General features: G+C 48.3%; 41 protein-coding genes, 1 pseudogene and 1 riboswitch (2 of these 43 running past the window's edge). Of the genes and pseudogenes, 32 read left to right on the top strand and 10 right to left on the bottom strand.

Going from position 1 to position 57671, the window contains the following annotated elements:
- On the top strand, positions 1-427 hold the end of the coding sequence (locus AC50X8_RS17440; protein ID WP_494880619.1) for a divergent polysaccharide deacetylase family protein. 518 nt of this gene lie to the left of the window's left edge; the window shows 427 of its 945 coding nt (coding positions 519-945); the start codon falls outside the window, past its left edge; it ends in the stop codon at positions 425-427.
- Here the strand turns inward: AC50X8_RS17440 and AC50X8_RS17445 are convergent.
- Positions 380-1051, bottom strand: coding sequence for an N-acetylmuramoyl-L-alanine amidase (locus AC50X8_RS17445; protein ID WP_081419112.1), 672 nt, complete (start codon positions 1049-1051; stop codon positions 380-382). The genes AC50X8_RS17440 and AC50X8_RS17445 overlap by 48 nt on opposite strands.
- A 245-nt stretch (positions 1052-1296) precedes the next feature.
- On the opposite strand from AC50X8_RS17445, the gene AC50X8_RS17450 reads away from it, so the two are divergent.
- Positions 1297-1491 carry a YqzE family protein gene (locus AC50X8_RS17450; protein WP_056041798.1) on the top strand — a complete coding sequence of 65 codons (195 nt, stop codon included), beginning with the start codon at positions 1297-1299 and terminating at the stop codon, positions 1489-1491.
- On the opposite strand, the gene AC50X8_RS17455 is transcribed toward AC50X8_RS17450, so the two are convergent.
- The 3 genes from AC50X8_RS17455 to AC50X8_RS17465 all read right to left on the bottom strand — a co-directional run bounded on the left by AC50X8_RS17455 (position 1482) and on the right by AC50X8_RS17465 (position 5599).
- On the bottom strand, positions 1482-2399 hold the full coding sequence (locus AC50X8_RS17455) for a hypothetical protein (RefSeq protein ID WP_494880621.1): 918 nt from the start codon (positions 2397-2399) through the stop codon (positions 1482-1484). The two genes, AC50X8_RS17450 and AC50X8_RS17455, sit on opposite strands and share 10 nt — an antisense overlap.
- A gap of 157 nt (positions 2400-2556) precedes the next feature.
- Positions 2557-3756, bottom strand: a complete 1200-nt coding sequence (locus AC50X8_RS17460) for a YqhG family protein (protein ID WP_494880623.1) — start codon at positions 3754-3756, stop codon at positions 2557-2559.
- Positions 3749-5599: a DEAD/DEAH box helicase gene (locus AC50X8_RS17465; protein ID WP_494880775.1), complete on the bottom strand. Its 1851-nt coding sequence runs from the start codon at positions 5597-5599 to the stop codon at positions 3749-3751. Before AC50X8_RS17465 ends, AC50X8_RS17460 begins: the two co-directional genes overlap by 8 nt.
- Before the next feature lie 302 nt (positions 5600-5901).
- On the opposite strand from AC50X8_RS17465, the gene AC50X8_RS17470 reads away from it, so the two are divergent.
- The 9 genes and pseudogenes from AC50X8_RS17470 (at position 5902) to AC50X8_RS17510 (ending at position 18396) form a co-directional block, all read left to right on the top strand.
- Entirely contained in the window at positions 5902-8667 is a 2766-nt protein-coding gene (locus tag AC50X8_RS17470; RefSeq protein ID WP_494880625.1) for an adenosylcobalamin-dependent ribonucleoside-diphosphate reductase, read from the top strand.
- Positions 8668-9520: 853 nt separating this feature from the next.
- Positions 9521-9652 (top strand): type ISP restriction/modification enzyme, encoded by a 132-nt coding sequence (locus AC50X8_RS17475; RefSeq protein ID WP_494880777.1) that lies wholly within the window; start codon positions 9521-9523, stop codon positions 9650-9652.
- 379 nt (positions 9653-10031) lie between these two features.
- Entirely contained in the window at positions 10032-10940 is a 909-nt protein-coding gene (locus tag AC50X8_RS17480) for an ABC transporter permease (protein ID WP_056042076.1), read from the top strand.
- 21 nt (positions 10941-10961) lie between these two features.
- Complete coding sequence (locus AC50X8_RS17485; RefSeq protein WP_494880627.1) at positions 10962-11843, top strand: carbohydrate ABC transporter permease; 882 nt, start codon at positions 10962-10964, stop codon at positions 11841-11843.
- 37 nt (positions 11844-11880) lie between these two features.
- Positions 11881-13398 carry an extracellular solute-binding protein gene (locus tag AC50X8_RS17490; protein WP_494880629.1) on the top strand — a complete coding sequence of 506 codons (1518 nt, stop codon included), beginning with the start codon at positions 11881-11883 and terminating at the stop codon, positions 13396-13398.
- Between the two features lie 210 nt (positions 13399-13608).
- On the top strand, positions 13609-15876 hold the full coding sequence (locus tag AC50X8_RS17495) for a helix-turn-helix domain-containing protein (protein ID WP_494861889.1): 2268 nt from the start codon (positions 13609-13611) through the stop codon (positions 15874-15876).
- 239 nt (positions 15877-16115) lie between these two features.
- Positions 16116-16784 carry an NAD(P)H-dependent oxidoreductase gene (locus tag AC50X8_RS17500; RefSeq protein WP_056041782.1) on the top strand — a complete coding sequence of 223 codons (669 nt, stop codon included), beginning with the start codon at positions 16116-16118 and terminating at the stop codon, positions 16782-16784.
- Positions 16785-16994: 210 nt separating this feature from the next.
- Entirely contained in the window at positions 16995-17444 is a 450-nt protein-coding gene (locus AC50X8_RS17505; RefSeq protein ID WP_494880631.1) for a MarR family winged helix-turn-helix transcriptional regulator, read from the top strand.
- Positions 17445-17595: 151 nt separating this feature from the next.
- Positions 17596-18396: pseudogene (locus AC50X8_RS17510) on the top strand (glycoside hydrolase family 43 protein).
- A 123-nt stretch (positions 18397-18519) separates the two neighbouring features.
- On the opposite strand, the gene AC50X8_RS17515 reads toward AC50X8_RS17510, so the two are convergent.
- Both AC50X8_RS17515 and AC50X8_RS17520 read right to left on the bottom strand, forming a co-directional pair.
- Positions 18520-20124, bottom strand: coding sequence for a response regulator (locus AC50X8_RS17515; protein ID WP_494861885.1), 1605 nt, complete (start codon positions 20122-20124; stop codon positions 18520-18522).
- A complete protein-coding gene (locus tag AC50X8_RS17520) occupies positions 20117-21922 on the bottom strand; it encodes a sensor histidine kinase (RefSeq protein WP_494861883.1) in 1806 nt (601 codons plus the stop codon). Before AC50X8_RS17520 ends, AC50X8_RS17515 begins: the two co-directional genes overlap by 8 nt.
- A 189-nt stretch (positions 21923-22111) precedes the next feature.
- Between AC50X8_RS17520 and AC50X8_RS17525 the strand changes: the two genes are divergently transcribed.
- The 11 genes from AC50X8_RS17525 (at position 22112) to AC50X8_RS17575 (ending at position 37437) form a co-directional block, all read left to right on the top strand.
- Positions 22112-23065, top strand: coding sequence for a carbohydrate ABC transporter permease (locus tag AC50X8_RS17525; protein WP_494880633.1), 954 nt, complete (start codon positions 22112-22114; stop codon positions 23063-23065).
- Between the two features lie 13 nt (positions 23066-23078).
- A complete protein-coding gene (locus AC50X8_RS17530; RefSeq protein WP_046229276.1) occupies positions 23079-23909 on the top strand; it encodes a carbohydrate ABC transporter permease in 831 nt (276 codons plus the stop codon).
- 27 nt (positions 23910-23936) lie between these two features.
- Positions 23937-25289 carry an ABC transporter substrate-binding protein gene (locus AC50X8_RS17535; protein WP_494880635.1) on the top strand — a complete coding sequence of 451 codons (1353 nt, stop codon included), beginning with the start codon at positions 23937-23939 and terminating at the stop codon, positions 25287-25289.
- A 68-nt stretch (positions 25290-25357) separates the two neighbouring features.
- Positions 25358-27157 carry a beta-glucuronidase gene (uidA, locus tag AC50X8_RS17540; protein WP_494880637.1) on the top strand — a complete coding sequence of 600 codons (1800 nt, stop codon included), beginning with the start codon at positions 25358-25360 and terminating at the stop codon, positions 27155-27157.
- A 500-nt stretch (positions 27158-27657) separates the two neighbouring features.
- On the top strand, positions 27658-29361 hold the full coding sequence (locus tag AC50X8_RS17545) for a sensor histidine kinase (RefSeq protein WP_494880639.1): 1704 nt from the start codon (positions 27658-27660) through the stop codon (positions 29359-29361).
- Between the two features lie 30 nt (positions 29362-29391).
- Complete coding sequence (locus tag AC50X8_RS17550; protein WP_056041767.1) at positions 29392-31026, top strand: response regulator transcription factor; 1635 nt, start codon at positions 29392-29394, stop codon at positions 31024-31026.
- 194 nt (positions 31027-31220) lie between these two features.
- Entirely contained in the window at positions 31221-32090 is an 870-nt protein-coding gene (locus AC50X8_RS17555) for an ABC transporter permease (protein ID WP_143088637.1), read from the top strand.
- Between the two features lie 36 nt (positions 32091-32126).
- Complete coding sequence (locus AC50X8_RS17560) at positions 32127-33011, top strand: carbohydrate ABC transporter permease (protein WP_155973508.1); 885 nt, start codon at positions 32127-32129, stop codon at positions 33009-33011.
- 79 nt (positions 33012-33090) lie between these two features.
- On the top strand, positions 33091-34608 hold the full coding sequence (locus AC50X8_RS17565; RefSeq protein ID WP_494861872.1) for an ABC transporter substrate-binding protein: 1518 nt from the start codon (positions 33091-33093) through the stop codon (positions 34606-34608).
- 27 nt (positions 34609-34635) lie between these two features.
- Entirely contained in the window at positions 34636-35556 is a 921-nt protein-coding gene (locus AC50X8_RS17570; RefSeq protein WP_056041763.1) for a nucleoside hydrolase, read from the top strand.
- A gap of 249 nt (positions 35557-35805) precedes the next feature.
- Positions 35806-37437, top strand: coding sequence for a hypothetical protein (locus tag AC50X8_RS17575; protein ID WP_494880641.1), 1632 nt, complete (start codon positions 35806-35808; stop codon positions 37435-37437).
- A gap of 2 nt (positions 37438-37439) precedes the next feature.
- On the opposite strand, the gene AC50X8_RS17580 is transcribed toward AC50X8_RS17575, so the two are convergent.
- Positions 37440-37829, bottom strand: coding sequence for a VOC family protein (locus tag AC50X8_RS17580; RefSeq protein WP_494880643.1), 390 nt, complete (start codon positions 37827-37829; stop codon positions 37440-37442).
- Between the two features lie 297 nt (positions 37830-38126).
- Here AC50X8_RS17580 and AC50X8_RS17585 point away from each other — a divergent pair, with 297 nt between their 5' ends.
- The 6 genes from AC50X8_RS17585 to AC50X8_RS17610 are packed head-to-tail and all read left to right on the top strand — an operon-like array spanning position 38127 to position 50058.
- Positions 38127-40292, top strand: a complete 2166-nt coding sequence (locus AC50X8_RS17585; protein WP_494862313.1) for an HAD-IIIC family phosphatase — start codon at positions 38127-38129, stop codon at positions 40290-40292.
- A 7-nt stretch (positions 40293-40299) separates the two neighbouring features.
- Positions 40300-41631 (top strand): glycosyltransferase family 4 protein, encoded by a 1332-nt coding sequence (locus AC50X8_RS17590; RefSeq protein WP_494880645.1) that lies wholly within the window; start codon positions 40300-40302, stop codon positions 41629-41631.
- A complete protein-coding gene (locus AC50X8_RS17595; protein ID WP_494880647.1) occupies positions 41624-47197 on the top strand; it encodes a non-ribosomal peptide synthetase/MFS transporter in 5574 nt (1857 codons plus the stop codon). Before AC50X8_RS17590 ends, AC50X8_RS17595 begins: the two co-directional genes overlap by 8 nt.
- The gene (locus tag AC50X8_RS17600) at positions 47187-48053 is read left to right on the top strand and encodes a hypothetical protein (protein ID WP_056041752.1); all 867 of its coding nucleotides are present in this window, start codon (positions 47187-47189) and stop codon (positions 48051-48053) included. The genes AC50X8_RS17595 and AC50X8_RS17600 overlap by 11 nt, the downstream gene beginning before the upstream one ends.
- A gap of 52 nt (positions 48054-48105) precedes the next feature.
- On the top strand, positions 48106-49290 hold the full coding sequence (locus AC50X8_RS17605) for a GHMP family kinase ATP-binding protein (protein WP_056041750.1): 1185 nt from the start codon (positions 48106-48108) through the stop codon (positions 49288-49290).
- Positions 49291-49317: 27 nt separating this feature from the next.
- Complete coding sequence (locus tag AC50X8_RS17610; RefSeq protein ID WP_494880650.1) at positions 49318-50058, top strand: nucleotidyltransferase family protein; 741 nt, start codon at positions 49318-49320, stop codon at positions 50056-50058.
- A 339-nt stretch (positions 50059-50397) separates the two neighbouring features.
- On the opposite strand, the gene AC50X8_RS17615 is transcribed toward AC50X8_RS17610, so the two are convergent.
- The 3 genes from AC50X8_RS17615 to AC50X8_RS17625 form a co-directional block, all read right to left on the bottom strand.
- Positions 50398-51501 carry an NADH:flavin oxidoreductase gene (locus AC50X8_RS17615; protein ID WP_056041745.1) on the bottom strand — a complete coding sequence of 368 codons (1104 nt, stop codon included), beginning with the start codon at positions 51499-51501 and terminating at the stop codon, positions 50398-50400.
- Between the two features lie 86 nt (positions 51502-51587).
- Positions 51588-51872: an ArsR/SmtB family transcription factor gene (locus AC50X8_RS17620; RefSeq protein ID WP_494880652.1), complete on the bottom strand. Its 285-nt coding sequence runs from the start codon at positions 51870-51872 to the stop codon at positions 51588-51590.
- 306 nt (positions 51873-52178) lie between these two features.
- On the bottom strand, positions 52179-53297 hold the full coding sequence (locus AC50X8_RS17625) for an NADH-dependent flavin oxidoreductase (protein ID WP_056041742.1): 1119 nt from the start codon (positions 53295-53297) through the stop codon (positions 52179-52181).
- Positions 53298-53426: 129 nt separating this feature from the next.
- Positions 53427-53624, top strand: a riboswitch (cobalamin riboswitch).
- Positions 53625-53791: 167 nt separating this feature from the next.
- Here AC50X8_RS17625 and AC50X8_RS17630 point away from each other — a divergent pair.
- The 4 genes in view from AC50X8_RS17630 to AC50X8_RS17645 are tightly spaced (at most 5 nt apart) and all read left to right on the top strand, a layout consistent with a single transcriptional unit that may run on beyond the window.
- Positions 53792-55420, top strand: a complete 1629-nt coding sequence (locus AC50X8_RS17630; protein ID WP_494880657.1) for an ABC transporter substrate-binding protein — start codon at positions 53792-53794, stop codon at positions 55418-55420.
- 1 nt (position 55421) lies between these two features.
- Positions 55422-56363 (top strand): nickel ABC transporter permease, encoded by a 942-nt coding sequence (nikB, locus tag AC50X8_RS17635; RefSeq protein ID WP_494880662.1) that lies wholly within the window; start codon positions 55422-55424, stop codon positions 56361-56363.
- A complete protein-coding gene (locus AC50X8_RS17640; protein ID WP_494880664.1) occupies positions 56360-57178 on the top strand; it encodes an ABC transporter permease in 819 nt (272 codons plus the stop codon). The genes nikB and AC50X8_RS17640 overlap by 4 nt, the downstream gene beginning before the upstream one ends.
- Before the next feature lie 5 nt (positions 57179-57183).
- Positions 57184-57671 carry the 5' end (the start) of an ABC transporter ATP-binding protein gene (locus AC50X8_RS17645; RefSeq protein WP_494880666.1) on the top strand. It continues 580 nt past the right edge of the window, so the window shows 488 of its 1068 coding nt (coding positions 1-488); the start codon lies at positions 57184-57186; its stop codon lies beyond the right edge, outside the window.

A 57671-nucleotide genomic window follows, 5' to 3' on the forward strand; every position in this document is an offset into this window, starting at 1 on the left:
GATTGGCATGAATAATCATATGGGATCCAAGGTGACTGCGGATGAGCGGATTATGCGTATCGTGCTTGACGTTTGCAAGCAGCGCGGGTTGTTTTTCCTCGATAGCCGGACGACCTATAAGACCGTTGTACCGAAGGTATCCAAGGAGGTTGGCGTACCGCTGCTATCCAACGATGTTTTTCTCGATGATGTGTATACGGTGCAGCATATTAGCAAGCAAATGAATGAAGTGCAAAAGCATCTCGCTACGCATGTTACCTGCGTCGTAATCGGTCATGTGGGGCCTCCAGGCAAAAAAACAGCGGCTGTTCTAAGACAGTCGATACCTGCCATGAACACCGCTGTTTCCATCGTCAAGCTATCGGATATGGTGCTGCAATCATTTGGTGATCAGCTTGTATTGCCGAATTCCGGAAGCGATCGCTGATGCGATGTGCAGCTGCTCGCGGGGGTCGGTGAGCATCGTTCGATCATCGCTATTGCTGACGAAGCCCATTTCTACAATAACGGCTGGCTGGTATACGCGTCTAAGTAAATAAAACGGCTTGCCTTCCCTTGGGAGAAAGCGTGTACGCTGCTGGCGATTAAGCGTGTCCTGAATACAGAAAGCAAGCAGGGCGCTTTCTCCGCTGCTCTGATGCAGCACCAGCGGCCCGCGTTCCGAGCGGTCGGGTGTCGAATTGACATGCAGGCTGACGAGCAGCTGCGTAGGAATTTCCTCAGTAAGCTGCCGCCGTTGCGACAAATCGCGCCGATGACGGGAGCCGCTAATATGCCAGCGATTATCGTCGCTAAGCGCATAATCGTCCGTGCGATTCAGCACGGCGGTAATGCCTTGGCTGTTTAGAAGCAAATAAAGCTTTTTGGCTACAGCAAGGTTAATGTCTTTTTCCACTACGCCTCCAGCTGTTGCACCGCCATCTATGCCGCCATGTCCTGCATCAATGAGTACGACGGAAGAAGGCATAGTCCAATGCCCAGCATGTGGGGCGGATTGTTGGGAGGGTGGAGCCGCATCGTCTTTTGAAGCGTTATGTTCTTCTGCTGCCATTGATGCGGAATGGGCAGGAAGGCAGAAGAGCAGTGTAATGATCAAACATCTAAAGCAAGCAAGCACATGCCATCCTCCTTTTGAAAGGCTTTTTTCTTAGCTATATCGTGGCTCAATGGAGGAAATCTCATGCATGTTTATGTTTGGAGATGACAGGGCAAACTGATATCATCAATGGTTGTGAGAAACAACTGTCCTAAGAAGCGACTGTCTTGATACTTAAGCAAAAAAGGAGAGCGACAGAAATGGCCAGCGGGGATGATTTAATTAAATATGTGACCGTTCAGGTTGTGGAATATATGGAAAAGCCAAAAGGGGAACGCAAGCAAATGAAAGCGTCAGCGAAGGCGATAAGGGAGCCATGGCTGACGCGCTGGTTCGGCTGGGGTCCTGTCAGTCTAATGATGTGGTGGCGGGGAAAAAGCGAGCGTCAGCGGTAAAAGTCGCCTAGCTCAAGAAGCAGCGATAGCGGCACATAACGCTGGCTTTCGCCTAGCTCGTCTGTTTCAAGGGCAACGTAGACAGCGCCGTTATTCCAGCTGTGATAGCCCGTTGCCGACCACACATACAGCATGTCGCCATTAAACCTTGCCGCTGTATAGGTAAGGTGTTTCTTTTTGTCCAAAATGTGCAGCAGCTTTATTGAGCCTTTGGATTCAGCCTTGTCTACAGGAGCATCTGTCAGCCATTGCAGCTTCTCGTAAGGGCTGAATGAGGAATTGGATACCGCTTTGGCAATGCCCGCAGTGGCGGTCATAGGCGTTTGTACTTGAATAAGCTTGAGCTCCTGACTTGCCTCGGCGCTCCAGAGAGAATCATTCAGCGGCAGCGCTTCACCGCTCATGGCATCGGTAAATGCAGTGGACTTGCCGGAAATTTTCCACACGGACAGCAGGGGATGGACATATAGCGGCGTACTCGTAATGGCAGATGGAATGAGTTCAAGCCGCTGAAGCGATTGCTGCAGCGTCGTTAAATTATACAGATAGTCGCCAAGCCCATATTCACCTAAAACAAACCCGCCGCTCTCCGTTGCATGGACAACGAGGTAGCCGACGGTTTTTTTGTGCTGAATAACGCTGGCCATCCAGCTGTGTGTGCCAGGGCCAAGTGCGGATATGCTGAGCGTTGCGCCTTGCCAGCTTTTAAAAGCAGGCTGAGCTGCGAGCTGTTCGGTCCATGCCTTTGCATGGGCGAGGAGGGACGATTGGCCTGCTTGTTCCTGCTCCGGCATGGCGGCAGCTTGCAGGAGTTGGAGGCTGCTTGTCCATAATAAAGCGCTTAATAATAATGCGCCGATCATTAGCTTCCGAATTTGGCTCAGCAATAAATTCACCCTTTTCTTCATGAGGCAGATCGCTAAAGTGGCGAATGCTGCCTATTATTAACTCGCAGCTTCATTATAAAAGGCAGAGCGGGAGAAGGCTGTTGGAATGTGTCAGGCATGCAGCAGCCTGTCCCGTTCTTTTTTTGCCGCAATGGTGCGGATCGGGTCTGATCTTCGTCTATTCGATACCTTCCAGATGGAAAATACCGCAGTTAATGGCGGAAGCCGTCACGCGGGGCTCATATTGCCAGCGAATTTCCGATTGGCGCTGTTCGTACTGCTCGCGTACGCTTTGCTTCAGCTCATCGTCAGCCGCATGCTCAATTAACGGCTCATAATACAGCCGGATGCGTTCCAGCTCCTCTTCCAGCCGCTCGGTTGCGGCGCCTGCCCATTCATAATCGTAGCTTTTCAGCTTGCGTTCGAGCGCCTGCTCCATAATAGACAGCGCCTTGTTAAAGGAAAGGCCATTTTTCGCCAAATGAATGTTCGCGGGCAGGCGCGGCGTGAGCCTGAGGCGCTGAAGCCGATCATGGAACTGCTCGGTGCAATGCCCCGTTGCCAGCGAAATGCCGTAGCTGTGTATTTCCTCGCGCTTGCGGTCGCAGGCGAACTCTACGCGCATATTGATGCCGAGCCAGGCGGTGTAAGGGGTAGAGCTGTAGGGAGAGGCGGCACCGCGTTCCGGTTCTTGAAAAAGAAAGACGTAGCTGCCCTTCGATTTTGCCGCACCAAACAGCTGATCCAGCTTGCGCGAGCCGAAATACATTTCCTCGCGCGGAATGCGCAGCCCCGTCTGATTGATATTGCCGTGCACGAAGCCGAGCGAGCGGCCAAGCGCTGCATCAGCTGCTGCCGCTTGGCCCGTGTCGGCTGCCGCTGTGCTGGCACTGCTATCGGCACTTTCGGCAGGGCCGGCTGCAGGACCAGAACTCGCTGGCGCCGTCGAGGTTGATGCTAAACCTGCCGTATCACCGTGGACGGTTGGACTTGCAATTGTATTTGCGGGGCCTATGCCCGCATCAGGCCTCACGCTGCTTGCTGCACCGGGAAACGCTGCTGCACCTACGTTTCCTGCAGCGCCAGCTACTATGTCCGCCGTCCCAACGGCACCGCCCGGCAAGCGCTGCTGCGCGGGCAGTGTCCCGGCTTGAGCGGCGTCATATTTTTCGCGGTCGGTTACGAGCAGGTAGGTCATCGTCTCGGGAGCGGCATTCGTACGGTCAACGAAGCTCCAGTAGTACGGGCGGTTCGTCAGCTCCCGATCCGCATCAGGAGACAGTTTTACGGTGAAATGGCAGGGCGATTTCTCCAAAACCTGGCACTGCGTCGCCTCCAAATATCGCTGTACAAACTTGTGTACCTGCTTCTCATTCATGTCTAATCTCCACCGTCTGCCCGAGGGCTGTCATTTGTGACACTATTTGCGCGCTTGCCTGCAGCTCAGGGCCTTGCTGCACTTCATCGCGAATTTGCGTAATCGAGGAGGCGAGATCGCTAATTTTCTCGCGCAGCTCCGTTTCGCTGCCGCCTGATTCGAGCAGCATGCGGGCAAGCTGCTGCTCCAGCGAGCCATCCTTTTTCTCAAAACGCTCCAAAATATGATCCAGCTCGCCAATCACAAGCTCAAACATATTAATTTTTTCATGCAGCAAATGCACAATATGCTCCTCTATCGTACCGAGGGTGCATAGGTTGTAAATTTTCACATCCTCGGTTTGTCCAAGCCGGTGGACGCGGCCAATCCGCTGCTCTACGCGCATCGGGTTCCACGGCAGATCGAAGTTGATCATATGGTGGCAAAACTGCAAATTGATGCCTTCGCCGCCCGCCTCTGTTGCAATCAATACTTGGGCCCGGCCGCGGAACAGGTCCATCATCCAATCCTTTTTGCCGCGGTTCATCCCGCCCCTGTAAGGGACGGCAATCATGTCGTGAGAACGGAAATATTGCAGCAAATACTCCTGCGTAGCCCGATACTCGGTGAAAATAATAACTTTATCGTTCATTTCCTTAACGAGCTCAAGCGCCTTCTCCGCCTTCGTATTGGCTTCAATTTTTTTAATAAACTCGACGAGCTCCCATATTTTTGCGCGGACGGGTGAATCCTCAGCCGTCTTTTTGAACATATTGACGAGAGTCAGGAAGACAGCATCGCGGCTGCTGCAAACTTCGCGCTGGAGCGTGACCAAGGACAGCATGCTGCTCAGGTCGGGGCCGCTCTCATCGTAGCGTTCATGCACGAAGGCGGTCACTGCGTCGTAAAGCGCCTGCTCGTCAGCTGACAGCTGCAGCGGAATATTTTTCACAAAACGCTTCGTAAAAGAAATGCCGCCGTCGCCGCGGCGATTGCGGATCATAATGCTGGACAGCGCCGTTTGCAGCTGCTCCTCGTTTTTCGGAAGACGCTTGTCAACGACAAAGTTGGCGGCGAACTCGCTTTGGCGGCCGAGCTGGCCAGGCTTGAGCAGAGTGATCAAATTGTACAGCTCATCCAAATTGTTTTGCACCGGCGTTGCGGTGAGCAGCAGACAATATTTTTTGCGCAGCTCGGTGACGAACTGGTAGTTGGTCGTTTTTTTGTTTTTGAGCTTATGCGCCTCGTCGATGATGACCATATCGTAGTCGGTACCGAGAATGACGTCGCGATGCGGATCGCGTTTAGCCGTATCCATCGAAGCGACGACGACGTCATAATGCCACGTATGGGCTTTTTTCTGGGCGACGGCGGAAATGCCGAATTTCTGATTCAGCTCGCGCACCCATTGCAGCACTAGAGAGGCTGGCACCAGAATAAGCGCACGGCGCACGAGCCCGCGAACGATGTATTCCTTTAGCACGAGCCCAGCTTCAATCGTTTTGCCGAGTCCCACCTCATCAGCGAGAATGGCGCGTCCGCCCATTTCATGCAGCACCTTGCGCGCGGTCGAGATTTGATGGGGCATCGGTTCGAGCATCGGCAGACTGCGCAAGCATTGCAGCTGCTCGAAGCTTTCAATTCTTTTTGCTTGCTCCGCCTCCATCGATAGTTGATATAACGTCCAGTCGTCCCATGGCCCGTTTTTGGCGATACGGTTTTGCAGCTCGTCAAAGGTGGAACGGTCATATTGCAAATCTACGAGCGGATGAAGCTTGCGGGTGACGAGAGCAGCATCTGGAGCGGCGGAAGATCCGTGTAGCGGTTGTTTATTATCTAAAGACAAGGGAGCAGCTCCTTTCATCGTTAAAGCCAATCATTCATCGTCCAATCGAACAAAATGAGTAGGTTGCAATCTTTGTTTCTAGTATGGCCCTTTCATCGCCTATTCATAAGAAAGGGCCAAAAAAAGCGTGAGGACAAGCAAAGGAAAGCGCAGGCTTTGGCCAACGAGAAAATTGGGCGTTTTTGGCTGGAAATGAAGGAGAAACACAATATGTAGTATGTTATAATGATATTTAGACACAATATATCGGATTTGTGGGACACCGTGTTAGCGGGCAAATAGGTGGGTTTTTGCAAATGTGAGGAGAGGCGGCGTTACTTATGGAGAAGAAACAAACCTTAAATGAAAATAGAAGAGGCAGCGGCAGGCTGGAGGGGCTCAGCGAGAAAATTTTTCTCGATCGTTATGCCTGGAAAAATGCTGATTCCAACAGCGCAAAGCCCGGAGACATCGTGCTGGTGCTGACAAAAGATGATCCGAAGTTTCCGACGAAGGAAGTCGGAGAGATCGTTGCCCGTGAGGGGGACCAGGTGGAGGTGCAGCTCCGAAACGGTGAGCGTATAACGGCTGCAGTTGAGAAGCTGACGCTGACCATTGAGCAGGCGCCGGAGGAAATGTGGGATCGTCTGGCGAAGGCGGTGGCCGGAGTCGAGGGCAGCGAGGAGAAGCGGGCGGAATGGACGGAACGTTTTCGCTATATTTTGGACGACTGGAAGCTCGTGCCGGGTGGCAGAATTGCAGCGGGGGCAGGTGCCAGCGAGGAATTAACGCTGTTTAACTGTTATGTGCTGCCTTCTCCGGCAGACAGCCGTGGCGGCATTATGAAGACGTTGACGGAAATGACGGAAATTATGGCGCGCGGGGGCGGCGTTGGCATTAATCTATCGTCGCTTCGCCCGCGCCGCGCCATTGTCGCAGGGGTAAATGGCGCATCAAGCGGGGCGGTATCATGGGGAGGGCTGTTCAGCTATACGACGGGGTTGATTGAGCAGGGCGGCAGCCGCCGCGGCGCCTTAATGCTGATGATCAACGACTGGCATCCCGATGTGCTGGATTTTATTACAGTCAAGCAGACGATGGGCCAGGTGACGAACGCGAATTTATCAGTATGCGTCAGCAACGCTTTTATGAAAGCCGTAAAGGAAGATTTAGAGTGGGAGCTTGTATTCCCCGATACGAAGGATGCACAGTACAACGAGCTTTGGACGGGAGATATGGATGATTGGCGGGCACTTGGCAAAAAGGTGATTTTGTACAAAACAGTCCGCGCCCGCGATATCTGGCACATGATAATTGAATCAGCGTGGAAGTCAGCAGAGCCCGGCGTGGTTTTTATGGAGTATTATAATCAGATGTCGAATAGCTGGTATTTCAATCGGATTACTAGTACTAATCCATGTGGTGAACAGGGCCTGCCGGGCTGGGGTGTCTGCAATCTTTCAGCGGTCAATCTGTCGCGTTTCTATAATGAGCAGCAGCATGATGTCGACTGGGAGGAGCTGGCGAAGGTGACGCGTTGGTCGGTGCGTTTTCTCGATAACGTCATTGACACCACACCGTATCATTTTCCTGAAAATGAAGCGAACCAGAAGCGCGAGCGCCGCGTCGGGCTCGGCACGATGGGGCTTGCGGAGCTGCTGATTAAGCTGCAAATCCGTTATGGCAGCGCGGAATCGCTCGATTTTCTCGATAAGCTGTATGGATTTATGGCCCGCGAGGCGTATCTCGCTTCGACGGAAATTGCGGCGGAGAAAGGCGCTTTTGCTGCCTTTGAGGCAGATAAATTTTTGCAAAGCGGCTTTATGCGAAGCTTGACGTCGCACTATCCTGAGGTTCGAGCTGCTGTAGAGCAGCAGGGCATTCGGAATGTAACGGTGCTGACGCAGGCGCCAACGGGCAGCACGGGAACGATGGTCGGCACCTCGACGGGCATTGAGCCGTATTTTGCCTTTGAATATTTTCGCCAAAGCAGGCTTGGCTATGACAAGCAGCTCGTTCCGATTGCCCAGCAGTGGAAGGATTCGCATCCTGGCGAGGAGCTGCCGGATTATTTTGTAGCGGCGATGGACTTGTCTGCGAAGGATCATATTCGGGTACAGGCGGCAATCCAGCGCTGGGTGGACAGCTCGATTTCGAAGACGGCGAACTGCCCGAATGACTTTACAGTGGAAGAGACGAAGGAGCTTTATGAGTTGGCGTTCGATCTTGGCTGCAAGGGCGTGACCATTTATCGCGACGGCAGCAGGGATGTGCAGGTGCTGTCGACTACGGATGAGAAGGAGAAAAAACAAGAGAAGGAAGTGGAGCTACAGCCGTCACCAGGAGAGGGTAGCGAGGATAAAGCTGCTCGATTGGATGATCATGGTGCCAATGCTATTATTGAGGAAATGGCTTCTCAAGATGCTCCAAGTGCTGAGAGTGTACAGGACGCAGCAGGCCCAATAACAACTACAGCTACAACCGCTGTTAGTCCGAAAACGCTGGACAAAGCATACAAAAATCGCCCGCAGGTACTGCGCGGTGCCACCTACAAAGTAAATACGCCGTTCGGCATGGCGTACATTACGATCAATGATCTCTCCGGCTTGCCGGGCGAAATTTTTCTGAATGTCGGCAAAGCTGGCTCCGACGTGTTCGCCATGGCGGAAGCGCTGGGCCGCGTCTGCTCGCTTTTCCTTCGTTATGGCGATCATGGTCATAAGGTGGAGCTGTTAATCAAGCACTTGAAGGGGATCGGCGGCACAGGTGCGATTGGGTTTGGCGCAAACCGCGTGGAATCGATTGCTGATGCTGTGGCGAAGGCGTTGGAGCAGCATATAGCGGCTGCTGACCTGCAGCAGTTGGATGTGGAACGGTCAGAGGAAAGCCGTGAAGCAGCTCAAGGAACTGAAGCCAGTAAGGGCTTAAAAGTAGTTTCATCCGCAACAGCTGCATCAATAGCGGCTGCTAACGTCATTCCAGACTCAGCAAAAAGACGCAGCAGCGCAAGCTCGCTCGATCTTTGCCCTTCTTGTGGGTCAGCGTCGTTGATTAATATAGAAGGCTGCAAGCAGTGCAGCAATTGCGGGTACAGCCGATGTAATTAAAGCTTTCTTATAGATAAAGTCTTGTTTTATTGTGATTTTGCATAAAAGGTGAGAAATATTCGTCATATATATTGAGATAAGCTAATGCATACACAATGCTATATATTTATGCGTCGATAGATGTGAGTGCATAAACATTCAAAGTGAAAACCAGACTGTAGCGGCAGCACTTAAGCAGCTTCAGGCTGGTTTCATAATCAGGATTAATGGGGTTAGGTTTGCCGATTGGTAGTTAAGGCAGAGGCTTAATTCAAGGTTACAGCATATATTTTTAATAGATAATCTCACATCAACGACACAAGTAGATGAATCGCCTCCGCTCGAACAGGGAGTAATTAATCCATGTACTAATAAGGAGAAAGCACCAATCAGTTTCACTCCCAACTGACTAGTGCTCTCTTTTGTTTCTAAGACAGCAGGTCCATGATTACTGAAGGTATTTCAATAAATCACGCCTTCCTAATTCATCATGTACCAGATCGTTCGTTGATTGGTACTTATTAATCACGTCTTGGAGTACCTGCTTCATTAATACATCTATACCTGTTTTCATTATCTCATTATGTCTTTCAATTTCTGATCGATTCTTTGAGAACACAACGAACAATTCTTGACTTGATAAGATATCTAAATTCATTTTCTTCACCACCTCTCTTAGTATAAGTATTATAAACATACACATCATCGGTAAAAATTACAGTGGATAAAGTGTTTGACCTTGTCTTATCACTTGATGCTCTCTATTTCTAGATGGCAATTCGATCTTGCCTGGCATAATAGTCGTAGGCTCACAAGTGAAATACACATCAATATTTCGTTGTGGTGAATTATTTTTTATACATATAGTAGTACAATTATTTCGAAGGAAGACATTTTTTATTACGTCTATGGAATTTTGCATTCGATTGAATATTATGTACAATTTATCGGTAAGAGATTAACGAGTAGTATCTCCGGTTGCGTTTCAATTTTTTTAAGTCATTGAAGAAATTCATCAACAAAATATTTTAAATCGTTTTGACTCGGTAATCGGGCTCACGTTGCTGGATATGCTTCACTCCACCCAAATCGGTTGTGAGGTTGGGATATGAAATTAAGGGTCTGCGTACTGCGGGCTCTTTTTTCATGGGCAAAAACACGAAAAAGCATCCAAAGACAGCGACCTCAACTAATGACAATGCCCTGCAATTACAGCAGAAATGGCACATAACTGGCCAATTAGATCAAGTAGGGACTATCGACGGCAATTACGGTTGCCCCGTATGATGAGGCTGCAGATTCAATTACATATGCAAAGAAAGGAAGGCAGCAGCATGTTAAAAAGAAATACAGAGTCAGTGCGAGTCCCTGCGCTGAGGACATCCATGTCGTCTACATTGGTCGGCAGACTTATGCGGAATCGGTGGCTCTATATGATGGTTTTCCCCGGATTATTGTACTTTCTTATATTTAAGTACTGGCCGATGTACGGAATCTTCATCGCCTTTCAAGATTTTCAGCCTTTTCTCGGTTTTTGGAACAGTCCATTTGTAGGGTTGAAGCATTTCGAGCGTTTGTTCAGCGATTCCAGCTTTATGATTCTGTTTCGGAATACGCTCATTCTTGCGACTTACAACATTGTTTTTTTCTTTCCGCTGCCGATTATTATTGCGCTTATGCTCAACGAGCTGAGATTGGAATTTACAAAGCGTATCGTGCAGACGCTCATTTACATTCCGCATTTTATGTCTTGGGTTGTTGTCGTAGGTATCTCCTACATGTTCCTGACGACGGAAGGCGGCATTATGAACGAGCTGCTAGTCCGCTTTGGAGGCGAAAAGATTAATTTTCTCGTTAGCAATGAATGGTTCCGGACGATTATTACGGCTGAGGTCATGTGGAAGGAAACAGGCTGGGGCACGATCATTTTCCTTGCGGCATTGTCCGGCGTGGATCCTCAGCTCTACGAAGCGGCCCGGATGGACGGAGCGAACAGGCTTCGCCAGCTTTGGCATATTACGCTGCCGGCCATTCGCAGCACCATCATTATTTTGCTCATCTTGCGTCTCGGCCACTTTCTCGACACGGGCTTTGAGCAGATTTTCCTTATGCTTAACGCCATGAACCGTGAGGTTGGAGAGGTGTTCGATACGTACGTATACTCCGTCGGAATCAGCCAAGGACAATACAGCTTCAGCACGGCGGTAGGCGTATTTAAGTCGATTGTTGGTCTGATCCTTGTCGTTGTAGCCAACCGACTAGCCAAAAAATTCGGAGAAGAAGGCATCTATTAGAGAGAGGAGCGTGAAACCACCATGCGAATTAAACAAAGCTGGGGGAGCCGGATTTTCGATAGCGTGAACGTTGTACTACTGCTTGTGTTCGCTTTAATGACTGTCATTCCGTTCATTTATGTCATTGCAGGCTCATTTGCTACCCAGAAGGAATTGTTAATGCGAGGCTTTATTTTATTTCCGACTGAATTTTCTTTGGATGCATACAAGTACATTTTTTCTACTCAAACACTTGTCAGAAGCCTGCTGGTAACGGTTTATATTACGGTTGTAGGCACGCTGATTAACCTTTTTTTCACATGCTTGATGGCTTATCCTTTAGCGCGCAAGGATATGGATTTTCAAAAGCCGATCTTGATGTTGGTTGTGTTCACCATGCTGTTCAGCGGCGGCATGATTCCGACGTTCCTCGTGGTGAAGGAGCTCGGCATGATCGATTCCTATTGGGCCTTGCTTATTCCCGGAGCGATCAGCGCCTTTAACTTGATTATTATCCGCAATTTTTTTCAACAGCTGCCGGATGGGCTGGAGGAATCGGCTAAAATAGACGGCTGCAACGATCTTGGCATTTTTCTTAAAATCGTGCTGCCGCTATCCATGCCCGCTATCGCGACTTTTTCGTTATTTTATGCGGTTGGCCATTGGAATATGTTCTTTAACGCGGTTCTCTACATTAATGACCATACCAAGTGGCCGATCCAGGTGCTCTTGCGGCAAATCGTCATCCTGGCCTCGGGCGGTATTGGGGACTCCAGTACAATGGAAACGGACTATGTCGCTCCACCGGATCAAGCTGTGAAGATGGCGGTAATCGTGGTCTCAACTCTTCCGATTCTGCTTGTATACCCGTTCTTGCAAAAGCATTTTGCAAAAGGGGTATTGCTAGGCTCGGTTAAGGGATGAAGATATAATAGTATTTAGATAAAGGGAGGATGCAAGTATGAACAGAAAATATCAAAAAAGAAGATTAGCGAAAGCAGGGGCATTGCTGGTCGCAATCGCGCTGACCGTTGCGGCCTGCGGAGGAAACAATGATGGAAATCCGCAAAGCGGCGGCAATTCAGGAGATGCACAAGGACCGCTTCAGCTGACAATGATGCTCCCAACCTACAGTGCGGAGCAAATGCCGGCCAATAGTTCTGTTCTGAAAATGCTGGAGGAGCAAACAGGCGCGAAGCTAAGCGTCTCCTGGGTTCCATCAGCCTCTTATACGGATAAGCTCAGCGCTACTATCGCATCCGGCGAATTGCCAAAAACGTTCGTGGCATTGGAGCCGAAAGCCTCCTACATCGTTAACGCCGCCCGTTCTGGCATGTTCTGGGAAGTCGGTCCGTACCTGAAGAATTATACAAACCTAAGCAAAATGTCGGAGCTCGTCTTAAGCAACGTTTCGATTGACGGGAAAGTGTACGGCTTGTATCGCGAACGTGATCTCGCTCGCTTCGGGCTGATGATCCGCCAAGATTGGCTTAGCAATCTGGGGATTGAAGCGCCTACAAACGTCGATGAGCTTTACAATGTTCTGAAAGCCTTTACAACCGGAGATCCAGACAAAAATGCCAAGCAGGATACGATTGGACTCGCTGTTGGCATGCAAGGAAACAACATCGCAGGGTTCAAAGACATTCTCGTTTATATGGGCGGACCTAACGAGTGGGAGCTTCAGGATGGCAAGCTCGTTCCAGCTCATATGACGCAAGCCTATTTGGATACAATGAAGTTTTACAAAAAGCTGTACGACGAAAAAATCATTAATCAGGACTTCGCAACCGTTCAGGACGGCCGTTCGGTCATGTATAAAGGCCATGCAGGGCTATGGATCGATAATATGCTAGACGGTAAAAACATTGAGGACAACATCAAGAAGGTCGTTCCTAATGCCAAAATCAACTTGCTTAACCGTATCGAAGGATCGTTGGGTGATCGTACGCGCGCTGGTTCTGGTTATCTCGGCATGTATATGATTCCGAAAACAAGCGTCAAAACGGAAGCAGAGCTTGAGCAAATATTGGCATATTTTGATAAAGTGTCTGAGAAGGAAAATCAGAACCTGATGAAGTACGGTATTGAAGGCCAGCAATATAAGATAGAGAATGGCGTGTATACTCCGAGTTCAGATGCGAAGCTCAGAGCAGATATTACCGACGGCGGTCAATTTATGATTCTACAGGATGAGGTCGTCAATTACGGAACAGAGCTGGAGCTGCTTAGTTCGAAATTGTTTCAGGACAATGCGACGTTCGCCGTGCCAAACCCTGCTGCGCCGTTTATTTCAAACACGGATATCGAGAAAGGCAAGGAGTTGTCCAAAATCATTGCTGATGCAACCGTGAAATTCATTATGGGCGCGATCAACGAGGACGATTGGAACGGTGCGGTCAAGCAATGGCTTCAAAGCGGCGGCAGCAAAGTGATTGAAGAAATGAACGCCGAATACGCCAAGCAGGCTGGGAAATGACATAAGAGCAAAGCTCAGAGCCGAATGCAATGAAGCATTAATTAGATCAAGAACAATCAAAACGGAGACTGACTTGCTAGTCGTTTTGCATGAATAATGGATGCGGAAGGTTACAGGAACGTATGGGAAGTCAGGAGCTGCATGATGGCTAAACAAGGAGTTTTCTTGTACACTTTAAGGAATATCAGGAAACGACCAATTGGAGGCATTATGAGATTCCGGTCCCCGTCTTATTTATTGAAGCTGATGCTGTTGTCTATATTAATCGGTACGCTTCCAGTTATTACGCTAGGCACGTTCGCTTATTTTAACGCCTCCAGAACGGTGCAGGAAAAAGTGGACGAGAGCAATAAGCTGCTGTTAAAACAAATGCAGGTGCGTACGGAGCAAACACTCAGGACGATCGATAATTCTGCAACACAGCTGCTCCAGTCGCAAAATGTTACAAGCGCTTTCAATCGAAGTTTATCCAATCATGATTTCCAATTGGTGCAAGAGCTATATAAAGGCATCTCGCAGATTCAAACGTATGAGCTAGGCATCAAGGAAGTGTTTCTATTTAGCCTGAACAACGATTGGATCGTTTCGAGCAGCGGCGTAAACGAGTACAGTTTTCCTGAATTTAGGCCAGTACTAGAATCGTTTTCACGGAACGCGAAGGGCTCGTTCTGGAGCAGCGGATCAGTAGAATTCCCTGATTCGTTCCAGTCCGTTTATTTTGTGAAAAAGTATCCGTTCAACTCTCCCAACCCGACAGGTATTATTTGTGTGGTATTGTCCTCCGATGTGATGAAAAATATGGACGAGTTTTTGAACAGTAAGTTCGGCAGCGCATTTATCGTGGATCAGAATGCCACGATTATTGTTCACCGTGACCACGACAAACTGGGAAGCCGAATCGTGGATGAACCCTATCTGAAATCATTTATCGATACGAATGAAACTATCGGTCAATACGCGACTAATCGGTACGGAGAGGCAGTTACGGTCACTTTTCGTAAATCCCCCTATAACGGATGGAGCTATGTATCCGTCATTTCCAATGAGCAGGTAAACGAGCAAAATAAAATAATCGGCTGGATTACCATGCTCGTATGCTTGATTATTCTGCTCGTAACGCTCATCGTTGCTTGGTTTGGCTCCAAAAAAATGTACAGTCCGATTCAATCCCTATATTCTTCTTTAACAGTTGTTCCTGCAATGAATGAAAAGGTGAAGTCGAGCGGTGAGCTTCAGGTAATCGGCGAACGCGTTGACTATTTGATTCGTAATCAGTCTCTTATTATGAATGAGTTGAAGGGGCAGCAAACGCAGCTTAAAGAATTTTTTATGCAAAAGTTATTTGGCGGCACGATTCAGCCTAATGATTTTTTAGAGAAGCTGAGCTTGTATGGTTTGGAGCAGCCGTGGCCATCTATGTGCGTCGTTGCGATTCAAATCGATACGCTTAAGGATACGAGATACGCGGAAGGAAATCGGGACTTGCTGATGTTTGCTATTAACAACATCGTTGGCGAATTGATTCTTTCCGAGCAAAGGCTGGAGCCGATTGTCAAATCGGACTACCAAGTGACGCTGATCGGTTCCTTGCAGACGGGAGAGCGCTTTAAAGAGCAGATTTTCAACTTGTCAGACGAAATTCAGAAGGCCATATACCAGTACTTGGAGATTAAAATCAGTATCGGTATTAGCCGTCCGTTCGTGTCGTTTGCAGAGACGCAGCAAGCCCTTCACGAGGCAACGACCGCCCTTAAGGCCAGAGTAGGATTAGGGCAGGAATCGATCCTGTTTATTGAAGATGTGCAGCCGCAGAAGAGTCATTTGAACAGATATCCGATTGTGGGTGAGCAAGCCTTGTTAGATGCAATCCGGGTTGGAAATGAGGAGCAGGCAGAAGCCGCTTTGAAGCAATTAATTGGCGAGTTGTTTTGGCCTCAAGAGCAGCATCGTGATTATCAATTGTCATTGCTGCGGCTTCTGATTGCCCTTCTCAAGTTTGGACAGGAGTTATCTATTCCAATGGAGCGGATTCCGGAGGATGAAGCGGCGTTAATTCAGTCGCTGTTCAAGCTTCGAAACGTACAGGAGATGGAGCACTGGTTCTGGTCCATATTCGTGCTGCCATATATCCAGGAGTTAGGCACTCGCCGGGACTCTCAATTCAAGCATATTTCCGATGCAATAATTGATATTATAGTAAGAGAATTTGATTCGGCGCTTACGCTAGAGGAATGCGCTTCGCGCATCAACTATCACCCGCATTATGTGAGCCGTGTGTTCCGTCAGGAGACGGGCATTAATTTCGGGGAATATCTATCACAGCATCGGATTGCTATAGCGAAGAAATGGCTGAAGGAGTCCGACCTGAAGATTGTAGAAATCGCCGAACGGCTGCAGTATAATAATTCTGCCAATTTTATACGTTCCTTTCGCAAGCTTGTGGGCAAGACACCGGGGCAGTACAGAGAGGAAGGATAAAATCGGTTATCAAATGAAGTAATGACTTCGTTTTTTCGCGTAAAGGTGAGGACTGTAATTAAACCAGTCCTCACCTTTTTTGTATCAGAAAGCATCCCCTTTAGCATCCAAAATAAAAAGAACGCTTGTTAACACATCAACAGTTGATGTGTAAACGGTTGATGTATAAACAATATAAAGATTAACGCTTTTAAGTTTTTCAGGCAAATAAAAAAAGCATGTATGGAGGATGGTTCTGTATGAATACCGAAGAAAAAAAACAAGAAATTTTAAAGGCTTATGAATTTAGATTTGCATGTAAAAACTTTGATACAGCCAAACAGATCCCCGATAATGATTTTATATTCATTTTGGAAACGGGCAGATTATCACCAAGTTCATTTGGTCTTGAACCATGGAAGTTTGTCGTAGTTCAAGATTCTGCGCTTCGTGAAAAATTAAGACCGGTTTCTAGCGGCGCTCAGGGACAGCTTTCGACTGCTAGCCATTTACTGTTTGTTTTGGCTAGAAAACAAAGCGGGCTTAGATTCGATTCTCCTTACGTAAACAAAATGATGCAGGATATTCAACATATGCCGGAAGACATTGCCCGATTTGTTTCCAGCATTTATAAAACGTTTACTGAAACAGAACTTCAAGATGATGACCAGCTCATTTTTGAATGGGCATGTAAACAAAGTTATATTGCTATCGGTAATATGATGACAGCTGCGGCTCAAATCGGGATTGACTCATGCCCAATTGAAGGCATCGACCGAGAGAAGGTGGCTGCTATTTTTGAAGAAGAGGGAATTATTCATAATAACGAATTTGGGGTAGCTTGCCTAGTTGCTTTCGGATATCGGCTAGAGGAGCCTAAACGTCCAAAAACAAGGCAAATCCTGAGTGACATCGTTGAGTGGAGATAAACAAACAAAGTATAATTTAATTAGACGAAGTAAAAGAAGCTGCTATTAGAGCGGCTTTTTTTTATGGAACAGGCATAAGCTATACATGTTTTTGTGGAGCATAGGCGAGCTGCCTAGCTGCTTGTAAAAAAAGAAATTAAGCGGTATAGTGTCTAATACATTGTCAAAAAAATTTGCCAAATATCTATTTAATGAAAGATGGGATGTTTCTTGAAAACAGATTGGGCTCAGGAAGCCGCAATTTTATTCCAAATGTATGGTGTAAACAAAACGATTAATACCTCATTTGATGCCTGCATTAGTATCAGTCAATCTCGTTTTGAAATACTCTCATTAATTTACCAAGAGTTCGAAATCAGTCAAGGTGATTTGCAAAGAAAAGTGACCATTGATAAGTCAGCCGTTACTAGACATATTAAACAGCTTGAAGAAAACGAGATTATATTAAGAAGAAGAAAAGAGGATGATAACCGTATAATTCTAGTCCGACTAATAGAACAGGGGCGACACTTAATTGAAAATGCACAAAGAGAGAAAGAGAGTTTTGCAAGGGCATTGCTCGCTGATATTGGTGAAGAAGAACTTGTTGCTTTTAGGGCAGTATTATCAAAATTAAATAAGAATGTCAAAGAGATTAAGGCGAGCGAATGCCGTCAATAGGTAAATCCAGCCGTTGTGCAGCTTATTTTTCCTATTTCAAGAAACCTGTATACTGTTCAGGCTTGCAAGATCTATATTCGAAGGGGTGCACCCAAATTGCGGTTCTACGCACTTTATTGAATTAGGTCTTTTTTTGCTGCAAATTTCATCAATGCAATTTCTGAACGATTTATTAAAGGCGTATTTGCTTCGTAGCATCGACGGCAACAAATTCTATTTAATGGCTACTGATCTTAGTATCTATCATCGCGGCGGTTGGCAAGGGTCTCAAGCAACGGTCACTGGAAGCCGCTCCCTCATGATTTGGGAGTCGTCCGATCTGGTAAATTGGTCTGAGCCTCGAATGGTTAAGGTCGCTCCAAAGGAAGCGGGCTGTGCCTGGGCGCCGGAAGCGATCTATGATGAAGAGGAAGATGATTACCTGGTTTTCTGGGCTTCCAGCATGGTGTCCAGTAACGGCAAGGAAAAAGGATTGCACATCTACGCCAGCAAAACACGGGATTTTCGAACCTTTACACCTTCTGAACTGTACATCACTCGAGGTGAAGAGCGTACGATTATCGACACCACTATTATTAAAGCAGGCGGTATGTATTATCGAGCTTCGGGCGATGGGCAAATCACGATCGAATCCAGCGAGTGACTTATGGGGGAATGGAAAGTTATTTCTACACTTGAGTCATTAGGTCTGGGACTAACTGGAAAGGATGTAGAGGGTCCAGAGTTTTTCAAGTTTAACGGCGAAGAGAAGTGGGGGCTTCTTGTTGATCAGTATGGAACGAATCGTGGCTACTTGCCACTCGTTACAACGAATATCGGCGATACAACCGGGAAGTGCTGGCGGAAGCCGGCGGCAGAAGAATATGCTTTTGGTCGTTTAAAGAAACGCCATGGAACGGTGATGCCGGTCACTCAGAGTGAGTACGATGCTATCCTGGCTAAGTGGGGATGACTAAGCATAAATTTCTTTCTTTTTTTATGGTAGAATCTGCTGTTTAAATAATCTTATTAGAATCCAGCTCGCATATGAGCTGGATTCTATATTTAATGGGGGTATTTTTTAAGTTGTATGTGCTCACATTGATTTACGATACTCGTTTGGAGACATGCCGGAGGCGTTGCGGAACAGCTTAATAAAGTAACTGGTATGCTCGTAGCCTAGCTGCTCCGCAATTTCTACCACGGTCATGTCGGACTGATTCAATAGCTCTTTCGCTTTCTCCATCTTCGTCCGCGTGACGAATTCGACGAAGGTTTCCCCGGTTTCCTGCTTGAAAATACGACTGAAGTGCGACGGATTCAGATTCAACCGATGGGCCATCTCATCCATTGCGATTTTCTCTCCAATATGGGTTTGAATGTAGCGCTGGGCTTCCGCGATCTCCCTCCGTACCGTATGGTCGCGCAGCATCTGAATATCGGTAGCTTTCTCTTCGAGAAAGTTCTGAAGCCATTCCAAAAGATGATTCAGCGTTTCGATAGAAGCGATTTGCTGCTGCTGCAGCTCACTGTTGAAGTTGATCACGAAGTTTTGCATCACCGTATATTTGAGCTCTAGCTCCAATGCCATTTTTAGTACCCAGCTTTTCACAGATTCGACTGGATAAACACGATCTTGAATGAATGCTCCCCATCGCTTCACCGTAGATTGGATGAGCGCCCTTTCTCCCCCAAGCATGCTGTCCTTCAGCTCCTGAAAGGCCTTGGCATAATGCAGGAACAAATCTTCTTTCGTCGTTTGGAGCGGCCGCAGCTCCGCAAAGACGAGCTCTCCTGCATAGAAACGGAACATCTTCACATTCATCAAATCTTGTAATTGCTTCTTCAATTGCAGGAAATCCCGAGCCACATCACCACGATAGAATGATATCCCAATACTGAGATGTCGGTACACTAATTGTTGAACACGCTTCAGCTCGGAGCGGATGTCCTCATGAAGATTACGTTTCAATGTGGCCGGGAAAGGAAACAGAAGGAAGTATTGGCGTTCGTTCGGTACAAGCAAGATAACACCTTCGTATTGAACCAATTCCTGCAAGGCGTTGTCGATGACGAATTGCATATTCATGGCTCCGCCAAACCGGCTTGCGAGCTCGAAGGAGCGCTCCGGCAGCACCGCAACAGGCAGGTATGGCATGCCATCACGGAGGTGGATGCCCATCCTCTCTGCTTCGTCGTTCCACTCCGCTTCGTTCCATATCGGCTGCTCCAGCAGCTTGCGAATAAATCGGGTATGAATGGCGGACAGATTTTGCTGCACGACGTTCTGCAGCTGGAGACGGTTGTTCTCGGCTTGTTTCTCTTCGGCTAACGTGCAAGCAAGCTGCTGCAGAACCGTAACGACATGCTCCATGCGAAGGCTTTCCTTCAGGATATAATCGTTGACGTTAAGCTTAACGGCTCTTTGGGCATATTGAAAATCCTCGTGACAGGATAAAATAATGGTCTTCAAACGAGGATTTGCCTCGCGAGCCTTCTCGATGAGATCAAGACCATCCATCACGGGCATACCGATATCCGTAATAAGAATGTCCGGCTGTTGGTTCTGGCAGGCTTCCCATGCTTCACCTCCATTGGAGCAGAGCGCGGAAAGCTCAAATCCAAGCTTGGACCAAGGAATGATATTGCTTAAATAATCAAGCACGGGGTAATGGTCGTCTGCAATAACAACTTTAAACATGGTGTTCACCTACCTCTACAGATTCGGCTGGCTCAGCAGCAGGGAATATTAATACGACTGTCGTCTGTTCGCCGTACACGCTATGAATGTTCATCTCAAAACGGTCACTATAAATCAACTTCAACCTGCTGTACACATTAAATAATCCAATTCCTGAGGCGGCTGTACGCTCCTCCGCCATCATCCTCTCAATTACGTCCCGCTTCTGAACATTGAATCGATCTTTCAAAGTCTGAAGCGTCTCTGGTGTCATGCCCAGACCATTATCTGCGATTGTGATACGCAGCATATGAGCATCCGTGGCTACCTTAATCGTGATGATACCGCCGCTCTGCGTAAATCCATGCTTATAAGCATTTTCGATGATTGGCTGCAAAATAAATCTAGGCACCGTTATGGTTAACGGGTCTGGCTGAATGTCTAGGTGGCACTCGGTCGGGAATCTCATTGTAAATTTCATTAAATCAATATACTGCATCGTCGTTTCAATCTCGGCATACAGCGTTACGAATTCATTTTGCCTCATCAAGCTTGCCCGCAGCAGCGAGGCTAAGGAGCCGACCGCATGAGCGGTGTCTTCATCATGCTTTAACAATAATTTCAAGCGTATGGAGCTTAGGACATTGAACAAAAAGTGCGGATGTACTTGCGCCTGGAGCATCGCCATTTCCGCTTGCCTCTTCAATTGTTGTTCGATCTCAACTTGCTGGAGCATTTGCTGAATCCGATCCAGCATCATGTCGAATGAGCGTCCGAGCCGCCCAATCTCGTCACGGCCGCGAATATTGGAGCGGTATTGCAAATCCCCGGATTCCACCTTCTTGGCCGCCTCGCCCAGCAATCGAACCGGTTTCGTGAATCTACCCAATAGATAGGTCAAAGCAAATAAGAAAAAGATGGCAAACAGCGATTGAAGCAATAAGGCGGACTGATAGAAGGTATTTAATTTACCGGTAAGCTGCTCGTAAGGAGCTAGACTTACCAGTCTCCAGTCCGCATAACGGAGTGGAAGCGAGAGATGAATTTGATTCTCTCCTCGCAGGTGAATAAAGCTTGGTGAAGAGCTTGTCTCCTCGTTCATGATCGTGTGGAATGGCTGACCAATTACGTCGGCGTTTCGATTGGATAGAATGATATTTTCGTCACTCAGCAGGTAAACATCCTCTTCCAAGCCAGCGAACAGATCTCGAATGGAGTCTTCCGTTCGACTGACAATCAAATAAGCGAAGGGGGCTTGATCAACAGCCTCCGTCAATGCCCGAGCCGTCAAATAAACATATCCTTGATCTTGATCCAGCGGCGGCAAGTAGTTCCGCAATCCACCCAAAAACAACGTCTCGTATGCCGTCAGTCGGGATGCCTTGGCGAACCAGTCCTGCTGAGTAAATTGCTGTGGCTCGAAATCGTAAAAGGAATAATCGGAATAAGCGCGGCCATCCCTTGTCAGCAGCGTAAGCCGTAAATCAGGCTTCTCTCCCGCAATCTGCTCTAGCCGGGTCGTTAGTTGTCTAGCAGCAATCGGATGATCCTGGGCTTCCTCCAGCAAGGTTTTAATCTCGGGATCGAATTGGACGAAATTTGAGATAGACACAAGCTCCTCCATAATTGCATTGGCTTGAGATTGTACAATGGCAAGGGATTGCGTTGCTTTCTCAAGCGTGTGCTCTCGAATAATTAACTTGGAGTAGTAGCTGCTAATATACAGCATAGCTACCGTAGGCAATACCAGACAGGCAATAGATGTCAGAATCAGCTTTTGCCGCAAGGATAAATGTTTTAGCTTAAATATAACACGCATGATGTTGTGCCACCCCTCGTTGCCATTCTTCTTTATAAAGCCATACTACAGCATGCTGATGAACGATTCATTCAACATTTTTTGCAATGAGGGAAAAAATATCGCAAAACTTTTTTGCTATAGAAAAAATCGTTGCATGTTTGCATGGAACGCGGCACCTATAATGAGGAAGACATAGAGGACAGTGAGGTGGCAAATTTGGAGCAGACAACGAGAAATGGTTTGGATCAGGGGGCGAAAACAGGCAAGGCTCTCCGAATCCGCAAGCAAGGGTTTTACGACATGATTAATGGTTATCTATTTATTTTGCCAATGCTGTTGTTGACTTTGACGCTGGTCGTTATCCCGATCATTTTGTCAGGGTTGATAAGTTTTACCGAGTGGAACTTCATTGCAGGGCTTGATGGGCTAAATTTTATCGGATTTGAGAATTATAATAATTTGCTGCATGATGAAGGGTTCCATCGAGCGCTTCGGAACAATGTCATCATGATCGCGGTTGTTCCCGTATCGATGCTTTTCGCGCTGGTGCTCGCGGCTTTGATTAACCAAGCAACCTACTTTAAAGATTTCTTCAAAGTCATCTACTTTATGCCTTTCATTTCAAGTTTCGTGGCAATCGCTTTATTATGGCGAGTCTTGTTCCATCCCAACAGCGGACCAATTAACGGATTTTTGCGGGGGATAGGCATTGAGAATCCGCCGCTTTGGCTGGCGGACCCGCAATTCGCACTGATTGCAGTCATGATTATTATGGTTTGGACTTCGCTTGGTTTTAATATGGTCATTTATTTGGCAGGCTTGCAGGGAATTCCAAAGGATATTTATGAGGCGGCCGATGTAGATGGAGCTTCTCCTCTGAGGCAGTTTTTCACTATTACCTTGCCCATGCTTTCTCCGACAACCTTCTTTTTGCTTATTACAGGTGTGGTTGGCTCGTTTAAGGTTTTCGATCTCATTATGGTGTTGACCAGCGGCGGCCCTGCCGGCTCTACATCGGTCATCGTTTATTACCTTTACGAAGCGGCGTTTGTTAACCTGCAATCCGGCTATGCGTCTGCGATGGGGATCGTGCTGCTGCTGCTGATCTTATTCGTGACACTTATCCAATGGGTGGGTCAGAAGAAATGGGTAAATTACTAGGGGGAATACACATATGCAATCCGTCAGCGCGAGCCGTCTGATCGTCACGGCTCTAATGGGAATCGTCGGGATATTTTTTATCCTGCCATTCATTTGGATGTTATCGGCCTCGTTCAAGCCTGAATTGGAGGTTATGACATACCCCATACAATGGATTCCGAAAACATGGTACATGATAGAAAACTACACACAAGTCTGGTCAGGTGCTGTTCCATTCACTCTTTATTACTTGAATAGCATTAAAGTGACACTGATGGCTACCGCATTGTCGTTAATCATTTCGGCTATGGCCGCTTATGGATTTTCCAAGGTGATCTTCAAAGGCCGGGAAGCTATGTTTATCTTAGTGCTGGCTACTTACATGATTCCTTCTCAGGCCATCCTTGTTCCGCAATTTATGATGTTTCGCTGGCTTGGTCTATTCGATAGCCATTTCGGTCTTGTATTGCTTGCAGCATCGGGAGTATTAGGCACGTTCTTGCTGCGCCAGTTCTTCATGAGCGTCCATAATGAGATTATCGAATCTGCGCGAATCGACGGCGCGAATCATTGGATTATTTTCTTCCGGATCGGGCTGCCGTTAGTCAAGCCGGCGCTTGCGACTTATATGATTCTGCGTTTCATTTGGACATGGAACGATTATCAGAATCCACTTATTTTCCTGCGCTCTGAAGCCTTGTTCACGCTTCAGCTGGGGATTCGGAAGTTTGCCGATTTTAATGGAGAGTTTTATTCGCTTATGATGGCGGGAGCCGTTTCTGCGATCTTGCCACTGTTGATCATCTTCATTGTAGGCCAGAAACAAGTGATTGAAGGCGTGGCCTCGGGAAGTGTCAAAGGATAGAAAACTATTATTCAAGGGGGAATTTCGATGTTAAAGAAAAAATGGATTCAGGCGACTGTCGTTTCGGTTTTGGTTGCGCTTGCAACATCAGCATGCTCGGGGGCAGGCGGCAATAGTACGGCGGAGGAGACGGGAAGCAAGGGCTCTTCAGACGGGGCAGTCACCATTAAATTGCATACTTGGTATCCGAAGAAAGCTGATAATTGGGATATCGTAATCGAGGAGTTCGAGAAGAAACATCCTGGGATCAAGGTGGAGTTCAACTCCGCAGAAGACAACAACTCGAATGAATATTATAAAAAGCTGGATTTAGCCGCGGCTTCTGGCGACGATCTGGATGTTATTATGTTTAGTAACATGGCATTTCTCAGCCAGCGCGCCGAGCTCGGCTTGTTAGAGCCAGTTGATACGTATATAGAGAAGGAAGGTTTCTCTCTGGCGGACGAGTACTCCACGGACACACGAATCAAAGATGTAACCTATGGCTTGCCAGGCAAGCTTTCTACACCTATGGTTTTCATCAATGAGAGCCGACTCCAGCAAGCGGGACTGGAGCTTCCGAAGGAATGGACCTGGGACCAGTATATGGAGTATGCCAAGGCGATGACGACGACGGCAAACGGCAAAACGCAATACGGCACCTATTTCCACAGCTGGATTCAATTCGGTTATTTCATTCAGAATATGGGGCAATCGACTACCGGAGCTAATCTCACGACGGACGATGGCTTGAAAGCAAACATCGATACTCCTGCAATAAGGAAATCGTTGGAAGTTCGCCTGCAAGGGGAACGAGAAGGCTCGGCGACGCCTTACTCAGAAATTGTGAGCCAGAAGCTAAATTACCGTCCACAATACTTCAACCAGGACACGAGCATGATTACGATGGCATCTTTCTTGGTGCCGGAAGCAGGGGGAACGGAGCAAGTACCTGCAACGTTCAAAACCGTGTTCGCACCACTTCCAACGATGAACGCAGGGGATCCGCTCACAGGCAACGTCAGCGGCGACGTATTTGGCGTATACAGCAAGTCCAAGCATAAAGAAGCTGCTTACACCTTTATCCGCTGGTTCACAACGGAAGGAATCGTCCTGCAGGGCAAGAACTTCCCATCGTGGAAAAAGGCCGATCTGAACAAGGTTGTAGATAACATTATTGCTGGCACGAAAACGCCTGAAAAAATCGATAAGGAATCCTTGATGTACGTTCTCGAAAACACGAAGCAGGCCACCCCAGCTGTCGCTGTTCCTTACCATGCGGAGTTAGAAAAGGTGTTCCTGGAGGAATTCGACAAAATGATGTTATCCGGCGTCGACATTGATACGACGATTCGCAATACACAAGAAAAGGTTCAGAAAATTATTGATTCCAAGCAGTAAAAAGTTCTGTGCAGCGCGGATGGGTATTCGCGCTGCACATCTATTATCCATTATGAGGAGTGATAAGGATGCTATACCCTATTAATACGTCTTCTCGCAGCGTTATCGATTTGTCCGGCATTTGGAATTTCAAAACAGATCCCGGAATCGGTTTACTGGAAGGATGGCAGATGCAGTCGCTAAGCGACACGATTGCGATGGCTGTTCCGTCTTCCTATAACGATATCGGCGTGAACGCCGAAATACGAAATCATGTAGGATGGGTTTGGTACGAACGGGATATCATTATTCCAAAGACGCTGGCCTCGCAGCGAATCGTTCTTCGATTCAGCTCGGCCACCCATGAAGCGAAGGTGTATATCAATGGAACGCTGGCCGTAGAGCATACGGGCGGCTTTACACCGTTCGAAGTGGAACTGAACGGTCATCTGTTGCCGCATAAAAATAGGCTGACAGTTGCCGTCAATAATATTTTGGACGAATCGACGCTGCCCGTGGGACATTTCGTGGAGCGCGATATTGAAGGAGTGGGCAAAGTCGCTCGGAATAATCCCAATTTCGATTTCTTTAACTATGCGGGGCTGCATCGTCCTGTGAAAATTTACACGACACCTCAAAGCTATATACAAGATGTACAGATTATATCAAGCGTCAAGGATGACGGTTCCGCGGAAGTGAGCTGCAAGATTGACAGCACCGGAGAGTCCGACGTGCGTATCTATATCCTAGATGAAGCGGGAAGCATCGTTGCCCAAGGAGAAGGGGAGCAAGGGAGCTTCTTGCTGGCGGATGCTAAGCTTTGGGAGCCTATGAATGCTTATTTGTACACGTTAAAGGTGGAGCTAGTTCAAGGAGGAGAAATCATCGATGAGTATGATCAACCCTTTGGCATCCGGACTGTGGAAGTGGCGGGCGGCAAATTCCTAATCAATGGCAAACCGTTCTACTTCAAGGGCTTCGGCAAACACGAGGATTCGCCGATTCATGGACGTGGCATTAACGAGGCGGCCAATGTCATGGATTTTCGATTGATGAAGTGGATGGGTGCCAATTCGTTCCGTACATCCCATTATCCATATTCGGAAGAAATCATGAGACTGGCTGACAGGGAAGGATTCGTCGTTATCGACGAGGTGGCTGCCGTCGGTCTGCATTTGAATTTCATTCCAACGCTGACGGGTGGGAAGCGACGGGACACGTGGAAAGAGCTGAGAACCTATGAAGCGCATCGGGAAGCCATTCGCGAGCTGATAGCGAGAGACAAGAACCATGCATGCGTTGTGATGTGGTCCATCGCCAATGAGCCTGCGACTTCCGAGGAAGGGGCGCGCGAGTATTTCGAGCCGCTGCTCCGATATGCGAAGGAATGCGACCCGCAAGGACGTCCCGTCACAGTGGTGACGCTTCAGGAAGGGAGCCCGGAGCATTGCAAGGTATCGGATCTGGTTGATGTTCTCTGCTTGAATCGGTATTACGGCTGGTACGTTGAAGGCGGGGAATGGGAGATTGCTAAATCGAGACTCCGCCAGGAGCTCCAAGGCTGGAAGAAGCGCTGCCCAGAGAAGCCAATCATCATGACGGAATATGGCGCGGATACGATCGCAGGCTTCCATGATGTTGATCCCGTCATGTTTACCGAGGAATTTCAGACCGAATTTTTACGGGCAAATCATGAGATTTTCGACGAGTGCAGCAATTTTGTCGGCGAGCATGTATGGAACTTTGCCGATTTCAGCACCAGTCAGGGCATCTTCCGCGTTCAAGGGAATAAAAAAGGCATATTTACGCGTGACCGCAAACCAAAATTAGCGGCGCATGAGCTGAAGAAACGGTGGGAAGCCATTCCAGACTATTATTATAAGAGCTAAATTGCTTATGTACGACGACGATGAGTAGTGTCATTAATGAACCCTACACCTGAAGCAATCAGGCCAGCCCGGTTTTGGCATCAGCAACCAAGACCGGGCTGGCCTGATTGCTTTTCTTGTTATGCATTTATGACAGGAAATTCCGTGTTCAAATTTGAGATTTTTGTGATAGACTTCACCTTAAAGTTGCTCCTCTCTCTGAGCGATGTTGTTTTAGCCAAACACCATTTCTCAAAGATAGGGGCGCTTTCTCTTTTTCACATAGCTGCTTGCATCATTCGTTTCATTCTATTCCGGTAGGAAGTCCGGTTCTAGTCCGATTTTCATAATGTTTAGGTCGTCATAACAAAAGCGTTATGAAGGATTTGGGGGTACAATTAGGATAGGCGACTGCTGCAGCTTTGAAAGAGACTGAATATTTCGCTACGAAAACTACGAGTTAATCAGCTTGAAGGGACAGATGCCTGATGCGTGCATATCTAAATTCGCTGCGGTTTAAAATGTTTGCCAGTATCCTCTTTATGATCGTTCCGCTTGTAATCGTCATTATTGTGAATAGCATTTATTCAGTGGGGGTTGTCCGTAATCAGGTCGCCCAATCGAACAAAAATCTGCTCAGTCTGTATATGAATGAAATCGACCGCAATTTGAATGAAGTGGATGAGTATTTGTTCGATTTTACGGAAAATGATACCGATCTGATCGGATTTCAATTGCCGAGACAAAATAACGAAACGACCTATATGATGAGCAAATTGCGACTGTTCAATACGATTATGACAGATATTAGCGTACATCGTTCAATCGATCTCTTTTTTGTTTATTCGATAACAAACGGTGAGCTTATTATGACCCAGCAGTTCGGCTCATCGTTTGAAGAACGGGACGCAACCAAACAGGAAATTATGCAGATGCTGCAGGGGGAGCCGGGGGCCTACAGCGGTCCTGACTGGCATGTGTGGGAAGGACGTAACCATAATTATGCGCTGCTGCGTCTTATACGCAGCGGGGGGGTGTATGTCGGGGCGTGGGTTAACAGCAATAAGCTGATGGTGCCTTTAAATCTGATCGATCTCGGCGAAGCGGGAGCCGCACTGCTGACGACGGGCGAACTCAAGCCAATGAGCCAAAGCGAGATGATCGAGAGGGAAGGCATTGAACTGGCAAGCTCCTCAGAAGCGTATACGATAACGGGCAAGGAGAGATCATTTTTAATGATGGATGAATCGTCGGACAAAGGCGATTTTAAACTTATGGCGCTTGTGCCGGATGATGTTATTCAGCAAAAGCTTCCTTTTCTACAGAGGGTATCCTCATTCATAACGGCGGGTGCTGTCGTTTTTTTTGTCGTATTTTTATTTTTTATACGCTATGTGTTTCTTAAGCCGATGAAGCAGTTGGTCGTGGCGATGAGGAAGACGAGAGACGGTCATTGGGGTACAAGACTGCATCAGAGCAGTACGTCCACCGAATTTGAAATCGTTAATGAAACTTTCAATCGTATGATTGCGGAAATTCGCGAACTGAAGATCGATGTATATGAAGAAAAATTAAACCATCAGAAGTCGGAGCTTCAATTGCTTCAATTGCAAATTAATCCGCACTTTTTTTTGAACTCGTTAAACATTGTTTACAATTTGGCAACGGTCAAGGATTACAAGCTGATTCAGGAAATGTCGAAGTGTCTGGTCGTCTACTTCCGTTACATGTTTCGAACGAACCGATATGTCGTACCGTTAAAAGAAGAGCTGCTGCATACTGCCAATTATTTGCGTATCCAGCAGCTTCGGTTTCCTGACTCGCTGAGCAGCAGCATCGAAATGAAGGACGAAGTGAAGGAGGTTGAAATTCCGCCTCTTGTCATTCAGACAATCGTTGAAAATACCATTAAACATGCGGTTGATATCGATCAGCCAATTACAATTGAGGTTGTTGCAGCGCTGCTGGAGTCGGATAACGGGAACCGTATTGTAATCACGATAAAAGACAACGGCTCCGGTTTTCCCGAAGAAGTGCTGAGTAGTCTGCATGCCGATGAGGAAAAAATAAGCGAAGAGGGCGAGCATGTCGGCATTTGGAATATTAAGCGCAGGCTGAGGCTGCTCTATCAATCGGACGCAGCGATAACCTTCGAGAACAATCAGAGCGGCGGCGGGGCTATCGTAACGATGTCGCTGCCAATGCCCGCTGCTGGACATTCATGATCATACTACATCCAGAAGGTGGGGGCTTATATGTTTACCGTATTAATTGTAGATGATGAGGTTCATGCGATCCGAGGGCTGGAGGTAGGCGTCCGCTGGAAATCCTTGAAGGTTCAACATGTGCATACCGCGCTAAGCCTGAAGCAGGCTCAGCAAATTTATTTGAATGAGCCGATTCATTTAATGGTGTGCGATATCGAAATGCCTAAAGGGACAGGCATCGAATTGCTGGAATGGGTAAGGGAGCATGATCCAAAGGTAGAGACGATTTTTTTGACATCGCATTCCGATTTCTCTTATGCGCAGAAAGCGATCAAGCTGGGCAGCTTCGAGTATTTGCTTAAACCGGTTGATTATGAAGAACTGGAGCAAGTAATCCGTAAAGCGTTAGCTAAAATCGAAAAAACACAGGAGCTTCTAATGTATGAAAGCGATTACAAGCATTATGCTCAGCTTTGGGAATCACAAAAGCCGTTGATGAAAGAGCGTTTTTGGCAGGAGCTCATCAAGCAAAGCATAGGCTCTTCCCCGGAAAGAATCTCCGAATATGCTGCGAGCAGCAAGCTGCCTAATCTGGTGAGGTCTAAATATTTGCCGATCTTAATTCGCGTCCAAAAATGGTATAAACCGCTCAGTCAGCGGGATGAGCAGATTATGGAGTATGCGCTGCGAAATGCAGCGAATGAGCAAATTTTGAAAAATGAAGCCGGGTCCGCCGTCATATCCGTTCCTAATGGTGGGCTGCTTGTGCTGCTTGAAGCATCAACAGATAGGATGGATACAGCGATGCTGGACGATTGCATCAGCTATGTGCGCGGCTGCAGCCAATACTTTAGCTGTGATTTAAACTGTTACATCGGTCAGCCTGTGTATGCTACTGAAATGGTGACAAGCTATTACAATCTTATTCAAATGGACCGTGACAATGTGACGCATGCCAATCAAACCTTTTTGTTTCGCCATTACAAGAAGTCTAAAGTGGGAACCCTGCAGCCGCCTTCCATGAGTTCGTGGGAAGAGTGGATGAAAATGGGAGCCAAGGATAAGTTGACGGAGGCTGTCGCTTGTTATTTGGATGATTTGAGGGACAGGAAGTACGGCGTCGACGCTCAGGCCTTGCAGCTGTTTTATCAAAATTTTCTGCAGATGATGTTTTTTGTGCTGCAAGTGAAGGGATTACAGGCCAATGATGTGTTCGCGAAAAGTCTGCTTACAGACAAGCCGCAAGAGGTGCTCCGCTCCGTGTCGTCACTCAAGGAATGGATCCTTTATCTCATTGACGTGTCGATGAGCCAAATTCACGCCACTCAAAAAAGCCTTTCAGTGGTCGACCGCGTGAAGGCCTATATTCAAGAGCATATAGGCGAGCAAAATCTGACCCGGGAAGAGGTAGCGGGCTGCGTATATTTGAACCCTGATTATTTGAATCGGGTATTCAAGAAGGAAACGGGCATGTCCATTTCGGATTATGTACAATTACAACGCATTGCATATGCAAAAGCACTGTTAGCATTGCCAGATTACACCGTTAGTGATATTGCCCTGCAGTCAGGCTATTCCAATCTATCTTATTTTTCCACTCTGTTTAAAAAAATGACAGGTATGAATCCAGGCGATTACCGCAAGCAAGCCCAGTCGAAAGAGGTCGAGATTTCGAAACTGTAAAGTCCGGATAGTGGTTATTGCCTATGTTCCGTACACCCTACAATAGAGCTACAAGATAGAATACAACAACGAAATGAGGGAAGGCGATGGAAACACCGCAAATCGCACAGGCTGTTCGTGCAGGAGAGCGGAAAGAAAGCGGGCGGCTGAATTTTATTTTGAGAAAATTAAAGCGTTACCGCGCACTGTTCCTGATGATCATTCCGGGCATGATTTATTTGATTATCAATAACTATCTGCCCATGTTTGGAGTTGTCATAGCGTTTAAGGACATTAATTATGCCAAAGGAATTCTTGGGAGCGATTGGATCGGGTTTAAGAACTTTGAATATTTGTTTGAAACGAAGGACGCCTGGATTATTACGCGCAACACGATTTTGTACAATGGCGCATTTATCGTCATTAATACGGTGTTGGCTATCGCGGTAGCGATTTTATTAAATGAAGTAAAGAAGAAGCTTGCGTCGCGCTTCTATCAAAGTGCCATTTTGCTGCCGTATTTAATCTCAATGGTCGTTGTCGGCTATCTCGGATTGTCGCTGCTCAATGTAGAGAGCGGTTTCATCAATAAACAACTGCTGCCGCTGCTCGGTATGGATCCGATAGCTTGGTATACAGAGGCTAAATATTGGCCGTATATTCTCGCAATTGTTAATATTTGGAAAAATGTAGGGTATTTATGCATCATTTATTTAGCTTCTATTATTGGCATTGATCACGAATATTATGAAGCAGCGACGATTGACGGCGCAAACAAATGGCATCAAATCCGCAGCATTACCGTTCCGCTCATCATGCCTACCATTACCATTATGACACTGCTTGCGATCGGACGTATTTTTTACTCTGACTTCGGGCTGTTCTATCAGGTTCCGCTTAATTCAGGTCCTCTTCAGCCAACGACAGATGTTATAGACACATACGTATACCGAGGACTCATGACTTTGGGAGATATCGGAATGTCGTCGGCTGCGGGCTTGTACCAATCGCTTGTCGGTTTTGTGCTCGTATTGGCCGCTAATTACGCTGTGAGCCGCAAGAACAGAGATCAGGCGCTATTTTAGAATAAGAAAAAGGTTCTTGTTAGGAGAGGTAACTTCATGAAGACGAACCATATGAATCAATATGCTGTACATGCCATCCTTATTTTGCTGACAGCTGCTTGTGTATTTCCGTTTCTGCTGTTAATCACATCATCACTGACACAGGAGCAGGCGATTGTGAGGGATGGATACAGCCTGCTGCCTAAGGCATGGAGCATCGAGGCTTACGAGTATTTGTGGAATAAATCCACGTCGCTGGTTAAGGCTTACGGCATAACGGTAACGATTACAATTATCGGGACAACCGTGGGGCTGCTCATTTCAGCGCTGCTGGCGTATCCGCTGTCGCGGGGAGATATGCCGCTGAGGGGGACGCTGTCCTTTATCGTATTTTTCACGCTGCTGTTCAACGGGGGGCTGGTGCCGACATATCTCGTGTTTACCGAGGTATTCGACATGAAAAATACACTGCTTGCGCTGATCATACCTGGCCTGCTTACAAACGGCTTCTTCATTCTGCTGATCCGCTCGTTTTTCAGCACCTCAATCCCGGTTCCCATTATCGAATCGGCCTATATTGACGGGGCAACGGAGTTTAAAATTTTTTACCAGATCGTGATACCGCTTTCTTTACCGATTTTGGCCACTATCGGTCTCATGCTGACGATTGGCTATTGGAACGACTGGTTCAACGGCTTGATCTATGTGACGGAGCCTGAATTATACAGTATCCAAAATTTATTGAACCGGATGCTGAGTAATATCCAATTTCTACAGCAAACCAACATTGGGGGCAACAACAGCACGGCTGCGGCGGGACTTCCTATGAATTCCGTGCGGATGGCGATGGCAGTTGCAGGAATATTGCCCATTTTGTGTGTGTATCCTTTTTTCCAAAAGTATTTCGTTAAAGGCCTTACCATTGGAGCTGTTAAAGGTTAGTTAGAGGCAGCCAAGCTCGGATCTCGCAGGTCCGATTGGTATAGATTTATGATCATCAGCACACAGGGGGAAATCGAAGATGAAGAAGAAAACAACGACACTGCTTTTATCGATTATGCTTGTACTAAGCCTGCTTCTTGCAGCCTGCGGCAGTTCGGAAAATGGAGGCAACGCTTCGCCTGGCGGATCTGGAAGTGAAGCTGGAGCCGGCGATAGCGAAGCCGTGGAACTGACGATGGCCTTTATTAATCTCGGCACGATGTCGGATGTTGCGGCGGTGCAGGAGGAGATAAACAAAATTACCAAGTCCAAAATTAATGCGACTGTGAAGCTGATGCCAATTGATATTGCAGCATGGAACCAGCAGGTCAATCTTCTTCTGGCAGGCAACGAGCCTCTGGACCTGCTTGTTACTTCCTCTTTTTTTAATTACAGCTCTCAGGTTGCCAAAGGACAGCTGCTGCCGCTTGACGAGCTTCTTGAGAAGTATGCGCCGGAAATTAAAAATACGATGCCTTCGGAAATTTACAATGGTACGAAAATCGGCGGAAGTATTTATGGCGTGTCGAGCATACGCGACGTGGGCGCAGATTATGGCATGGTCATGCGTAAGGATTTGATTGACAAGCACGGCATTGATCTTTCGGGAGTCAAGACTTTTGAGGATCTTGGTACAGTATTCCAGACGATTAAGGATAAGGAACCGGGCATTGTGCCTCTCGTTCAAAGCACGCAAACAGGCACGGTTGCTTATCAAATGTATACACCGCAGATCGATCCGCTTGGAGACAGCCTTGGCGTGATTTTGCTGGACAGTAATGATCTGAAAGTCGTAAATCTGCTGGAAACAGACATTTTCAAAAATAAGGTCACTCTTGCACGCAAGTGGTATGAAGCCGGCTATATTATGCAGGACGTAGCAACGACGCAGGAGCAGGGCTCAAGTCTCGTAAAAGCAGGCAAAGCGCTTGGTTATTTTAATAATATGAAGCCAGGCTTTGAGGCACAGGAATCCAAGACTACCGGTTATGAAATGACCAGTGTCCATCTGTCTGAGCCTGTGATCCAATCGAATGGAGCAAGCGGCTTTATGATGTCGGTTCCCCGCAACAGCGAAAACCCGGAACGCGCTATGCAGCTTCTTAACCTGCTTTATTCGGATGCCGAAGTGATGAACTTGCTGGCGAACGGCATTGAAGGCAAGCACTATGTGAAGAATGAGGACGGAACGATCAAGCTTCCAGAAGGCGTGAAGGAAACGACATATCAGTTCAACCAATGGGAAGTGGGCAACAATTTTTTAACATATGTGTGGGAAGGTACGGATAAGGATATTTGGGAGCAGACGAAAAAATTCAACGAGTCCGCGAAGGTATCTCCGGCACTCGGTTTCTCCTTCGATGCGACGCCGGTAAAAACGGAGGTGGCGGCGGCGACTAACGTGGTCAATCAATACAAGGTCGGGCTGGAATCCGGCTCGCTGGATCCTGCACTCATTGAGGAGTATAACGAGAAGTTGAAGGCGGCTGGGCTGGATAAGATTATTGCTGAGAAACAAAAGCAGCTTGATGAATGGGCGGCTGCTAACGGCAAATAAAAAGTTGAAAAACGGAGGTGGCGGAGTATGAAATTGCCGTTTGATGTACCGGAGTCCAAGAAAATCAGGCTAATCATTAATACCGACGCGAAAAATGAAGCTGATGATCAATTTGCCATTGTCCATGCCTTGCTGACTCCTCGTTTCAGGATAAAAGGTATTATAGCTGCCCAATTTGAAAAAACGGCTTCGATGATGAACCGGAAGGACACGATGCAGCAAAGCTATGACGAGATCGAGAAGGTGCTCTCGATTATGGGATTGCAAGAGGAGGTCCCTTACTATAAGGGGGCGGTCAGCGCATTGGAGAACGAAGAAACGCCCGTCCCTTCCGAGGGGGCTGCTGCGATTGTGCATGAAGCCATGAAGGAGGATTCCTCTCCGCTGTATGTCGTATTCCTTGGACCGCTTACAGATATGGCGTCAGCATTGCTTATGGAACCGCGCATCTCGGATAGGCTGACAGTTGTCTGGATTGGCGGCGGGCACTGGCCGCTCGGTGGCTGGGAGTATAACTTGTTTAACGATATTGCTGCCGCTAATGTGGTGTTCCAATCATCAGTGGAGCTGTGGCAGGTGCCGCACACCGTTTATACGACGATGAGGGTAAGTATTGCGGAGATGATGTACAAGGTTAAGCCGTACGGTGAAATCGGGCAATATTTGTTCCAGCAGCTGATCGACTTCAACAATTGGGCAGCAGAAGCGTTCAAGGACTCCCCGTGGCCCAAAGGTGAAATGTGGTCGCTCGGCGACTCACCTGCCATAAGCCTGCTTCTGGATGAGCACGAATACGGGTATGAAATGAAGCCTGCTCCGAGAATAACCGAGGATATGTACTATGTGCATGATCAGAAGGAAAGAATGATCCGTGTCTATCATTTTGTGGATGTCCGCTTTACTCTGGAAGATATGTTCGCTAAGCTCGCATTGACGTATGGCAGCTAGAAGCTAGATTAAGGGTCCGTAGCTTGTTTGTTTTTGAGCCCCCGCGCACCGATTGGATCGCTGCGCGGGGGTTCTTTGTCATGAAGCTGCGAGGGAAGCGGCTTTTCCGCGTTTTAATCTATCACAGAATCTGGTAAATTTATGGTATATTAGCTATGAACCTGCAAAAAAGCTGTTTTTGACCATAGAGAGAATCATAGTGGAGATCGAAGCTTTTATACCGGAAATCCAAGAGGATGGTGTGTATTGGTGGAAAAGAGTACGAGGGATCAGCAGCGATTGAACACGGTCATAACATTTGCAGACAATGTGCTTAAGGAGGGAAGGGGCCGCAGCGGATGGGAGGCTAGCCCGTTGTTCGCTGACGGAATCGATGTTAGGACAAAGGAGCCCGTCACATGGCGATTTCCCGGAGGGCGCGAGGTGGTCATGTCCAATTTGGCGAGCCAGCAAAACCTGTTTCGTACCTTTGTGGGGCTTTCGAGGCTTACAGGCGATGAGCAGTATGAAAATGCCGCTAAATTAGCAATCAAATTTCACTTTGACCATCTTCAAAGTGAGTGTGGCCTGCTGCAATGGGGCGGGCATCGGCTGATTGATCTGAAAACGCTGCAGGTTGCCGGGGCAGAGGAAAAAAACGGTATGGTGCATGAACTGAAAAACCATTTTCCGTATTATGAACTCATGTACGAGGTTGACCCTGCAGCTACCGTCAAATACATTAGAGCGTTATGGAATGCACATGTTTTCAACTGGAGCACCCTTGAGATTAGCAGACACGGCAGCTTCGGCTTGAAAAGCAGCAGGCTGTGGGCACACGAATTCCGGGATGCGGAGCCGTTCTCAGAGGTTAGCGGGCTGTCCTTTCTGAACGCGGGAAATGATCTGATATATGCGGCAGGAATGCTGTACAAGCTGGCGGGCGAGAAAGGCGCTCTGTTATGGCTGAAAAGGCTTGCCCGCCAGTATAACAAGGCTAGAAATGCGGATACAGGCTTAGGTGCGTATCAGTTCAACAAAGCGAGAAAAGTGTATCATACGAATGACGACAGCAATACACATTCCCGTTTCGGGGACAGGGCTGGGCGGCAATTCGGTCCCGAGTTTGGAGACGCAGCGCTGGAAGGCAAAATGCTTTTGGAAGCGCAAGCCTCTACCGTCTATTATGAAAATACGATGATGCAGCTTCAGCTTGCAAGTGGGCTGGGGGAAGTAGTGAAGGAGCTGGCGCAATGGTCAAGGCAAGGGCTCGGCGCTTTTTTGAAATACGGCTACGTTCCTGAAAGGAATGCGTTTAAGCCGATGCTCACGGACGGTACGGATTTATCGGGATATGCCCTTAAACGGGACGGCTATTATGGAGATAAAGGCGCCATCATCGGCCAGTTTCCCGCTACTAGCAAATTTTTGCTTTCCTGCGTGAGGACATTTATCCAAACGGGCGACGAAAGCCTATGGGAAGCGGCAAGAAGCATCGCCAAAGGGAATGGACTTGGAGATATGGGCAGTGAACCTGAAGTGGATGCCGCTCTGGATTTTTCGACAGAGTGCGACGATCCAAGAGCTCTTTATGCGATGCTTGATGTTTATTCAACATTCGGACATTCGCAATACTTGGAGATGGCTAGAAAAATAGGAGACAATATCATAGAGAAACAATTTCATTTCGGCTATTTTGTCCCTGCCAGACACAGCAAGTATGCGAATTTTGATACAGCCGAACCGCTCGCCCTTCTAGCGCTGCAGGCTGCAATTGAGGGAAAGCAGCACGGTGTCCCAGCATTCATAGACGGTAAAGGATTTTTTCATGCCAATATGGAAGCTGACGATGGCTCCGTAAAAACGTGGAAGTCCCCTCAGCTGTACAAGGAAACGATCTGAGCCTATTCCTCGACCAATTCTATAATGCCCATATTATTTTTGAACAGGAATACGACTCTCTTATTGCCGATAGCCGGAGCTGCCAAAGCCTCGGCTATGACGAGATAGCCCAGCTTCTTCAGTTGCTCGGTCTTCTCCAAGAGGTTCGCCGTTTCATAACAGAAATGGTAGGGTGTGCTGCCAACCTTTTTCAAAATATTTTTAACCGGAGAATTGTCATTCAGCGGACAGACCAGCTCTACCAAATAGGTGCCATTTTTAATAAATTGAATTAAAATATTCCGTTGATCGTCATGGCATTTTTCGCCGTCCACCTCGTACCCTAGCGCGATAAACTCCTGTAAAGCTTTATCTAAATCCTCTACGACATACCCTATATGATGTACTTTCATATAACTCAACTCCTATTAAAGTTTAGCTGCTCTATTCCACACATTTAATCACATGCAACGGCTTATAAGCTCATCGCCCACTTCACAAATATAATATAATCCTCTGCTGTCAAATAAACAAGATAATTGACATCCTCGACAAAAAAAGGGAATTCGTTGACAATGATTCGACGATAGACTACGATAAAATTGACTTTGTTGTAAAAATTTATAAACTCCCAGATGTAGCGGCTTAAAGCTAGAGAAGGCTGTAAAAATGCTATCCTAAATCTAAGCAAGGGGAGAAGTTTCGTGAATATGATCAGTCGTGATTTAAATCTCGTATTTTCGGCAACGTTTACCGCAGAACCAGTCAGAAGGTCACTCGTTTTTTGGTTGGACAAGCTCGGAATAAACGCTGCAATTCAATATGAGAATCAGGTTTTCAAGCAGCTGCTCGATCCTTATAGCGCTATGCGCCAAAACAACGGGATCAACGTCATTCTCATTCGTTTTGATGATTGGTTCAGGGTGGAGGACGGCTTGGAAACGGAGATCAGGAAGGATGCTTTAATACAATCCAAGCTTGACCGTAACATCGTTGATCTGTTGAATGCATTGAAAACATCAGTAGAGAGCACATCAGCCATTCATATTGTGTGTATTTGCCCTCCTTCGCCATTGATGGAATGGAGCTCCGAGACGGCTTGCGATTATAAGGAAATAGAGGACCGACTATATCAAGGGCTTCAAGGACTGAACGGCATTTTACCAGTGGCTTCTTCTGACATTTTGGATCTCTATCCCGTAGCGGATTATTATGATTTTCATTCGGATAAAATGGGACATATTCCATACAAACAAATTTTCTTTGATGCGTTAGGTACGGTCATTGCCAGAAAAATCTATTCGGCTGTGAGCCTGCCATATAAAGTGATCGTGCTGGATTGCGACCAGACGCTGTGGAAGGGCATTTGCGGTGAAGACGGCGTTGAAGGAATAGCGGTGGACCCGTATCGGAAGCAGCTGCAGGCATTTATGCTGGAGCAGCAGCGCTTAGGGATGCTTCTATGTCTTTGCAGCAAAAATAATGAAAGCGATGTCATAGAGGCGTTGAACCGGCCTGATATGCTGATCAAGCCCGAACACATCGCGGCTTCGAGAATCAACTGGGAGCGCAAATCGGATAATTTGGAAGCATTGGCTAAAGAGCTGAATTTGGGTCTCGACAGCTTCATCTTTATCGACGATAACCCTGTCGAATGTATGGAGGTTAAAGCACGTTGTCCCCAAGTTCTGACATTATGCTTGCCTGAAAAGGACGAGGACATTCCGCTTTACTTAAGCAACATTTGGGCATTTGACCGTATAAACACGACTGCGGCAGACCAAAGCCGTACGGAACAGGTTAAACAAAATACGGAGCGGAATAAGTTCCAGCAGGAAATGCTGTCCTACGAAGCTTTTATAAGCGGGTTGGAGCTGAACGTAAGTATTGCTCCTTTGGTTGATGAGGAGCTGGCAAGAGCCGCTCAATTGACTCAAAGGGTGAATCAATTTAATTTTACTACGGTCAGGCATTCGGAAGCCGAGCTCAGAAAACGATGCAGCGAAGACAATGTAAGCTGCTTCACGGTAACGGCAAGTGATAGATTTGGAGACTATGGAATGGTCGGCTTGGCCGTTTGCCGCGAGCAGGGTTCAAAGCTTAGGGTGGACAGCTTCCTTCTTAGCTGCAGAGCTCTAGGCAAAGGTATAGAATATACGATGCTTGCTAGACTTGGCGAATGGGCGGCGGACAATGGTCTGGGTGAAGTAGAGGTCGTTTTTGTTCCAACCTCCAAAAACCAGCCAGCTGGTCAGTTTTTAAGCTTAATCGGAGAACAGGACGTCACGGCTTCGACTGATCACAAAGTATATGCGTTCACGGCGGCCTTTGCCAGAACCATAAACTTTGCCTCCTACCTGGAAAAAGCCGACCACTACCGCGAGGAGGTACATGCAGCTGCGGAACAAACGGCGAGCGGGGCGGATACGGCTATTTTAGATGTGCTGGATGATATTGGGCGGCACTTGAATACTTCTAGAAGCATCCACGCCAAAGTAGAGGCGGCCTCGCAGGGCAAGACTGGCGAACGGGCAGAATACGTAGCTCCAAGAAATGAATTTGAGCAAAGAATATTAACCATTTGGGAAGATGTTTTAGTCATTGAGCAAATCGGAGTAATGGATAATTTGTTTGAGGTTGGCGGCGAATCGATCAAAGCGATTCAGATTTTGTCCCGAATTCGGGAGGAATTTGAAGTGGATTTGCCGATGACGGTGCTGTTCGAAGGTTCGCTTACGATTGCCGGACTTGCCGAGGCGGTGGAAACGAGCTTGCTCAGCAGCTTTGATGAGGACGCAATTGCTGAACAATTAGCGGCCTTGGAAAACCTGACGGAAGAAGAAATCGAGCTGCTGCTTCGGGAAGAGAGCGAGTGAGGCAAATATGAAGCTTTTACTAGCTCAAAATGCATCCTATTATCCTGCACTGGGTGGAGCCAATAAGTCCAACCGAACGCTTATGGAAGCGTTAAGCCGCTTAGGGCACGATTGCCGCGTCGTTTCTACAGCATTGGTCAATAGCGCCTCAGAACAAGACCAGCGGGGTGTTGGTGAGCTTGAGGTTATATCCTCAAGCCCCGAAGTTTCCGTTTTCAACCTTAAAGGTGTGGCTATTCATGCTGTGAAAGTACGAGCAGCGATGGACAGCGCAAGGTTGAAGAATTATTTGATCAGGCAAATGAATGAATTTGCGCCCGACAGAATTTTAATTTCGACGGAGGACGTCGGGCATTTACTGCTGGAGGCTGCCGTGAACCATGCGGCTTCCAGAGTCGTGTACCTTGCCAGGACAACCCTCTATTTGCCCTTTGGGCCGGATTGTTTTTTGGAGGCGCCTGATAAAACAGAGCTGCTGCGGAAAGCGGCTGCCATTGTTGTCGTTGGCGATTATTTGAAGGACTATATGTGGCAGTGGGCAAAGCTCAAAGCAGAGGTGCTGCCCATTTCTTTGTTTGGCGATGGTCCTTTTCCCGACTTTGGAAATTTCGATAAAGGCTATATTGCCATGGTTAATCCATGTGCCTACAAGGGGATTTCCATTTTTCTAGAGCTGGCGCGCGCGTTTCCTAACCACGCATTTGCAGCCATACCGACATGGGGTACAACCTCCGATGATATGAAAGCGCTAATGGAGCTCAAAAATGTTCGGATTTTTGATCCAGTAGACGATATGAATAAGCTTTTCTGCCAAACTCGCGTTATGCTCGTACCGTCGTTGTGGGCTGAGGCCAAATCAAGAACGATCGTAGAAGCTATGCTGCGAGGCATCCCGGTGTTGGCAAGTGACGTCGGAGGAAATCCAGAAGCCAAGCTGGGAGTGGAGTATGTGCTTCCGGTAAATCCGATTAAGGGCTACAAGCAAGCCGTTGATGAGCGCAGCCTGCCCGTATCGGACATTCCGAAGCAGCATATAAAGCCTTGGCAAGAGGCATTGGAGCGTTTATTGCGTGAGAGGGAGCACTATGAGGATATATCACGACGCTCCAGAGAGGCTGCGCTGGATTACATCGAAAATAGGGGAGGCAGCAGGCAGGTTGAAGCGTATTTGCTGAATTTGCAAGTCGGAGCGGAAAATACGCAGCAGCCAGAGCTTGTCCCTGCCTTTGAAGAGAATGCCGTTGCCAAAATGACCGACAAGCTTACTCCTGCGCAGAAGGCGCTGCTCGCCTTAAGGTTAAATAAAAAAAATCAAAGCCGGGGTAATGACCATGAGTAAAGGATTGGAGAACGAAGCGCTTGCCGATAAATGGAGCGGCCTTTCGGACAAACAGAAGGCATTGCTGGCTCTGAGGATGAAAAAACAAAGTATAGAGCAGCCGGCGCCAAGCTTGAAGATAACCCGGCTGGAGAGGAACGGCGAAGACCGTTTTATCGCCTCCTATGCGCAAAAGCGCTTCTGGTTTCTTGACCAGTGGCATACGAACAAGGCCGCCTATAATACCCATCTCGTTTCCAAGCTGATGGGCAGGGTGGACGTGAATGCGCTCCAGCAAACCTTCGATGCGATTATGAACAGGCATGAGATTTTGCAAATGGTTTACCAAAATCATGAGGATGAGGTTTATTGCTGCCGTCACCCGAAGCCGGTTATGACGATTGCTGAGAAATCCGTGAAGGCCTTCACCAGAACGAAGCTGGAGGGGGAAATCGAGGACTTTGTCCACGATGAGGTCCATAACCCTTTTGACTTGGCCAACGATTTGCCTATACGGGTGACTTTGCTGTCTGTCTCAAAAAAGGAGTATTACCTGATTATCGTCGTTCACCACATCGTGTCGGATATGTGGTCCCTCCGTGTCATGAACAAGGAAATTGAAGTGCTGTACAATGCCTATGCTGCTGGGCAGCAGCCGGAGCTTCCAGAGCTTCCCGTACAGTATATGGATTATGCCGTATGGCAAAGGAATCTATTAGAGGGAAAAGTAACAGAAAGACAGGTCCAATACTGGAAGGAGACACTCGCAGGAGCGCCTCCGTGTCTGCAATTGACGACGGATTTTCCCCGTCCAGATGTTCAAACCTATAATGGGAAAGTTCATAAATTTATTATTCCAGAGGGAATAGCGGACAAAATCCATACGCTTGCAAGTGCGGAAGCGATAACCCCATTTGTTTTTTCATTAACGGCTTTTGCTATCCTGCTTAATCGCTATACGCAGGCTGATGATATCGTTATCGGCTCGCCGATTGCGGGGCGTACCCATAAAGAAGTGGAAGACCTAATGGGCTTGTTCATCAATACCCTTGCGATTAGAATTCAATTGTCTGGCAATCCCCGAATGAGGGAGCTGCTGCAGACCGTCAAAAAAACGGTTATGGGCGCAGTCGCAAACCAGGAGCTTCCGTTTGAAAAGCTGGTGGAGGAATTGCAGATTGAGCGTGATTTAAGCTATTCCCCGGTTTTTCAGGCGATGTTTAATTATCAAAGCATGGAGAAAACCGTTCTTCAGCTGAGTGAGCTGGAAGTCCGTCCTTTTTTGCGCAGCAACAATACGACCAAGTTTGATTTGAATCTTGCCGTCAAATACATTGAAGGCGAAATGACCTGCTTCTTGACCTACAACACCGATCTATTCCTTCCTGAAACGATACAGCGCATGGCCAGCCATTACATGGAGATCGTTTCCTCCATGGCTGACAGCTTAAGCTTAAAGGCTCATGAACTTGAGACGCTTACCCCACTAGAAAAACAAACGCTGCTCTCAGAATGGAGCTTTTCCGAATACAAAAATCATCCTGATGTTCCGTATGTTCACAAGCTCTTTGAGGAGCAGGTGCTGATAAGCCCAGATGCGATAGCGGTTGCTTGCCAGGGCAGATCCTACACCTACGAGGAGCTCAATCAAAGAGCCAACAAGCTTGCCCGCTATTTATCCGCGAAAGGAGTTGGCCCTGAAAAACGTGTAGCCTTGTTTGCGGAGCGTTCACTGGAAACCGTAGTAGGCATTCTGGGCATTTTGAAAGCAGGCGGAGCTTACGTTCCACTCGACCCGCTGTTTCCCGTTGACCGCATCAAGTACATACTGGACGATGCCTCAATTGATATTGTCGTTGCAGAGAAGCATTTAACAGTTTCTTTAGGCGATGCGGCAGCTGCCGAATGGGTTTATCTGGATGCCGATTGGCCTGCAATCGCAGAGCAAAGCGGTGACAATATGGCAGTGCCGCTGCAGCCTGCCAATCTTATTTACATCATCTATACATCGGGCTCTACAGGCAAGCCAAAAGGGGTTGCGGTCGAGCATGGAAATTTTCTGAATTACTATTTTGGCGTGATGCAGCGGCTGGATGTCGAGCCGGGGCTTAAATACGCGATTGCTTCCACCTTTGCGGCTGACCTCGCCACCATTAACGTTTGGGCTGCTTTAAATACGGGCGGGCAGCTTCATATTTTGACCTATGACCAGTCCGTCGACTCGCAGCAATATGCCAAATATTTCAGGGAACACGGAATCGATGTCATCAAAATGGTGCCAAGCCATTTCAAGGCGCTGCGGGAACGGGCGAACCTCCACGATATCATTCCTAATAAACGGCTTATCCTTGCTGGCGAGCCCTCCTATTGGGACATGATTGATGACATCAAGGCAGCGAAGCCTGAGACGCAGATCCAGATCCATTACGGGCCGACTGAAACGACGGTGTCTATGCTGACCTATACCGTAACCGACAAAAGGCCTGTGCAGCATACATCGGTATTGCCGCTGGGCCGTCCGCTGCCGAATGTATCCATCTATGTGCTGGATGAACATTTGCAGCTCGCGCCTATAGGAGTTCCCGGGGAGTTATTCATTGGCGGACCTGGTGTTGCCAGAGCATATTTAGGCAGGCCAGAGTTAACCGCAGAAAAGTTTATTCCGAATCGATTTGACGCGCAGAAGGGCGGACGCCTTTACCGGACCGGAGATATTGTGCGTTATTTGGAAAACGGCCATATTGAGTTTTTGAGCAGAGCTGACGAGCAGGTGAAAATCAGGGGATTCCGAATTGAGCTGGGAGAAATTCAATCCTCGCTGCTCGAATACCCCGGCATCAAGGATGCTTTTGTGACCGTCCGTGAAGAGGCCAGCGGCGAAAAAAAGATCGTTGCCTATTATGTGCAGGACGGCTCACAGCCGGTTAACCTATCCGCACTGCGGAACGCTCTGAAGGAAAAGCTTCCAGGCTACATGATTCCTGCCGTATTTATGGAACTGGATAAAATGCCCTTGAACGCTAATGGCAAGGTGGAACGCAGCGCTCTGCCTGCTCCGAATGCCGTAGAAGCAGCTTCGGAAAGCGACTATGAAGCGCCGCGGGACGAATTGGAAGTGAGGATGGCTGCTGTATGGTCCGAGGTTTTGAACATCGAGAAAATAGGAATTAACGATGATTTCTTTAGTCTGGGAGGGGATTCCTTCAAGGCGGTCCAGGTCGTTCGGGGAATCGATCATGCGCTGAGCATTATCGACCTTTTCAAATATCCGACGATCAGGGAACTGTCTGCCATTGTCTCTCAAGGCAGTACGGACAGCGGGGATGTTCTCCACCGTCTTTCGAGAGAAAAGGACGCCTCCGAGGAGGTGGCCATCGTATGTGTTCCTTTTGCCGGGGGGAGCGCGATTTCCTATCAGCCGCTAGCGGATGCGCTGGCGGATCATTACGCCCTGTATGCGGTTCAAGTTCCTGGGCATGACTTCAGCAAAAAAGATGAAGCTCTTGAGCCCTTAGAAGAAGTTGCAAGGCGCTGTGTGCAGGAAATAAAGGACAAAGTATCCGCCCCATCCATCGTCGTCTACGGGCATTGTCTTGGAGGCGCTCTAGCAATTGAAATAGCTAGACTGCTGGAGCAAGAGAATATGAGCCTTGCTGGTGTCGTGATGGGAGGGAATTTTCCTGTATCGCAGCTGCCGGGTAAGCTGTTCAAGCTGTGGAACAAGCTGCTGCCAAGGGACCGCCGTATTTCAAACCGTGCCTATATGGATATGCTCCGTTCTTTGGGCGGCTTCAGCGAGACGCTCTCAGGGGAGGAACGGGATTTTATTATCCGCAGCCTCAGGCATGACCGTCGTGAAAGCGAGCGGTATTACTCGGATCGGTACGCCGCTGCTGAGCCTGCGAAATTAAAGGCGCCACTGCTTTGCATTATCGGCGAGCGGGACAGGACGACCGAGTTTTACGAGGAGCAGTATAAGGACTGGGAGTTTTTCAGCAGCCATGTGGATATCGACCTGATCCCGAATGCGGGACATTATTTCTTTAAGCATCAGTCCCATGCCGTAGCGGATAGCATTGGAGCCGGCCTGAAAGTGTGGCAGCAGCAGAAGGAGAAACAGGAGAACGAGGGGGACGAGGACAACCAGAACCCAAATACCCGGGAAACGGCATCATCGCCGGAAGTGCTGCCGAATTTGCGAACGCTTTTCATTTTTGTATTTGGTCAGTTTATTTCGATGATGGGCTCCAGCTTGACGGGATTTGCAATGGGCTTATGGGTTTACAGCCATTCAGGCGCGATTATGGATTTTGCCGCAACGCTGGTGTTCCATCGCCTGCCGGGTATATTAATGCTTCCTTTCGCCGGCACTTTAGCGGACAAGCAGGATCGCAGGCTGATTCTCATTTGGAGCAATGTTTGCTCCGCGCTGGTCACGATTATGATTGCCTTGTTCTTTTACAGCAACTCGCTGCAGACCTGGCATATTTATGTCGCGGTGGCGGCTATATCGATCGCCAATGCCTTTCAGCGTCCGGCCTACTTGGCGGCAGTTGCCCAAATTGCGCCAAAGCGCTATCTCGGCCAAGCCAATGGAATTGTGCAGCTGGCTACCTCTTCAAGTGAAGTGCTGGCGCCGCTGCTCGGGGGCGTTCTCGTATTGACGTTTGAGCTGCCGGGCATTCTTTTCATCGACTTCCTATCCTTTCTGTTTGCTATATCGACATTGCTCTTTATTCGATTTCCGAATTCCTTATTCCGCAAAATTGAAGAGCCCTTTTGGGCCCAAATGGCCGGAGGCTGGAATTTTATAAGGAAGCGCAAAAGCTTCATGGCGTTGATTTTGTTTTTTATGGTTTCCAATTTGATGCTGGGCATGGCCAACGTCCTCATAACTCCGCTCGTTTTAACCTTTGGATCAACTGTTGTACTCGGAATGGTGACCTCGGCTATCGGCATAGGGGGACTGGCAGGCGGAATCGCAATGGGTTTATGGGGCGGTACCCGCAGAAGGGCGGAGGGCATGATTGGTTTTAGCTTGCTAATCGGCCTTTCCTATATCGTGATGGGGCTAACGCCGATCGTTGGGCTGGTTATGGCAGGCGTATTCGCTTACGGTGTTTCGCTGTCGATGACAAATGCCCACTGGCAGACGCTGATCCAATCCAAGGTGCGGGCCGAGCTGCTGGCGAGGGTTTTTTCGATCAATCAGCTATTCGCTTTGCCTACCATTCCGCTGGGCTACTATATTGGCGGCCTGCTGTCGGACAACATTTTCAAGCCGCTGTTTGTCGATCATCCGGAGCTTGTGAAAAGCCTGGGCTGGCTCGTAGGCACGGGACCGACACGGGGAATCGGCCTGCTGTTTATTTTAATCGGCTTGTTTATGGCGGCATGGAGCTTCCTCGGACTAAGGTATAATCCGCTCCGGTATATGGACGATATTTTACCCGATGCCATTCCGGGGCCGCTGTTTATAAGGGATAAGGATCGCATACAGCAGGAGGAAGATCGGGAACTGGAGCGGATAAATAAACAGCTGGCGAGTAAGAAAGTTTTTAGCAGGGGGAAGAGCTATGATATTTAATGTAATGACCGTATTGAACAGTGATTATTTTGACTTTGGAAAGCTGTTTGTTAATTCCTTTTATGACAATGTCGATTTAAGCCGGATTCATAAGCTGTACGTTTACGATACGGGACTATCCGAGGACGATAAAAAATATTTGTCTGTTTTTCCGCAGATGGAAATTGTATCAACCGAGCTGAACACGAAGCATGTGCTGCTTCACGATGAGGACTGGCGCAAAAATGTATACTCCAAAACCGCTTTTCTGCTGCAGGTCATTGAAAAGGATTCGCTGCCAACCGTCATGATCGATTCTGATTGCCTGTTCCTTGCCGATTTCACCTACTTAATACCGGAAGACGTTGATTTCGTCGCCTGCCGCCGCGAAGAGCAGGAAGCCTTTTGTGAATATATCGCCTCCTTCTTTGTGATCAATTCCATCGCCAAGGCTCCTGCGTTCATACGAGAATGGCGGGAGGAAATGTATTACGGGACGGAAAACCATAAGGAAAGCCCAGCATTGTCGCGCTTGATCAATAAGGGCGGCTATCAGGTCTATGCAATCAAGGAAGATTTGGTATCCTACACCGGTACTGAATTGACGGCGGATGTAACCATTGCCCATATGAAGTCGACAAGAGGGCTGCGGACGGTCGAGCAGAGAGTTAGCCAGCCCCATTTGAAAGCGTATAAGGAAAAGTATTTGACGAAAATTCCTATAGCTGCTGTTGGGGAAGCGTTCGAAGCGATGTTTCGGGAGACGGCTGCGGAGGCGGCGCCCGAGCAAGGTGCCGGGAAGGAGCGCGCCTCTGCTTTGGACAATATTTCGCCAGAGAAAAGAGCGCTGCTGCTAAAACGGTTGAAGAAGGGCTGATTGCCTATATTTACGATATACGTTGCCTTCACAAAAAGAGGGAGTGTAGGAAATGGACCATTTGGAACAACGGTTAAAGCTCAAATATCCTCATCTTAAAAATCAGGTAAAAACGATTAAATCGCCGCTTCGCTTTTGTCCCTTCGGGGCTCATGTCGATCATCAAGCCGGGCTGGTAGCCGGGATGACGCTGGATATTTCGGTGGATATGGTTTATGTTCAGAATGAAGAGGAATATATAAGAGTGCAAAGCTTGGATTTCCCCGACGAGGAATATTTTCATCTGGATCAGGTTCCGGCGATGGTGCCGGGATTTTGGGGCAATTATTTAAGGGGGGCCGTCCTGGCTTTAAGAAAGCAAAATATTTTAAAGTACGGCATTTGCGCATTAGTTAGAGGCAAGCATCCGATTGGCGGCTTGAGCTCTTCAGCAGCGGTAACTACCGCCTATTTGCTGGCCCTTTGCGACGTGAACGGGATCAAAATTCCTTCGCTTGAGCTCATTAACTACAGCCACTGGGTGGAGAATCATTTTATTGGGCTGAACAATGGCATACTGGACCAGTCGATCAATATTTTAAGCCGTGAAGGCTATTTGACCGTGATGGATACGAAAACCAAAAGCTATGAGTTAATCGAAAGGCCGCAAGCGATGCCGGAATTTGAAGTTGTTATTGTTTATTCCGGTGTGAGCAAGGCCTTAATCGGGACCGACTATAACAACCGTGTAGATGAATGCAAAGTGGCCGCATGGCTTCTGCACGAGATGGCCGGCTTGCCGATGAAAAACCTGAAAGGGACCCAGCTCCGAGATATTGAGCATGAGGTTTACCGGGAGCATAAGTCAGGCTTGCAAGGCAGATTTCAAAAGAGGGCAGAGCATTTTTTCACCGAGAATGAACGTGTGAGGCAAGGCGCCGAGGCGTGGAAACAGGGGGACCTGCAAAAATTCGGCAGCCTGATGCTTGAATCGGGAGAAAGCTCCATTCATAATTATGATTGCGGCTGTCCCGAGCTGATCAGCATTTTCCGTATCCTCAAGCATACAGAAGGCGTATATGGAGCCAGATTCAGCGGAGCGGGCTATAGAGGCTGCTGTATTGGGCTCGTAGATCCCGCTTATAAGGAGCAGATCAAAGCCGCCATTGATGCACAATATCCAAAGCAGCATCCAGCGTATAAGGATTTGTATCAGGTTAGCTTCAGCAAAACCGATGATGGCGCGCGAATTATATAACTGGGGTTAGAAGCGAGGGAAATACGAATGAAGGCCATTATTTTAGCAGCGGGTTACGCAACTCGCCTTTATCCTTTGACCAAGGACTTTCCAAAGCCTCTTCTGGAGGTTGGAGGGAAAGCAATCATGGATCATATTATGGAGAAGATTGAAAGGGTTAGCTTAATTGACGAGATTTTTATTGTGACTAACCATCGTTTTTATGGGCATTTTGTTAATTGGGCGAGCCAATCAGACTATTTTAAGCCGATTAAAGTCATTGATGATCTGACGACAAGCAATGAGGACCGTTTAGGGGCTATTGCCGACTTGCAGTTTGTTCTGGAACAGGAAAAGGTGGACGATGATGTTCTAGTCATGGCTGGCGACAATTTGTTCGACTTTGAACTAACGGAAATGGTTCATTTCTATCAAAGCTCGGGGACAGATACGATTGCAGCCCATGAGATGGATGACATCGATTTTCTGAGGCACACAGGTGTCATACAAATCGATGGCAATGGAACAGTCATTGCTTTTGAGGAAAAGCCTGAACAGCCCAAATCCAATTTGGCATGTCCGCCGTTTTATATTTACGGGCAGTCAACACTGCCTTTAATCAAGCAGTATTTGGTAGAGGGCAACAACGCTGATGCACCGGGCAATTTTGTGCCTTGGCTGATTCGGCATAAAGAGGTTCATGCCTACAAGTTTGAAGGGCAGCGCTTTGATATCGGGACATTGGAGAGCTATCAAGAGGCTAGAGCGTTATTCGCGAGGCAGAATTAGTAGATAAAATAGCTAGGGTGTGTATGCAAGCCTAAGTCGCCCTGCTACTCCTTATTTGGAGGACTGAGGTTCCGCTATTCTGGCTGTTGAGCCGATTCCAGGCTATGAGCGGACAGGAAATCCGTTATAACCCTCATTATCCCGTCAAAACAGCTATTGGTGGCACATTAGCGGCTCCTGAGTCCGCGTCCTGCGCCTTAACCCGTGATTCCGTTGGAATAGCGGCTCCTGAGTCCGCCAAGTCTATCTTTGTGGAGGTAGAAACATTAAAATCCCCAGCTCCTCCAATCCGTGAAAAAGGAGGAGCTGGGGATTTATTAGGTTGCGAGCAATAGGTTCTTAATGCAGCGTCTGCAAAGCAGCTGGCGTAAACGGAATTAATTCATCTTGCCGTCCGTCGCGGACTTTATCTGACCAGGCAGGATCGACGAGCAGGGCACGGCCGACAGCTACGAGATCAAATTCGCCTGCATCCAGGCGTGAGGCCAAATCATCCACATTGGCGTTTTCTGCGCCTTTGCCTTCGGTGAAGAGGCTCATGAAGTCGCCGTCCAAACCTACGGAGCCAACAGTAATCGTTGGTTTGCCGGTAAGCTTTTTCGTCCAGCCTGCAAAGTTTAGGTCCGAGCCTGCAAATTCCGGCTCCCAGAAGCGGCGGGTTGAGCAGTGGAAAATATCTACGCCAGCTTCAACAAGCGGAGCAAGAAATTGTCCCAATTCCTCAGGAGTGCTCGCAAGCTTCGCTGTATACTCGGACGATTTCCACTGTGACAGACGGATAATAATCGGGAAATCAGGCCCTACAGCTTGGCGGCAAGCTTCAATGATCTCAACCGCAAAACGTGTTCTGGACAGCATATCGCCACCATAACGATCCGTCCGTTTATTCGTTTTCTCCCAGAAAAATTGGTCGATCAAATAGCCATGTGCGCCATGCAGCTCAATGCCGTCAAAGCCAATCCGTTTTGCATCAGCAGCTGCTTGCGCGTAAGCTGCAACAAGGCCTTTAATTTCGGCTTCGGTCAAAGGCTCATTAACAACCTCGCCCTCGGCGGTAACACCTGAAGGACCAATCGGCAGTGCTTCCGGGTTCGGATGGGAGCCGACCTTGCGCGTTGTGCCAACATGCCAAATTTGCGGAACGATTTTGCCGCCAGCTTGGTGAACGGCTTCAACGACTTTTGCCCAGCCATTTAATGCAGCTTCGCCATGAAAGTTAGGGATGTTTGGATTATCAGTGGCAGCCGGATGGTTAATCAGCGTACCCTCTGTCACAATTAAGCCAACGCCGTTTTCGGCGCGGCGTCTATAGTAGGCAACTACATCTTCGCCCGGAACGCCATTTGGAGAAAAACCGCGGGTCATTGGTGCCATTACAATACGGTTAGGCAGTGTAAGTGGACCTGCTGAGAAAGGCTTGAACAACGATTGAATTGAGCTCATGAATAAAATACCTCCTAATTGAATAAAAAATCTATAATTCTATAAAAATAGATATAAAAGCATGAAATGAGCAGGAGTAAGCAAGGTTATAGCTCATCCTGAATCATTTCTTTGAAAAACTGAATGTTAGCTTCATTACGCCTGTAATAGGTGTGCTGCCCGATCCGTTTCGACTCCAGTAAGCCTGCTTTATGCATTTTCACTAAATAGCTGGATATAACGGATTGCGCAAGTCCTGTTTTTTCTGCAAAAGAACCGACACATACGCCTCCAGCAAACTGACACGCATCGGTTAGATGGCATTGAGGCCCAAAATGCTCCTCAGGCGTTTTCAGCCATTTTAAAATATGGTACCGTTTCTCGTTAGACACAGCTTTAAGTATTGACAAAGTATCCATGAGGCTTAGTATATCTATTTTTATAGAAATGTCAAATTGTTGTTTTATAAAATATAGGAACGGGTATCGTAACGCGATCCGTTCACTATATTTCTCGGACTGAAACGCGCCGCGCCGCCAAAGGACGGCGACAGCCGTTTCACCTTGAAATATAGGAAAGGATGTCCTAACGCGATCCGTTCTCTATATTTCTCGGACTGAAACGCGCCGCGCCGCCGAAGGACGGCGACAGCCGTTTCACCTTGTGCCTATTTGTGAGCGAATGGTTGGATTTTGCGCTTATTCCGTTATCGGGAACCAGCCTGGCGCATGCGTAATCGCTCCCCATAAGCCATTCGGGATGACGAGGCGCTCCTGATCTTGCTTGGATAGCGTAGTCACAATATCCTGCTCGTTGCCTTGCTTGATTTTCTCCGTCCAATCCGGGTCCATAATGAGCTCGCGGCCAAGGGCGATAAACGGCACGCCGGAGTTTTTCGCCTCAAGCGCTTCTTCTGCGGTTGTGATGCTGCCGACACCGATGAACGGAATGTGCTCGCTGTATTTTTCGACGAACCATGCCATGCGGCTTTGCGAATCCTGCTCGCCTCTGCGCGGCTTCGACCAGAAATCTTGAAGCGACACATGCAAATAATCCAGCTTCATCTCGATTAGAGCGTTAACCAGATGGTACGAATGCTCCATCGTTAATCCTTCTTCTTCCGGCTCCTCCGGCGAGAAGCGATAGCCTACAAGAAACGGCTGCGGCGCCATAGCGGCTGCCTTCTTAACAGCTTCAACGACGTAGAGCGGGAACGCCATACGTTTATGAACAGAGCCGCCCCAGTCGTCGGTACGCACATTGGAAGCCGGGGAGTAAAATTGCTGCAGCAGGTAGCCGTTGGCACCGTGAATTTCAACGCCGTCAAAACCAGCCTCAATCGCGCGGCGTGTCGCTTCGCCAAAGTCGGCGATAATCGACTTGATTTCCTCCTCGTTCAGCTCGCGTGGCACAATTCCGCCCTCCTGCTGGGCAATGCTGCTGGCACTCACCAAATCATCATTTGGCACTAGGCCAGGGAAGCATGATCTTCCGCCATGGAAAATTTGCAAAATCGCTTTCGCACCTTGGCTTTTAATAGCATCGGCCAGACGCTTGAGGCTTGGAATCATTGCGTCCGTATCCGCGCCAAATTCGCCGGGGAAGCCTTTGCCGTTGCGGCTCACGTAGACGCACGCTGTAACGACGATGCCGGGCCCAGCACTGCGGCGGCTGTAGTAGGCAAGCTCTTCATCAGGCACTGTGCCGTCCGGATTGGACGAGCAGGTTGTCATGGGCGCCATGACAATTCGATTATGTACAGACATGCCGCTCGCGAAAGTGAATGGTTCAAATAAAGGCTGAAATTGTGGTTTCATCAGTAGTTCCCTCCAGTTACGAAATGCTATGTGCTTTATTTTATATCAGATAATTACGAAAGGAAAGTGGAGTGGAAAGGTTGCTTAAATGAAAGGGCTGGTATATAATCAACCAGATTTGCAAACAACTGAAAAATTGTGGGAATAAGGTGCAACAGCTGCGGCTGGAGCTTAAAAGGGAAGTTCGGTGCAAAACCGACGCGGTCCCGCCACTGTTACGGATTAGCTGAAGCTACAAGGCCACTGATCTCGCTTAGCGGGATTGGGAAGGCAGCTTCCAGTACAATTTCCGGTAGCCAGGAGACCTGCCTGTTCTGACAACACTGCTGTAACCTACGGAGGATAGGGAAGTGTTAGCGCGCATGCTTATTTGCTATGATGGAAAATAACAATAACAGGCAGCTCTATCTTTCCTATGACTGGAGGTAGAGCTGTCTTTTTTTGCGGATTTTTGCAGGAAGATGATTTTGCTAGAGGGAGAGGAAATAGAGAAGATGAAACGTACACAAATGGCAAAAAACAAAAAAACAATAGGTGTTTTATTTAGCCTATGCTTGCTGCTGGCTCTAATGGGGTGCAGTGGCGTTAACGGTTCCAATGAATCAGGCAGCAATAATGAGCTGTCGCAGCAGTCTGCTGCTCCGTCCGCCTCTACAGCAGCTGCTTCTGAAGAAATCGTGCTGGCTGCGCCGCGGGATTTAGCACCGGGACCGCAGGATGCTTATTACACGAGCACCATTCTGTATGTATGGGAGCCGTTGATTTCCGCTTCCGAGGATGGAAAGCCTGCTCCAAAGCTGGCGGAAGCGTGGGAAATGTCTGCTGATGCCAAGGAATGGACCTTCATGCTGCGCAAAGGCGTCACCTTCCATGATGGCGCGCCATTCAACGCGGACGCGGTACTTGCAAATTTTGCCCGTTACAAGCAAGTGAGCCCGAAAAGCTCGCCATTCTATACGCTCGACATCAACAATTCATACCCAAGCCTTCAGGAAGTCGTGAAGGTTGATGATAGCACGATTAAGCTTGTTTTCGACAATCCGCAGCCGACGCTGCTGTATTCGATGATCAACTTTTCAAGCCCGATGTACAGCCCGAATAATTTTGACGAAAGTGGCGACTTTAACGGCCTGCCGCAAGGGACAGGCCCTTTCAAGCTTGTGCAGCATGAGAAGGATCAATTTTCACTGCTAGAGGCTTACGACGGTTATTATGGCGAAAAAGCAAAAGCCCAAAAAATCCGCGTCCGCGTCATACCGGACCCTGATACAAGGCTTGCTGCCTTGAAATCTGGCGAGATTTTGGGCGTCATGGATTTGGGCGCTATTCCTCCTGCCCTTGCCGAGGAGCTGCTGAAGGATGAACGCTTTGCTGTATCGACGGCAAAATCGACGATTTCCCATTACCTGCATCCGAACGGTGCCAAAGCGCCATTCAATGATGTGAAAATGCGTCAGGCGCTGAGCCTGATGATTGACCGCGAGCAGCTGGTGAAGGAGCTGTATTTGGGCTATCCGACCGCTACGGCGAACATTTTGAATGCGACATCGCCGTTTTATAAGGACATTCCTGTCGTCCATGATTCAGAAAAGGCAATCGCCCTGGCGCATGAGGTGCTTGGGGACAGCAGGCAGGCGGTTACGCTAATTGTGCCTACCTATGGACTCGATCGTTATCCGTATAAAGCGCAAGCCGAGCTGCTTCAGGCTGTGCTTCAAGAGCTGCAGCTGGACGTGACGATTCAAATATTGGATGGTGCGGCATACAAGGAAGCACAGGCACAAGGAAACTTCGATCTGGCACTGGCCATTCAGGGGCTGCCGAATGGCGATCCTTATTCGATTTTGAACAATTATATGGCGAGCGAAGGCTCAAGCAATATCAGTTATACGCTCGGTTACAGCAATGCCCGTGTGGATGAGCTGTTAAAGCAGGTGAAGACGACGCTGGATATGGATGACCGCGCTGCGATTTATAACGAGCTGCAGGATATTGCAGCCGAGGAATTGCCGACGATTCCGCTGTTTAATGATGCGAGCTTAATTGCGTACAGCAAAGAAATTACCGGATACGGTGCACTTGTGTATGGTACAACGCTGCCGCAGCTGGAGCGGGTGCAATAAGATGGCCTATTTCATTCGGAGGTTGGCGGCGGCGGTTCCCGTCCTGATTGGCATTACGTTTATAGCCTTTGCCTTAAGCGTCGCTTCTCCGGGTGACCCGGCTGTCGAGCTGCTCAGCATGAACGGCTTCAGCCAGCCGACCGAAGAGCAAATTGCTTTGAAAAGAGAAGAGATGGGGCTGAATAATCCGCTGCTCATTCAGTATGGCCATTGGTTATCAAAGGCGCTGCAAGGTGATCTTGGCACGTCTTATATGACGAAGGAATCGGTTAGCGGCGAGCTGCTGCGCCGCCTGCCAGCAACATTAAGCCTATCTTTGCTAGCTGTCCTGTTCGCCGTCCTGCTTGGAGTGCCATCCGGCATGCTCATGGCGATCCGGCGCAATCGGCTGTTCGATCATATCGGCAGGGCGCTTGCGCTGATTTTGGTTTCCATTCCTGGATTTTGGCTGGCGATCATGCTCATTGCCTTATGGTCGGAGAAGCTGCAGCTGCTCCCGACTAGCGGCTACGGCACCTGGAAGCATTTGCTTATGCCAGCGGCGGTGCTTGCTTCCGGTACAGGCGCCATATTGATGCGGCTGACGCGTGCGGCGCTGCTGGAGGAGCTGAATAAAGATTATATGCTGACAGCCCGAGCGAAGGGGCTGCGTGAGAGCTTTATTGTGCTTCGGCATGCGCTGCGCAATGCTTGTATTCCGTTGCTCACGGTTATCGGCAGTTATTTTGGAGCGATTGTTGGCGGCTCCGTCATCGTGGAAGTTATATTTGCGGTACCGGGCATCGGGCGCTTTGCGATGGACGGCATTTTTCGCAGAGATTATCCGGTCATTCAGGGCTATGTCGTATTTACCGGTCTCATCTACGTGCTGTTTAATTTGGCGACAGATTTATGTTACGGGCTCGCTCATCCGCAAATCAGGCTGGGAGGGAAGCTGCGATGAAGATGTCCTACGGGGTGGCCGCGGGCGTGCTTGCCTTCGTACTGCTTGCCAGCTTGCTGGCACCGCTGCTTGCTCCTTATGACCCGAATCAGATTAATATGGCGGAAAGGCTTGCGCCGTTGTCCTCCGCACATTGGCTAGGAACGGACACGCTGGGAAGGGATGTGCTGAGCCGCATTTTGTATGGCGGAAGGGTGTCGATCTTGCTCGCGGTCGCTGTTACGCTCGCTACAATGCTCGTTGGCCTGCTGCTGGGCACCATTAGCGGTTATGCTGGCGGTTGGACCGATGAAGCCATTCAAATTGTCGTTAGCATTTTTCAAGGGCTGCCGGGTCTTGCCCTTATGCTGGCCATTGCAGGTACGCTCGGTCCTGGGGTGAAAAGCCTGTTTGTCGCGCTGCTCTTCACCTCATGGGCGGATTTCTCTCGGGTTGTGCGCGGCGAGGTTATGAAAATTCGCGAAGAAAGCTACGTGGAAGGCATCCGTGCTTTAGGAGCGGGCCATGCGTATATCATCGTCAGGCATATGCTGCCAAATTTGTTAGGGCCGCTTATCGTGCTGTTCACCATTCGGATTGGGCGAGTTATTCTATCTATCGCCTCGCTTAGCTTTCTCGGTCTAGGCTTGCAGCCGCCAGCGGCAGATTGGGGAGTGATGGTGAATGATGCCCGGCCGTATTTTCGCAGCTATCCGCATCTGATGATCGCCCCCGGTCTTTGTATAGCCGCTGTATCGCTATGTATCAACTGGCTGGGTGACGGGCTTCGGGATAAGCTGGATACACGGACGGAGAAAGAGCATTCACTGCTGTAGGAGGAATGAAGTTGAGCGAAACGCTTATCGTAATCAAGCAGCTTAATGCATCCTTTCAGACAAGGGAAGGACTGGTGCAGGCGGTAGATGGGGCCTCGCTTGAGCTGAAGCGTGGCCGCATTTTTGGACTGATTGGCGAGACCGGGAGCGGCAAGTCGGTGCTGGGCCTTTCGCTGGTGAGGCTGCTTCCCGCACAGGCTTCTATCAGTGGAAGCATCCTGTATAAAGGCATGGATTTGCTAAAGCTGAGCCCAAAAGAAATGAGGCAAATACGGGGGAGGGAAATCGCCCTCATCCCGCAAAATCCGGCAAGCTCGCTCAATCCGGTGATGACGCTCGGCAGTCAGCTGCGCGAGGCGATTCGCGCTTATGCAGGTAGAGCGGGGAACAAGCAGCTTAACGCGCAGGCTGCTGGTCTGCTGCATGCCATGAATATGCCGGATGCCGAGCAGCAGCTGCGGCGCTATCCCTTTCAGCTGAGCGGTGGAATGAA

The organism is Paenibacillus sp. JT22N15, assembly GCF_059383755.1.

What these genes read in the sequence shown, in the direction of transcription:
- AC50X8_RS17445 (WP_081419112.1), bottom strand. Translation starts at nt 1,051, where the DNA reads ATGGCAGCAGAAGAACATAACGCTTCAAAAGACGATGCGGCTCCACCC.
- AC50X8_RS17450 (WP_056041798.1), top strand. Translation starts at nt 1,297, where the DNA reads ATGGCCAGCGGGGATGATTTAATTAAATATGTGACCGTTCAGGTTGTG.
- AC50X8_RS17455 (WP_494880621.1), bottom strand. Translation starts at nt 2,399, where the DNA reads ATGAAGAAAAGGGTGAATTTATTGCTGAGCCAAATTCGGAAGCTAATG.
- AC50X8_RS17460 (WP_494880623.1), bottom strand. Translation starts at nt 3,756, where the DNA reads ATGAATGAGAAGCAGGTACACAAGTTTGTACAGCGATATTTGGAGGCG.
- AC50X8_RS17465 (WP_494880775.1), bottom strand. Translation starts at nt 5,599, where the DNA reads ATGAAAGGAGCTGCTCCCTTGTCTTTAGATAATAAACAACCGCTACAC.
- AC50X8_RS17470 (WP_494880625.1), top strand. Translation starts at nt 5,902, where the DNA reads ATGGAGAAGAAACAAACCTTAAATGAAAATAGAAGAGGCAGCGGCAGG.
- AC50X8_RS17480 (WP_056042076.1), top strand. Translation starts at nt 10,032, where the DNA reads ATGTCGTCTACATTGGTCGGCAGACTTATGCGGAATCGGTGGCTCTAT.
- AC50X8_RS17485 (WP_494880627.1), top strand. Translation starts at nt 10,962, where the DNA reads ATGCGAATTAAACAAAGCTGGGGGAGCCGGATTTTCGATAGCGTGAAC.
- AC50X8_RS17490 (WP_494880629.1), top strand. Translation starts at nt 11,881, where the DNA reads ATGAACAGAAAATATCAAAAAAGAAGATTAGCGAAAGCAGGGGCATTG.
- AC50X8_RS17495 (WP_494861889.1), top strand. Translation starts at nt 13,609, where the DNA reads ATGAGATTCCGGTCCCCGTCTTATTTATTGAAGCTGATGCTGTTGTCT.
- AC50X8_RS17500 (WP_056041782.1), top strand. Translation starts at nt 16,116, where the DNA reads ATGAATACCGAAGAAAAAAAACAAGAAATTTTAAAGGCTTATGAATTT.
- AC50X8_RS17515 (WP_494861885.1), bottom strand. Translation starts at nt 20,124, where the DNA reads ATGTTTAAAGTTGTTATTGCAGACGACCATTACCCCGTGCTTGATTAT.
- AC50X8_RS17520 (WP_494861883.1), bottom strand. Translation starts at nt 21,922, where the DNA reads ATGCGTGTTATATTTAAGCTAAAACATTTATCCTTGCGGCAAAAGCTG.
- AC50X8_RS17530 (WP_046229276.1), top strand. Translation starts at nt 23,079, where the DNA reads ATGCAATCCGTCAGCGCGAGCCGTCTGATCGTCACGGCTCTAATGGGA.
- AC50X8_RS17535 (WP_494880635.1), top strand. Translation starts at nt 23,937, where the DNA reads ATGTTAAAGAAAAAATGGATTCAGGCGACTGTCGTTTCGGTTTTGGTT.
- uidA (WP_494880637.1), top strand. Translation starts at nt 25,358, where the DNA reads ATGCTATACCCTATTAATACGTCTTCTCGCAGCGTTATCGATTTGTCC.
- AC50X8_RS17545 (WP_494880639.1), top strand. Translation starts at nt 27,658, where the DNA reads ATGTTTGCCAGTATCCTCTTTATGATCGTTCCGCTTGTAATCGTCATT.
- AC50X8_RS17550 (WP_056041767.1), top strand. Translation starts at nt 29,392, where the DNA reads ATGTTTACCGTATTAATTGTAGATGATGAGGTTCATGCGATCCGAGGG.
- AC50X8_RS17555 (WP_143088637.1), top strand. Translation starts at nt 31,221, where the DNA reads ATGATCATTCCGGGCATGATTTATTTGATTATCAATAACTATCTGCCC.
- AC50X8_RS17560 (WP_155973508.1), top strand. Translation starts at nt 32,127, where the DNA reads ATGAAGACGAACCATATGAATCAATATGCTGTACATGCCATCCTTATT.
- AC50X8_RS17565 (WP_494861872.1), top strand. Translation starts at nt 33,091, where the DNA reads ATGAAGAAGAAAACAACGACACTGCTTTTATCGATTATGCTTGTACTA.
- AC50X8_RS17570 (WP_056041763.1), top strand. Translation starts at nt 34,636, where the DNA reads ATGAAATTGCCGTTTGATGTACCGGAGTCCAAGAAAATCAGGCTAATC.
- AC50X8_RS17580 (WP_494880643.1), bottom strand. Translation starts at nt 37,829, where the DNA reads ATGAAAGTACATCATATAGGGTATGTCGTAGAGGATTTAGATAAAGCT.
- AC50X8_RS17585 (WP_494862313.1), top strand. Translation starts at nt 38,127, where the DNA reads ATGATCAGTCGTGATTTAAATCTCGTATTTTCGGCAACGTTTACCGCA.
- AC50X8_RS17590 (WP_494880645.1), top strand. Translation starts at nt 40,300, where the DNA reads ATGAAGCTTTTACTAGCTCAAAATGCATCCTATTATCCTGCACTGGGT.
- AC50X8_RS17595 (WP_494880647.1), top strand. Translation starts at nt 41,624, where the DNA reads ATGAGTAAAGGATTGGAGAACGAAGCGCTTGCCGATAAATGGAGCGGC.
- AC50X8_RS17600 (WP_056041752.1), top strand. Translation starts at nt 47,187, where the DNA reads ATGATATTTAATGTAATGACCGTATTGAACAGTGATTATTTTGACTTT.
- AC50X8_RS17605 (WP_056041750.1), top strand. Translation starts at nt 48,106, where the DNA reads ATGGACCATTTGGAACAACGGTTAAAGCTCAAATATCCTCATCTTAAA.
- AC50X8_RS17610 (WP_494880650.1), top strand. Translation starts at nt 49,318, where the DNA reads ATGAAGGCCATTATTTTAGCAGCGGGTTACGCAACTCGCCTTTATCCT.
- AC50X8_RS17615 (WP_056041745.1), bottom strand. Translation starts at nt 51,501, where the DNA reads ATGAGCTCAATTCAATCGTTGTTCAAGCCTTTCTCAGCAGGTCCACTT.
- AC50X8_RS17625 (WP_056041742.1), bottom strand. Translation starts at nt 53,297, where the DNA reads ATGAAACCACAATTTCAGCCTTTATTTGAACCATTCACTTTCGCGAGC.
- AC50X8_RS17630 (WP_494880657.1), top strand. Translation starts at nt 53,792, where the DNA reads ATGAAACGTACACAAATGGCAAAAAACAAAAAAACAATAGGTGTTTTA.
- nikB (WP_494880662.1), top strand. Translation starts at nt 55,422, where the DNA reads ATGGCCTATTTCATTCGGAGGTTGGCGGCGGCGGTTCCCGTCCTGATT.
- AC50X8_RS17640 (WP_494880664.1), top strand. Translation starts at nt 56,360, where the DNA reads ATGAAGATGTCCTACGGGGTGGCCGCGGGCGTGCTTGCCTTCGTACTG.